The organism is Dyadobacter sp. CECT 9275, from assembly GCF_907164905.1.
GTDB classification, from domain to species: domain Bacteria; phylum Bacteroidota; class Bacteroidia; order Cytophagales; family Spirosomataceae; genus Dyadobacter; species Dyadobacter helix.
On record NZ_CAJRAF010000001.1, the window covers coordinates 921,713 to 979,383 of the forward strand.

Here is a 57,671-nt window from a genome sequence, read left to right on the forward strand (position 1 = left end):
TCAAGATTCCATAATTTGACTTGTGCAGTAGCGAGGGCTGCCTCATATTCGATTACAAGCGTTTGTCCGGGACTGATAACCGGGGTATGATGTTTCCAGTTCAATGGAATATTTTTCCCTTCCAGGGTAATGCTTAATGCGGTTTTGGGAGATACCGCCTTTTGAGAGGCATTACGGATCCGCAATTTTGTCTTTAAGGAAGCAGTGCCTTTCTGCAAATCAGGAGTGGCCTCAATTTTGAGATTCTCGGCATATACTTCGGGCTTCACCGTAAGGTATACCGGCCGGACAAGGCCTCCATAGTTCATCCAGCCATTAAAAGGATCGTTAACCCGGTTGTTGTCCTTTGCTCCCGGAATAGTACCCGGCTGCCAGGTATCATTGTTTACCGAAAGGGCCAGTAAATTGTCTCCTTCCTTTAAAAAGTCTGTAATGTCGAAGCTGAAGGGTGTGTAACCGCCTTCATGCTGTCCTACCTTCTGGTTATTAAGCCAGACAGAAGATTTATAAAAAACCGCATCAAAATGGAGTATGATCCGTTTTCCCGGCGATCTCTTCCACACAAAGGGCTTGCGGTACCATACGGTTCCGGTAAAAAACTGAAAACGGGGATCTGTGGAAAAACAATGCGGAACGGTAACCTTATCAAACCTTGTGTTTTTATCGAGCTGGTCTGAATACCAATTTCCATTTATTCCCATGTTGGCAGGGTCGAGGGCAAAAGACCATTCACCATGTAAGGGGATTGCCTCGGCCTGGCCGATGGTATACTGTGCCAGCGCTACCCGATATCCGAAGAAGAAAAAGGCTACGATCAGAAGGTGAAATTTAGAATTCATCATGAAGGTGAAACAATTCGTTTTAATTTTTTTTGTTTAAAACAGGTATGATTAAATGGCTATTCCCTAGGTTATCAGTGATCTGAATTGATGACTTTCCCGGCAGGCCGCTCTTCTGATCCTATTTTTATCTTCTGCGCCGCCCTGAAAGGGATTAATGCCGATATTAAAATCACAACGCCTATGGTCAGGGTTACGGCTGCGCCTGACTCTGCAAAAGAGCTCAATATGAATAACATAATTGCGGTAAAGGCAAGCGCTCCGGCAATTACCTTCATGCCAAACCGGTTCTGAAGTTTGATTTCCAGTACTTCTTCCTGAGAAATTTCCTGTAATGCATTCACACGTTTTTGTTCACGGGATATCACATAATTACCGTATTCGTCAGCCGTTATCCCTCTGTATCTGGCCCAGAGTTCATAGGCCAGCAACAGTAGCAGCGGCAATCCTACCCCTACTATCGTTTCCATCCCTCTTGAGAGTTTAAAATCCAGCAGAAGCGGGGAAAGTACTTTGAAGAACAGGTTTACCGAAAGCCCGATACCCGACACCCATAAGGTGGTTTTACCCGTCAGCCGTCTGGAGAAAAGTGCCCAGATCGGCGGTGCTAGTAAAGGTCCCCCGGATATGGCCGAGATACTCAGTACCACTTCCACTATACCTCCCGCCGCCGGAACGAGCAGCGCAATTCCGATCATACCCAGGCCAAAAAACCAGGAGGAGCCACGTGCTACGCGTATCAGCTGGCGGTTGGTGGCGCCGGGGTTCATCAATCCTTTGTAAATGTCATTGGTGAAAACTGCCGACACTACATTGAGGGCCGTGTTGGCACTGGCAGATGTGGAGAAGTACATACCCGTGAGCATAAGTCCTAATAAACCAGGAGGAAGCACCAGTTTGCAGATCATCAGGTACGCATTTTCAGTGTCAAGGCCCGTCAGTGCAGGATTAAGGGCTTTGTAGATCATGGGAGGAAACATCCAGATCACCGGGCTGATGAGGTATAATCCAGCAAAGAGATAAGCTACCTTACGCGCAGACTTTTCACTGTCAACACTGGTATAACGCTGTACCATGGTCCAGTTTCCGCCGATGTAGCAGATGTGATAAATAACAAAGGCAAGGACAAACCCGATCGTATATTCGCCATTGAGCAGGTTGAAAAAATCGTCCGGTACATGGCTGACAAAGCCGTCCCAGCCGCCTACCCGGTCAAAAGACAAAGGAAGCAGGATAAAAACAGCTGCGGAGAGTACTACAAACTGAAGAATGTCAGTCACCATCACTGCCCACAGCCCCCCGACGGCCGTATAGGTGATCATAAATAGCCCCAAGCCTATGGTACAAGGTATAAGGGGCAGATCCAGCGAGGCACTCACCAGGCGAGCAACCGGATACAGGACAGAGCCTTTGATGAAGATTGAAACAAGTGTAAAAATGAAGATGTACACCTTCTGAACCTGCAGGCCCAGGCGTTCCCGGATGAATTCGGCAGCTGTGAGCGCACCGGTCCTTTTCCACCTGGGAGCCAGATATAAGGCGGTAATCAATGCTCCGATGCACATGGTCCACTGAATGGTTATTGCCACCCAGCCATGTTTGTAAGCGATTGACCCCCAGGCAACGAAGGTGCCTGCGGAAAAGAAACTCATAAAAAGGGAGAGGCCGCCAATAAACCAGGGAACAGCTTCCCCCCCTGCAAAAAAGGATTTTAAGTTTCGGCCGGTACGGGCAAAAAGCATCCCGATACCCAACACAAAAGCTGAGAAAACGACAATAACGATGGTATCTATGGTACTGTTCATTTGAGTCTGAACCGCCGGTTATTAAATGCCGTCGGGTTTTTACTGGGTTATTTAATTGTTGGGCTGGTAAGGGCTGTCGGTTCTGAAGGGGCTGGCAGGAAATCCTTCGGTATTGTAAAGATTGGCGCCATTGCTTTCCAGAGGGCTCGCGGCCCAGGCATAACGGACCGCCCGGGGAACGGATATCTGGTCGTTCCAGACAATCACCTCATTGCCTTCGATCCGGGCATTGGCCCACACGAATTTCCCGTCACCTCCGGCAATAGCAAATCCTTTTAATGCTCCGTTTCTGGTTTTGAGTCCGTTGGCGGCATAGCGGAATCTGATACGGATACTTTTGCCTTCCGTTAACATGGAATCGTATAAAGGAGAAGTTTGCAGGCTGCTTTCACCATAGGTTGTTCTTTTTGCCTCTGCCGCCATACGCTGACCAACCTGCTGCTTATATACAGGGTGTACATCATAAGGATTTCCTACGTCGTACGTTACGGCCATACCGGTTTTTGAGATTTTCAATGCCGACTCCTGCGCTTCCCTTAGCTCAGCCCAGGTTGACTCCACAGGATTGTTTGTCAGCGCGCCATAACCTGAAAGCTGCGTGATCAGGAATGTCAGGTCTGGCTGCTTAAATTGTTTCCGCCAGTCCTCAATAAGCAGCGGCAGAAGTTTACGATATTTCCCGGCTTCCGAAGTATTAGCTTCGCCCTGGTACCACAAAAAGCCTGTCAGTCCCAGATCATGAAAAGGAGCAATCATGGCATTGTAAATCACCGAAGGCATTCTTCTGTTAGCAGCGGGGTCGGCTGGTTTAGCCGGGTATTCCGTTATTTTCAGCGAACTCCTGAACTGCCATTCTCCGGACAGCGGGACGATCAAAGGGTTTTCGGATTCCACCATTTCCTGCAGACGCAAATCAATCGCATGACGGCTGGTGAAACCACCGGGCCCGCCAGTGTTCTCGAGACGGATAGCTACCAGGTTGGTACCTTCCTTCACTAATTCTCCCGGAACGACGTAGATCCTTCGCCCAGGTTGCCAGGTTCCTTTGCCTATTTCAATACCGTTAAAATAAGTTATATCAAAATCCTTCAAGGTTTCCAGATTCATCAGAAGTGGCTTGCCTGCCAGGGAAGCAGGGATATTAACCTGCTTGCGCAGCCAAACCAGGCCATCGAAATCGGGAAGTCCGTTGTTTTCCCAATAATCGGGAGCCACCAGTGTTTTCCAGTTTTGAGCCTTGTCGGCAGAGGTATACCATTTTTCTGTAAAGCCCGGGTCCTGCTTTTCCAATGCTTTTTGCCAGAACTGCATATCGTGTGCATAGGTTTTCTGACTGGCTTCAATGGTTTTTTGAGCGCGCATTTCGGGAGATAAGGTGGCGGCCAGTTCTTTGAAGTCGGGGTGCTGCTCCATACTTGCCAGACTGATCCACGGTTCAATGGCAGTTCCGCCCCAGGAGGTATGTATGATGCCGATAGGGATATGCTGAGACAGGTGAATATCTCTTGCAAAAAAATACGCAACTGCTGAAAATGATGCGGTGTTTTGCGGTGTACACATTTGCCAGGCAGCCGGTGAGGTGTTGTCAACAGGTTCCGACCGGATTTCTTTGCTTACCGTAAAGGATCTTATCTGGGGGAAATTGGCATTTTTAAGTTCATACGGTGCATTGAATACCTGTTTTACGGTCCACTCCATATTGGATTGGCCGGAACAAAGCCATACATCGCCGATCAGGATATTTTTTAAGGAAAAGGAACTGTCTGAGTCAATTTTCAGCTCGTAGGGTCCGCCGGCCTCCTTTGCTGAAAATGTTACAGCCCATTTCCCGGTTGGCTGTGTTTTAACCTTTTTGCTTTCTCCCCCGAAACTCGCCGAGAACGTAGAGCCGGGCAGGGCATTTCCCCAGAACTTTATTGGTTTCTGCCGCTGCAAAACCATATTGTCGCTGAAAAAATAAGGTAATGTAATCCTGTTTTCTGCCCATGTGTACTGCAGCAAAAGGAAGCAGAGCAAAATAGTGGTGAATATTCTTTTGGCCGATACCATTTTAAAACTCAATTTTTGATCACAACTATTCAAAAGTAACGGTGTAAGTTTCTATCCCGAAGCCCGGCAGCTGATAGGAAACCGAGGTTAAAGAGTTGGATACAGATTCACCCGTAGCTGTTTTGCTGATACGCTTTATCTTTTTTCCCGCAACCCATTTCTCAGCTTGTAAGGAGATCTTCCCCTCACTCGGTTGTGCGCGGTTGTTGAGCAGGATAATATATCCCTGATGATTTTGCTGGTTTTCGGCCAGTATGTAATCCACCACAGGCTGATTGTCCGAAATAAACCCTTCCCGGATGACGAGGCTGGCCTTTTTGCCAAAAACGCTTCCTGCTTCGAAACCATAGGTCTGATGCGGACCTACCTTGGGCGTCACGAATCCTCTGGGGAAAGATACTTTACCGGCTGACCTGAGTGCTGCTTCTGACAGCAGGTAGTCGGTTATCCAGCCAATCTGCCACCAGGCGTGGTGCGGGTAGGGGCCTGCACCTCTGTTCATGGCCTGCCAGTAATAAGAGGCAACGCTGGTTTTACTATCCACAAATGCATGGCGGCCAATGGCGGCAGCCCGGGCCATATCAGCAAACATTTTTTCGCCTGTAAGCCCGGCCATGCGGATGAACATGCCCGCATGGCTGGCCAGCTGAATTGGTCCAAGGCGCGTGGCAGATCCGAAAATACCACCGTGTTCAAAGCTTAAACCACTCTGGCTAATTTCCCAATCTTCTCTCTTTGTACCATTAACTGTTTTTAAACTATGATTTGCAATCGGGTGTGTATAGACTGATGCCGTATAAATCCTGGCGCAGATGATGGCCGCTGTTTTGTATTTTTCCTCTTTTGTAATATCGTATAAATCCAGAAAAGCCTGAGCCGACTGGCCGGTTGCGAAGTCAGGAGCATATCTTGCGTCGCCACAAACACCCAGGAAGGAACCTGTTTCAACCGCATTTTTGATGAGCCACTCTGCTCCCTTTTTTGCGGCGGCCAGGTATTTTTCTTCTTTTAAAATTCTGTGAGCCACCAGCAAGCCGTAAAATGTTGGTCTTACATCCTTAATATCTGTAAACACTTCCTTTTCAGTTTTCCTGTCATAGGCAACAGCAAAGCTGCCATCTGGTTTTTGCCAACTTAACAGCCGTTCGGCGCCAAGCTGCAGCCTTTCTTTCAGCTCTTTATTCTGGGGTTCAAACAAAAGCATGTTCCCCACATCCAGCATTACATAATAGGTAAGTGCAATAGGTTCCACTACTTCGCCCCATTCCTCCACGAACTTTTTGCTTTTCGCGAGATAGTACTGCCCTTCAACCGCTCCTTTAAAAAAGCCGTTGTCTGTTTGCTGCTGAACCAGTTTGAAGTTTTGGGCCGGGGGTAATACTTTTTCATTCAATTCATTGTCTCCTGTTGCTGCGGCAAGCATCCACATAGCACCGTAATCGGAGTTTTTCATCGCATCTTTGTTGGAACCTACTACACCGCCAAGATAGGATTGCGCACCTATTTGCCGTCCCTTATATTCTTCGATGTTCCAGAGTGACGTTTTGGGATTGGTGAGGTAATGATGCATTTTTTCAACCCGGTCCGTGAGTGATTGTGTACTTTGGCGAAGCGCAAGGGTCTGGTCAAATTTATAAATATCGTTGGCAGCATGTTTCAAAGCACTGAACCAATCTTCGTTGCTGAGGCTGAATCGGAAGGAGTAGGTCAGTGTTTCTCCCACCTCTCTTTTGGATTTATCTTCTCCTAAAACCGGGTAATATAATGTTGGGGATAACTGCGCTTTCCGATTCATGTGTGACAAGCCTATGAACCAGTCGGTTTGTGTGATTTTGTCCTTTGCCCAGGGATCGCGTGCCAGACCGGGGTCTGGTATTACGCTCAGGGTGATCCCGCTTTTTGAACTTACCAGAGGAGATAGCGTGCTTGCGCATCTTTCGCGGTAAACTACCGGGCGGTCAGGAATGCCGTGACCGTAGGCATAAGCCAGGGCGAAGTTTTTCTGCATGAAATTGCCCTGAAAATAACCAGGAACAGATACCCACGACATCTTTTCGACGGGTAAGTAACCCAGGGTAGGGGATGCGAGTGAGAAGTACCCGTTCTTTTTTGGAACCAGTTTCATCGTAACCCTGATATCGGTGGGGTACTCGGGGTCCAGTTTCCAGGTTCCGGTGATGGTTGAGGTTTCCGTTTCTTTTTTAAATTCAAGCCCGTCTTTTTGTACCACTACCTCCGAAGGCATAAATTGAGAAACCTCTCCAGCCTTATTGAGGGATACTTCTGTGGTACTTTCCTTCCATTGCAGCTGCTGATAATGATAGGCATCCTCGGGAAACTTACCGCCGGTGATTTTCTCAAAGGTTTCTTTTGGTTCAGCAGACGGCTTTGTATCTGTGTAGAGTAGTGTATATTCACCTGAGGGTACTGGGCCGCTTATCCATTTTCCGTTCTTCCTGACCTGGATTTTGCTGATCGCCCAACCGTTTTTTCCAGATAACCACTGGACTTGGATATGATCATTGGCAAGACTTACCGGTTTGTTTTTTTGAGCCTGAAGCCCTGAGGAGAAAACCAGGAGAAAGAGTATTGTTAATCTTTTCATTTTGTATTGATTATACGGCACCGGAACGGTGATAAATGGTTTTTAGCAATTTTACCCGTATCTCTGATGAGCCAATCGGAACATATTCCGGCTTGCACAACCAGAAATACAGGTAAATGAGATAAGGTGGTTTATCTCAAACAATATTGATTTGATTAAGGTTGTGCCGGTGCACTTTCTCCTTTAATGATTGCCATTAACTCAGGCAGATGATCCTGATATATTCCTCTGGGTGTTGTTTTATATTTCTTGGTCAAATAAGCGGCAAAACCCACTACCTCGCCCATCATACCGCAGGTACGCATCACACGGGTACTTCCGAAAGCAACGTGTGTGGTGCTGATGTTCCGGCCTGCCATAAAGAGGTTCTGGATATTTTTAGAATACAAGCAGCGGTAAGGGATGGTGTAAGGTGCCACCTTGATGTGCTTGGTACCCGCAAAAAATTCCTGCCCTTCAAAATACTTACTGTTCTTTGGATCCGGGAAATGGAGGTCGATCGTCCAGGTGGCAGTAACGGTACCATCCGGGTAAAATTTGCCTTCCTGAATATCCATCTGGTTAAGCACGTGGTCGCCCATGAGCCTGCGCGACTCCCTTTTACCTCCAATGTAGGCTACCCAGGCCAGTTCGCGTTTTGCGTATTTTGCCTTTTTCTGATTTTTAAGATAGGACCAGTTTCCATAAATGGCTCTCAGGTTATGGTCGCGGATCTGCTCAGCCTGTGTAATGGTATTGAAGTTGCCAAAGCCGGTTTCCCATTCCCAGTCGGCTTTATCTTTGTCGATATGGTATTCATCTGAAAACTGGATGGCCCAGGGAGTTTCCGGAAAGGACGATACCGTATCTCTTTCCAGAGAAGCCCACAAGTTGGAAGTTCCCAATGTGAAATCGTCGGATTTATCTCCCGCCAGCGACTCACCCGTTTCGGCTTTGCTTTCGCGGCCCATCCTGAAATCCGCACCGGCCAGAAAACCTACCGTACCGTCGCCAGTACAATCCGAGAAGAAAGAACCGGAGAACCTGATTTCCTGATTGGTGGCGATATCTCTTCCCACCACTGCGGTAATAATGTCCTGTTCTTTTTCAACTTTGTAAACATAGGTATTCAGGAAAAGCGAAATATTGCTTTCGGCTCTCACGATCGCCAGCTTGCGGGCATCACCGTATTCTTTGGCATCAGGATTTCCGTTTCCGGGATCTCCGTTGTCCATTTCACGTACAATACGGCCCAGTTTAGGGTAATGATTTTTATCAATATCACCCATTAAATGTACACGTATCTCGGAGCTGTTGTTCCCGCCAAGAACCGGGCGGTCCTGTATCAAAGCCACTTTCAGGCCCATTCTTGAAGCGGAAATGGCATTGCAGGTCCCTGCTATACCACCGCCAACTACCACCAGATCAAATTGTCCGGCTTCTTTTGGTTTATCAGTCAGGTTTAATTGTTTTTTTCGGAATGTGGTGAGTTCTTCAGGTTTGTTAGGAGGTGTGAATTTTGGCGTGTTGGTAAACAATATGGCGTCGCAGCGGCCATTAAAGCCCGTAAGATCTTTGAGCGCCAGTTTTGCCTCTGTCCCTCTAATGTCAACGTCTCCGCCGTCATACCATTTCCATTCGTCGGAGCCGCTTTCACCGAAAACCTGGTTTGTGGCTTTTCCGTCAATCAGCACCTGAAATTTTCCTGGGCCTTTGGGGAACGGTGCCCAGTCTTTGGTGCGTACCCACATCCGGTATTTGCCGGGTTTAGGAAATTTAACAGTAGTAGAAGCGTCTTTTACCGGGCGGCCCATGCCATGTGCCATGATATACGAAGAGCCCATCACGGCATAGGACTGCTGGTCTATCACCCAGCCGCCTTTGTCTCCAAAGGATTCAGTTTCTACAAACACATGGTTTTGCGCCGAGAGTTGCACACACAAGAGCAATGACAGGAGCAAGGTAAGATTAATTTTCATGAGATTTGAGTTAGATATTATAAGTACTGTACTGCAACAATTATTGGTTTTCTAGTTTCCGGTATCCGATAAACCTGCTTTATAGGTTTCCAATTTTCCCTTAATGGAGGCATCTGCTGAGTAGTGATTTTGTAAAAGGTCATAAATACCCTCTGCGTAATCAGTATTGGAATTTTCAAGCTGATCGGCCATGGTCCGTAAAGTTTTTGGGGATAATTTTTTTTGGTTTTTCAGCAGTACAAGCATCAGGTTAAATTGTTCATTGTTGGCTTTTACCAGCTGTTGCGCCAGGCTTTCTGTGAGAGGGCTGGTCAGGGGAATATGCGTCAGTTTTTTGAGTATTGCTATTTGCAGCATATATCCTGCCGAGGAATAGGTTTGCCAGAGCCAGCTTTGAGCATCGTCTGTTTGGAAAAATGAAGGTGCAGATTTTTGTAGTGCATATCGTGCGGTAAACACATTTTTCCCGCTGATGATCTGGCGGATATCCTTTGCGTATTTTACAGGGATATTCCCGTTTTTGTCCATCACCTTATCAAGAGCCCAGTACTGGTAATAATGGTTGGTACTGGTAAGGAATTCGTGCAGCAGGCGTTCACTCTGATAGGTTTCAATTATTTTTTTGATTTCTTCAGATGCTCTTCCGTGGGCAATGTGCCACAAGGTGAAACAGGTATATACGGCACCGTCGATCACTTCATTTTTAATGGTTTTGAGGGTTGCACCGGTTTTGGCATCTACATTGTCTGTCAGGTTATCTGTTCCTTTGGTAATGAGGTCTTCCATTTTCAGATCGGCAAAAATGGAATTTGATTTGGCCAGTATCTCACTCAGTTTCTGGTAGTCTTCTTCCTTGAACTCATCATGGTCAACTTTGGTGAGTACCTTATTTTTCGGCAGATCGTAACGCATATAATTGCCGAGCAGGTCCCAGTAAAAATTAATGTAAACCGGCTTGCACTCGTTGGTGTAACAAACCGGCGTGAAAATATTCCTGAAAAAGTACTGTGGGTGGCCGGCCTCATCCAGCACCAGTTTCAGCGTGTAAGATAAGGTATCGTTTTCCTGGATCAGGAACTCTCGGATTTTTGGGGTATCCGTCAGCTCCGGCCCTGATTTTTCAAGGGCACCATTATTCACAACCAGATCGGATGCGCAAACCCAGGGGCCTGCACATCCGATCAGATAAAGAAATAGAAAAAATACTGATCTGTATATCTTCATTTTAAACTGCTATTGCCAGTCGGGATTTTGCTGTAATTGTGGATTGGCATTGATCTCTTCCTGAGGGATCGGGAAGTATTTATGCTTTGCCAGCACAGGGCGCACCGGATACACCGAGTTTACCGCCTTCGGAATTACAGTGAGGAACTTGCCGGTACGACTCAGGTCATACCAGCGGTCGCCTTCCGCAAAAAACTCCCAGGAACGTTCCTGGATGACGGCATCGATAAATGCATCTTTTGCCAAACCTGCCGTTAAATTAGGCAGTCCTGCTCTTGTCCTGATGGCGTTGATGTATTCATACGCTTTTGGTGTTCCACCATTCAGTCGAGCCTCTGCCTCGGCAGCGATCAGATAAACATCGGCAAGGCGAAGAATCGGAATGTTTGGGATTAAACCGGTGGTTGAAACCGGATCCTGGTATTTTTTGATCAGGACAGCATCCGTTGTAATGGGTGTAATGCTTTTCTGAGGAACCCATTTGCCTGCTCGGTCCAGGTAAGTAGTATCCAGCAGTTGTCTGCGTTTATCTTTAGCATCGAAAGAATTAAAGAAACTCATATAAGCAAACATGGAACCATAGGAAGTTCTGGCATACTCGACACCTGCACTTCCCACAGGGCCGCATAAACTAACCAGCTGATGGCCTGTACCGGGGCTGATAGGATCGGCCTCAAATGCCCAGATATTTTCCACACGTGCAGCATCTTCTTTTAAATAGCTGTAAACATCCAGTACGTTGGGCATCAGCGAATACTTGCCTGAGGCAATCACTGCCTGTGCCTTTTCAAGCGCTTTTGCGTAATCTTCGTTGTACAATGCTGCTTTTGCATAAAGCGCATCCACTGCCTCTTTGGATGGACGTCCTTTTTCAACAGTTGAGCCTGAAATGAGTCCTGCCTGGGAAGCCATGTCCAGGTCGCCGTAAATCTGTTTGTACACGTCAGCCTTGGGGCTTTTCCCTACGTATGCTTTTGTTTCGGAAGTACTCGGTTCGGTTTTTATGACTACGTCTCCAAAGGTTCTGGTAAGCATCCAGTGATAAAAAGCACGCAGGAAATACGCTTCACCGATAATCTGTTTCTTCCGGGTTTCATCCATGGTGGCATCAGGTACCTTTGCAATGATCCAGTTAGCCTTTTCAATCCCGCTATATCCTGAAATCCAGATTTGCTGTGCGGACTCATTGGTACGGCCGGCACTTCTCTGAATGGTATAGGTAGGCTCTGTTGTGAACAAAGTAAGTGAGTTCCTTCCCACAACACCTCTTGGATATACCTGGTCGGCGCTATAGTCCGGTACCATAGTCGCGGCGGGTCCGCCGTATAGGCCTCCCAAAGCGTCGTACACGGCAATGAGGCCTTTTTCTGCATCTGATGCGGTTTTGTAATAGGATTCCACAAATATGGAGGAATAAACTTCCTCTTCAAGCTGGCAGGATCCCATACCAAACGCCAGGGCGATGAGCGGGATAACTTTACTTATTGATTTCTTAAAAAGTATCATATCTTAAATGTTTTTTAGCTCCTTAAAAGGTAAGTTGGATGCCTCCCAAAAATGATTTTGCCTGCGGATAAACCAGGTTGTCGATACCAATGGCAGTGTTTGAACCAGCGTAGGTATTCACTTCCGGATCAAAGCCAGAGTATTTGGTAACCGTGAAAAGGTTGTTGGCACTTACATAAACCCTTAGGCGGTTAATGCCTTTGATAGCCGGGACGGTATATCCCAGCATCAGGTTTTTGCATCTCAGGTAGGAACCGTCTTCCACAGCATAACTAGAAATAGGCAGACGTCCCGCAACGGCTGGGCTCACGTACTGGTTACTTGGGTTTTCGGGTGTCCAGCGGTTTTCAACACCCTGGAACAAGTTGCGCTGACCCAGCGGGTTTTCGAAGGAAAGGCGGCTTACGTTGTAAATGTCATTTCCCTGCGTTCCTGAGAAAAATGCGCTGAGATCAAAGCCTTTATAACCAACTGTGGTAGAGAAGCCGTAAATGAACTTAGGATTAGGATTCCCGGTAATGATCTGATCCTTTGAATCAATAACACCGTCACTGTTAACGTCTTTTACCTTGTGACCACCCAGCCTGCCATCATATCCCGGAATAATAGCTTCTCCTGTCTGATTGATGCCATCAAAAACGTAGGTTTTAAATACACCCAAAGGCTGGCCTACTTTCAGAAGGGTATAATTGGTGATAAATCTTTCCGTAGTTGTGCCGCCGTCCAGGTCAAGTACCTTGTTTCTGTTGATAGTCAGGTTACCACTTAGGCTCCATTTAACCGGCCCGTCGAGAATGGTTGCGTTAGCTGCAAATTCAACACCCTTGTTTTCAAGTGAACCGTAATTTCCGTTAATACTAGCATAACCCGACGAAAGCGGTAATGTTTTGATATACAACAAATCGTTTGTCTTTTTGTAATAATAATCTACGATAAGGGAGATACGGTTGTTCAGGAAACTTGCATCAATCCCTACGTTAGTCTGTGCCGATTTTTCCCAGCGAAGATCAGGGTTAGCAATGCCGGAAGGCCGGATGGCTGTCTGGTAAGTATGGTTGAGGTTGTAACCACCACCTGCGGCAACTGTAGACAGCGACTGGTAGGGGTCGAGACCTCCTGCATTTCCGGTGATACCATAGCTTGCACGCAGTTTCATGTCTGACAGCCAGCGGATATCTTTCATGAAAGGTTCCTCAATGATTCTCCAGGCCGCAGATACCGCAGGGAAAAAGCCATATTTATGATTAGCCCCGAATTTGCTGGATCCATCCACGCGCGCTGTGAGGTCAAGGAAATATTTATCCCTGAAACCATAGTTGATACGGCCCATGTAAGAATCCAGTCTCTGACTGCTTCGAAAGCTGGATACAGTCCGGTTCAGTGCCAGCTGTAGTGCCTCATTTTTGGTGGCATCATTTGGAAAGCCCGTGGCACTGATCTGGTTATCATTATATTTCTCTGTTTGTGTTGCAAAAAGGCCTGTGAATTTCAGGCTGTGGTTAGCTCCGATTTTTTTGCTGTAAGACAAAACACTTTCATGAAGTATATTCAGGAAATTCCGATTGGTTTTGGATGCCGAACCTGAGTTGTCGTTCCGGTCTTTAATAGCAATGTTTGAGATAGGTGAATAAGTATCGTGTAACCTGTTATCAACATCAGCGTTGAAAGAAGCACGGTAGGTGAATCCGGGAAGAATGGTATATTCTCCATAAAGGTTAATCAAAGCCCTTTTAATGTTTCTTTTCAGTAAAATATTGGTATAGTTCAGCGGGTTGATCACCTCACGGTATTGTCCGTTTCCTTGCTCAGCAAAGGGGAAAATGCTGCCATCGGCCCTGTATGGCTGTAAGGTTGGAGGTGCTCCTATGGCCGCGCCAATAACACTTCCGGTAACCACTCCTGCGTCACCCACACTGGTGGCTCCGGCTTCAATACCTTTATTATTTGAAAAGCTTCCCATGATACTGGTTCCCACGCGCAGGCGTTTGCTCACCTGATGATCCACGTTCAGGCGGTAAGTGAAGCGTTTGAAGCCGGAATTGATGATGACCCCATCCTGGTCAAAATAATTGGCAGACAAAGACAGTTGTGTTTTCTCGCTTCCGCCACTGATCGTCAGCTGATGGTTTTGGATAGGTGCTTTCTGAAAAATCAGATCCTGCCAGTTTACACCTTCGCCAAGGCTGGAAGGGTTAGGGTAAGCCGTATTTTTAAAGGTCTCGTTCTCCAGCTGTGCAAATTCTGCGGCATTTAATACATCCAGGGTTTTGGTAACTTGTTGTACACCATAATAACTTTCCAGAGATACCCTGGTATTGCCCGACTTACCCCGTTTGGTGGTGATCAGGATTACACCATTGGCAGCACGCGCACCATAAATCGCCGATGCGGAGGCATCCTTTAAAACTTCAACAGACTCGATGTCATTCGGGTTGATGGTGGAAAGTGGGCTAACATCATTGATCCCTCCGCTGTTGGATATCTGAATTCCGTCGATAACATAAAGGGGTTCGGAATTGCCATTGATAGAGTTGGTACCCCGAATCCGGACACTGATGTTACCCCCCGGAGAACCTGAGTTCTGGTTGATTTGTATACCGGAAACACGGGCCTGTAAGCCCTGCGCTACGTTGGTAATGGGAAGCTGGGTCAGCTCATCGGCTTTTACAGAAGCGATCGAACCGGTTGTCTCAATTTTTCTCTGCGTACCATAACCCACCACGACTACTTCTTCAAGCGCCTTGGTATCGGGTAATAACGTGATATCAATTTTCTGTCTGTTGTTAACCGGAACTTCCTGTTTTACATAACCGACGAATGAAAAAACCAAAACAGCATCTTTATCCGCAGAAATGCTGTAAGTACCTTCCACCGTGGTAATCGTACCTTGCTGGGTGCCTTTGATGGTTACACTGATGCCCGGAATTCCTTCACCGTTTTCGTCGGAGACTTTTCCGGTAATATTGGGCGACTGCGCCTGGGCAATGGAAACGCTCAGGACCAGTACCATTAACCGAAGTATTTTTTTTAACATAATTAAGATGGATAAGGATTATTGATTGTTGGGTTAATATTTGAATAATACTATTAATCTTAAATTTTAAGCTCAATATTATTATTCCTGAATTGTGAGTGTTGCGCCAGTTTTCACTGGTTTAGCTCGAATATAAGGGAGCCGGATACATGGAACAACGCTAAAATTTGTTGAAAAAGCGCAAAAAGTATCGGTTACGTTTGCGGAAACGTAACCGATATATTAATTTGCAAATTAATTATAGTAAAATTTTGCAAGAGTTTCTGATTTCTTAATTTGGCATCAATAAATCTTGCGAAAAGCATATAGATTAAAATAATACAATAATGATTCACTGTCCCAAGTGTAATGATGTCGCTTTTATAATGAAAGCAGGATACATCCGTGGCAAACAGCGGTACGTCTGTAAATCCTGTCACCATTTCTTTACCATTGCCGGGGAGCATTCACCTCAGGATCAGCAGCGTAAGAGGCGGCACCAGACCACGATTATTGACATAGCCAAAGCAATTGGAATATCCAACTCCACGGTTTCCAGGGCCCTGCACGGTCATTCGGACATCAGCCGGGAAACGAGACAGGCGGTGCTGGAAATGGCTGCGGAGCTGGATTATCAACCCAATCAGCTGGCCTACAGCCTGGCCAAAAACAAGACGAACACCATAGGAATGATTGTCCCTGAATTTTTTAATTCCTTTTTTCCCAATGTGATCATTGGCGCACACCAGATACTGACCGAGGCGGGATACAACCTGACGATCATGCAGTCCAATGAGTCCTATGACATCGAGATTTCCAATACCCGTGCCATGCTTGCCAACCGGGCCGACGGACTGCTGATTTCCCTGACACAGGAAACCAACAATTTTGAGCACCTGGCTGTATTTGAGAAAAGGGGCATTCCAATCGTTTTGTTTAACCGTGTTTGTGATGGCCTTGAGGTACCCAAGGTGGTTGTTAACGATTTTGAAGCATCTTTTCAGGCGGTTGAACATCTTATCTTAAATGGTTATGAACGAATTGCGCATTTAGGAGGCCCCCTTAGCCTGATGGTCAGCAGGGAAAGGCTAAGGGGATACAAGGCGGCCCTCGAAAAACATGGCAAACCACTGGATGAAAACATGATTATCCAGGGAATGCTTACCCAGCAGAAGGCCCGTATTTACGGGCAGTATCTACTGGATCTTCCCGCCAGGCCCGATGCGGTGTTTGCTGTTAACGATTCTTCGGCCATTGAGATCATGCTCATCGCGAAGGAGAAAGGTATCAGCATTCCCGATGAACTGGGGGTGGTTGGGTTTAGCGATAACCCCGAGTCTGCCTATATCGGTCCCGGGCTTACCACTGTCAGGCAGCCCACCCGGGAGATGGGGGTAACCGTTGCCAACTGGATCCTTCAGCTGCTGGAAGATGATGCAGATACCGAAATACCCGAAAGAAAGGTACTTCAGACAGAGCTGATCATAAGAGGGTCGTCAAGAAGAAGGGAATAGCGGCTGCCTTAAATCCGGAACAACCGGCATTCCCCTTCATTCTCCATTCTTCACTCTTCAATCTCCCTTATTTGTATTGCAGGAACGCGGTTGCTTCGCAGTTTTTACTCGCTTTGAAACGGATCCAGCGGGCTTGGAAATTCTTGGCGAAATCGAAATGAAAGGTATCCCCCGGTGCGACGGTTACCTCCTTGAACTTCATCCATGAGCCATCACCCACCGGGTCCGCTTCGATGGTAAAAGTTACGGCGGCGGACGACCGGTGTGAAAGTTTCAGATTGCGCTGATTGTAAAACCCGATCAAGTAGGGATCGGACGGCACTCCGGCCTCAACCCGTGCATTCTTCCAGGGGCCTCCCTGGCCGGTGGGTTTTCCCAATTTCCAAAGGTCGTCAATGGCACCCGCCCAAACAGCAGCTTTTTTATCGTCCGAAACAATGATATGTTCATTAGAAAGCGCCTGATCGATATCAATACCCGTTAGTATCAGCAATCCGCGGTAGGATGCATAGTCGTTTATTCTGAAATGGTGCGAAGCAACCGGACGGATCTTGGCATAACCATCAGCATTTTCCGCGGGCAACTCGTAAAATGTCCCGTGGCAATTCAGCAGATCTCTTTCCGTAGCTACCTCGCGGCATATCCTGAGTGCGGCATCATTGGTAAGCTGAGAGAACGACTGATCCCCTAGTGGCAGCCGCCATCTTCTACCTTTTTCATCCACTATCAGTGCGGAGGATTCATCCAGGGTGACCACCTTTTCAGTTATGGCAAATTTGTCTTTGATAAAGCGGGTATCGTCCGGCTTGGTTTGTGGCTCCAGTTTCATTTCAGCGGAAAGTTCGTAGTAGCCGACGTCGGTGGATGTACCCTTCACATAATGCTGAGCTACCATCCCTAGTTTACGCTGATCTTTGCCAAGACCATAAATAAGGCCGCCTGATGTTTCGGAACGGGTTACGGCAGTTAATCCCTTGAAGATTTTGTCAGCGGAAATATTGCGCTTTTCGGTTGCTGAATAGGAGAAGTGAGCCGTAACCCTGGTATCCTTATCACTCCTGACCCTGACCCATTCACCGCTATCCTGAGTTGCAAATCCTAAATTTGCAGCCTCACCCGCTGCTAAGGTCAGAGAAGTAAGGCGTTGCCATTTATTATTCCCGGTTTTGTCTACCTCAAAGGTTAATGTAATCGCTTGTTCTCCATGATTCTGTACCCATGCAGAGCGCTGCGCCCATCCTGAAAAAAGGAACGGTTCGGAAATCTCATCTGCTTTTACAGACTCGTTCAGCCAGACAGCCCCTTCTGCTGTGTTCGGGCCCAGCAGATCCGGCTGATGCAAAGGCGTGAACCACAGGTTGGAATTGGATTGTCCGGGCCCTTCGATGCCGCCCTTGGCATTTCTTTTGTTCAGAAATTCTTTCTGGGCGGAATCGTCGCAGCCAAAAACAAGCTGGTTGTTCCAGCGGGCAAAATCACCGATCACCTTGAGGTACGCGGTTCTGGGGCGGATACCTGCGGTATTTTCAGAAGTGAAAGTAGCCGGGAATTTCCAGAATAGTCCGTGCATCGTCATCAGGTAGTCGGGTTTTGTACTGGTTCCGATGTCGCGTATCCTGGGCCATTCGGTGTTCCAGCCATGCGCGCCGTCATAGCTGTGGCTAGCCTTTGGCAACCTGAAAAACGTCCATTTTCCCTGATCACGCACCCCCAGCAGTACTGATTTATGATCCCAGCCCGTTGCCCAGATCGCATCTTTTGCCGGATTTTTATTGCCATATATACCGCCCGGTCCGGTAACTTCCACAAACTGGTTGCGGCGTACCAGCTTCCAGCTTTTCCCATCCCATTCGGACAAGGAACCAGATTTGATATCAAATTGCTTAAGTGCTTCCGGGCCCGATTCGCCGTTGTTGGAATATACCATTACGCCCTGCCCTGAATACAGTCCTTTTCCGTGGGCTCCTGGGAGCAATGATGTTTCGGAGTTAAAGGAGGTATCTTCTCCTTTTTTTACCCTTACATTTCCATCCTGGTACAGCAGCTTGGGTGTCAGTGTTTTTACATCAACTTCATAAAAGCCTTCCTCCATTGTACCATAATAAATCTTTCCGGTTGGGTCTGTAAGGTGTCTGGCATTCCCTGTATGCCTGCCGGGCATCACGGAATATGGAATTGTTCTGATATTTCTTTGTGCATCAATAGCATAAGGGCCAATGAAAAGCTGGTTGCTTTCCTGGTGGATCATCCGGTTTGCCGGCGTGCCCCCGATACTTTCATCCCGGATGATCTGTTTCAGATCCGGCGTGATCTCATATAGTTTGTCGGAGGAGCCGAAGGGTAAATGCGGGCCGTACGTGATCACCCATAACCTCCCGGCCCAGGGTACCACAGCACCCGTGCCACATTCTCCTTCGTTGTTGTACATCGCCAGGTGCGGATAGATACCACTGAAAGAGCGGCCCGTAGGACCGACTTCCTTTTTTTGGCCGAGGCAGATCTGGGAGATCGTAATCAGTAACGGTAGGATTATTTTTTTCATGAAAAAGCAATATTTAATAAATGTAGTGATCGTTCAGCCATCGCAAGTGTGCGGGGAAGTCTGCAAACGGTGGCTGAACAGGGTACGGTTAAAGGGGCCCGATATATCTAATAATTAGGGTTCTGGATCAGGCCGCTTGTGAGTACTTCGGTTGAGGGAACCGGCCAGAGGTACTGCCGGGTTGCATCAAACTTCCGGATGGCGATCTGCTTGATGAGCCCTGCGTCATACATGGGCGAAAAATCGGCAACGCCGTCTTCATCAATGGAAGGAGTCTGAGGGAAGAACCACAGTCCTTTCTGAACGATCTTTTTGCGCAGGTCATCTGGTTCCAGCAATCCGTAATTAATTTTATTCAATACTTTTTCCGCGAGTTTCCAGCGGATAATATCCATGTAACGGACACCCTCCATCGCAAATTCCATCCGCCTTTCGGTGCGTACAATTTTTCTCAACTCGGCGGGGTTGGTGATGTTCACGGCCGGATAGGATGTCGTTGCAGTGTAAGCCACACCATATGCTCTTGCCCTGACAGTATTGATCGCATTCAGTACCGTCTGATCAATATCGCCTAATTCTATTTTTGCTTCGGCATACATGAGCAGTACATCGGCATACCTGATAATGATTTTATCAGGCTCCACCTGCCAGGAATTCAGAAGCCAGTCGCCGTCCACTCCTTTTTTCCATACCAGCCCGTTGTAGGAGGCATATTGAGCAACAGACCGGGTATCTTTATTATCAACCAGGGTGTTATCGGATGTTTTTCTCACTTTGACGGAATCGGGGTGGGGCTGGTACATGAATCCGAGAAATGGCGTCTGAAACTCAACGATGGTGGCTGCACAACGTGGATCGCGGTTCTGGAAGGGCTTATGTGGATCAAACAGCGGAGACTCGTCTATAGGCAATCCATCTTTACAGAGATAAGCACAAAATAAATCCCACGAAGGGACTTTGGCCGCATATCCGCCTGCGTTTCTGGTAACGTAATTCTGACAATCGCCCTGGGTAACTTTCAGGGTAATGGAGCGGGGAAGGCTGAAAATGCTTTCGACAGAGTTTTTTGTTTTAGATAAAAATAGGTCAGAAAAGCTGGGATGAAGCTTGTATGCGGTGCTTTCTATACAAGCCTTGGCGGCATCACGGGCAACGGCCCAGTCGCCCATCTGCAGAGCGATACGCGCTTTCATGGCCAGAGCAGCACCCGATGTTGCACGCAGCAGCTCGTTGGAAGCATAGGTTTTTTTTAAATGAGCCGCAGCAAAATCAAAATCCTCATAAATGGATTTCAGAATGACTTGTTTATCCGTCTGTTTCATTTGAAGGGCTTCTTCAATATCTACCTGTTTGTCCAGGTAAACAACATTGCCATAATGAGATATCAGCCGGGAGTATTGGGCGGCACGGATGAAACGGGCTTCGCCGGTATAACGGGCAATAAGATCCGGAGAAAGATTTTCCTGCGCTCTGCTGATACTCTGGATGACGATATTGGCTCTGGCAATGGCCTTATAGGTGTTGGTCCACCAGGTTTTTACAAAGTCAGTTTCACCGTTCAGGGTTGCACTGGTAATAGGGGTGGTGGCATCGCGGTACATCCAGTCGTCGGTCCAGTCGTCCTGGTCTTTCATCCAGAATGCATCTTTGTACAAGCCGTTTAATGACATTTCGATTTCTTCGGAATTGGAGTTCCAGGTTTCGCCGGAACCATCCGAAAGAGGAACGAGGTTGAGATCACCACAGGAAGAGGCGGATATCAACAACAAGAAAAGTATAAAAATATGAGGTTTCATTGCGTATCGGGATTAGAATTTGATGGAAGCACCAAACACAAAAGAGGTGGTGATAGGATAGGTGAAAGAGCCCATTTCGGGATCCCAGCCTTTGGGGAAACGATGCGCCGAGAAAAGATCAGTGACGGTGCTGTATAACCTTAAACCCTGTATACGGATCTTTTCCGTGAGGTGGCGGGGTACCTGATAGGACAGGCTGATGTTTTTCAGTCGCAGATAACCTCCGTTGATTAGCCAGAAATCCGACATCGCGAAGTTGTTTCCTGCCGAGGTGTTAGTATACCGGGGATATTTGGCGGCAAGGTTTTGCGCATCGGTATTATACCTGCTCCACGACTGCCCGTCGAGTATCTCAGGAAAATTACCATAGTTTTCAAGCAATGGCTGTACCATGGAGGTACTGATGCGGGAATTCTGCTTTCCTACACCCTGCAAGACCACCGAGAGATCAAAGTTTTTATAACTTGCTCCCAGGTTTGCTCCGAAAATCAGCCGGGGTAATGAACCGCCCAGTAAGACACGGTCATATTCAGGCGATATTTTGCCGTCGGGCTTTCCTTCGGGGCCGCTGATGTCCTGGTAACGGATATCTCCAGGTCGGACGTTGGTATTCAGCTTAGCTGAGTTGTCCACTTCATCCTGCGTCTGATACAGGCCCATGGCTTTGTATCCATACCACTCGTTAAACTGACTTCCCATTTTTTTGATCTGGTCACCCAGAAAAACGGTACCGCCAAGGTCGCCCATTTTGGATACAAAGTCCGAAAGGTTAAAAGAGAACCGATAGCCAACATCCCCAGCCTTGTCGTTCCAGCCCACCTGCATTTCCCAACCGGTAGTATACATTTTCCCGGTGTTCTGGTCCGGATTGTCAAACCCGATATAATCCGGAATCTCAAGTTCCAGGAGCATGTCTTTAGTAGTTTTTTTATAATAATCAGCGGTCAGCTTAAGGCGGTCATTGAAGAAATTAACGTCCAGCCCCATGTCAAACGACTGCGTGGTTTCCCATGAGATATCCCTGATCGCATATTGGTATTGTGCCGCAGCCTGGGCCGAAACGGCTGTATTTCCCTTGTAAAAAAGTGAGCTGTTTTCAAAGGAGAGCAGGGCTTGGTATGGATAATTTCCGATACGTTCGTTACCCAGCGAGCCCCAGGAAGCTCTTACCTTGAGGAAAGATAATACCTGGTTTTTAGGCATGAAATTTTCCTCGGAGATAACCCAGCCAGCTGAAACAGATGGGAATGACCCCCAACGATACCCGGGAGCAAATCTTGAGGAACCGTCGAAACGGACATTTGCCTGAAAGAGATACTTGTCTTTGTAATTATACATCACCCTGCCAAACCAGGAACGGTAAGCATTTTCGAAAGCATTTCCGCCGTTATCGCGGAATTCCAGAGGTCCCAGATTCAGATAGGGATAGTTGGTCAGGATATATTGCCCACGGGATGCCGAGAGATCTTCGTTGAAAGCATGGTAATACTCGTATCCCGCCAGAAGGTCAAGATGATGGCTGCCAAGCTGTTTGGAATAATTGGCCAGGAACTGAGTGGTATACCGGTAATTATCTTTTCTGGTTTCGGCCAGTTTGGTTTCTGTGCCGCCTTCCAGGTACCCGGCTATGTTACCCGGATTGTTCCAGGAGGTATAAGGGATTTTCTTTGTGAAATATTTGGCCTTGTCAAAATTCAGGAAGGGGGATAGTATACCTGAAAATTTCAATCCTTCAATAGGCGAAAAGTCGAGGCTGAGCTTACCCCCAACCTGATTATACCATTCCTTGTTAGCACCACCGTATTTTAAAAGCCCGTAAATATTGGCTCCGTCTTTGCCCGCTCCCACGCGCCCGTCGGACCACATGGCGGCGTAGATAGGTGGTGCAACGTTCATGCGGTTGATGGGGTCGGTTACGGGCTGGTCAACCAATGTCCGTTTAAAGTTGATATCAATACTGGCCGAGAGATACTTGGTAATGGTGACATCGTTGTTCACCCGGGCAGTGATTCGTTCGTAGGTCCGGTTATCATAAAGGGCATCGCTTTTGTCGTAGCCAAGAGATACCCGCGATTTCAATGCTTTTCCGGCAGCGGAAATACTCAGGATGTGGCTGCGGCGTGGAGCAGTATTGTTAAGTATCAGCCGTTTCCAGTCGGTGTTAGGATACTGATCGGGGTTTTCGGCGTGGAGAGCCGGATAATTGGTGATCAGATCTTTGCTATATGTTGGATACTCGTTTGAATTGTTACCGTTGTCATTCCATCTCAGCTCGTTGGTAAGCTGCATAAAACGTTGGGCATTTACATATTTGGGCAATTTGGTAGGTTTATCTAAGCCATACTCCACCGTATAATCCAGATTGAGTTGACCTTCTTTTGCTCTTTTGGTAGTAACCAGTATCACGCCTGCCGCAGCCCGGGAGCCGTAGATAGACGCAGAGGCGGCATCTTTCAATACCGAAATGTTGTCAACATCATTAGGATTAATCGAATTGATATCGTCCACAGGAACACCATCCAGTATGATAAGTGGGTTGGCGCCTGCATCCGTGATGGTTGTAATTCCCCTGACACGGATGGTGGCAGTAGCACCCGGCGCATTGTTATTGCGGGTAACCATTACCCCCGGCATAGCCCCCTGGAGAGCCTGAGAAATCTGGGTCGTTTTGCGGGTAGCAAGGGCATCTCCCTGCATGGAAGAGACCGAACCGGTTAGATCTTTTTTCTGCACGGTTCCGTATCCTACCACCACCACCTCTTCCAAGGCTTTGGTATCCACTTTGAGTGTCACATCAATGGCAGTTCGTTTGCCTATGATTATCTCCTGCGGGATGTATCCAACGAATGAGAAAATCAGGACGTTGTCGCCTTCGGGCAGATCCAGGGTATATTTTCCATCCTTTGAGGTAGTGGTACCTCTGGATGAACCGCGCAAGACGATATTGACTCCGGGCAAAGGTTCACCGGCTTCGTCAGTGACCGTACCGTTGATGGTCCGTTCGTTGCTGGAGGAAGGCTGGGCCGGATCCTGTGACTTTTTTTGCTGAGGGGCGGGTTCCAGCTTTCGGAGTACGATCTGCTTCTCAAGTACAATGTAAGTAATGTTAAGGGGAAGCAGTAAATTGTCGAGAACATCCACAAGCTTTTCATTCTTTGCATGAACCGAAACGATCTGCTCCCTGGATACGACTTTGGAATTGTAGCTGATCCTGATTCCTGTAGTTTTGCTGATCTCACTTAATACGGTACGCAGGGGGGTATCTTTAGAAGAAATATGGATCCTGTGGTTCAGCATTTCCTGGGCGGAGGATTTTCCCCATACTACGCTGGTCAGAAAAAAGACCATGAAAATCTGGACAGTAGAAATTTTCATTATCGTATGCCACTGTTTGGCAGTGATTAAAGTTTTTTTCATACATTTAATTGTTTTTGAATAATTAGAAAGGCAAAAACAGACCCGTGCGTCCCTTTCGAGGACGCCTTGTCATGATCTGGCATGGGGGTAAAGGGCTGGTCGTGGTGCGAACACGGCTGGCTCTTTTTTCGGAAATCAGGTGGGAATGGTATACTTTATTAGCATAGGAAGATGGTTTAGAGATTACAGCCTTTTGTATTAATAATGATGCGGGCGCCTTCCACACGGTAACTGGTAGAAGGGCCAATAGCACCGCAGATGATTTTCAGTTTTTCGAATAAAGGCTCGTCGGCAAAGGTAGTGGTGAGAAAACAGTCGGATAATAATGCTTCATTTGCTTCAATAGTGACATCGTAGCGCTTGGACAGTGTCCTGAAAATTTCGGTTACATGGGCGTCATTAAAGGAGTAAGTGGTCTCCGTAGCAGGTACCATCACCGACATGGTCGCTGGTTTCACATCCATCCTGATCAATGAAAGCGCACTTCGGTTGAATATAGCCTGTTGATTGGGTATCAGGTCAATAGATGCTTTCATCCCGTTTTTGCCGGTGTTAGCAGAAACCGACACCTTTCCTGTTTTGACTACCACGGCAAGGTCGGGCTGGTTGTCAAAAGCTCTTACCGTAAAACTCGTTCCCAGAACTTTAGTAGTAAGTTCACGGCTATGGACTAAGAAAGGCAGGTTCTTGTTTTTAATCACTTCAAAAAACGCCTGTCCTGATAAGCGGACCTCCCGGGTTTTGGTGTTGAAAGTTTTCGGGTAGCTGATTTTACTTCCGGGTTGCAGCAATACCGTACTTCCATCCGGCAATGCAACCGGCATTATTTTGTTGCCTTCATTCCGCTTTTCCAGCATTACAACAGCAGGGAGGGAGTGTGCTGCCGAGGATACCCCGCGGAGCTGAGGTTGTTTGAAAAAAATGTACCATCCGCTGATCAGCAAAACCGTAATACTTGCAGCTGCGGAAAGCGGCAGAAGCCAGTTGCGAGACGGCGCTGATTTTTCACCGGTGCGCTGGCGAATATTTTTCAAAGTATTTTCGATAACCTGCTCCTCAAAGTCAGGTGCAAAACCTTCCTCGGAGGAGGCGGTTGCGAGCAGTATTTCCCGGGCGCTTGTGGCTATCACCAACTGAGACGGATTGAGCTGCAACCGGCGGGTCCAGTCGGCCTGGGGATCGGCAAAGCCACCGTTTTTTACCCAAATCCGGAAAGAAACGTCGGACAGGTAGTCTTCTATCTTGTAATTTAAAAAGTCCTTCATGGAATTTCACAATACTTTGTATAAGCAGTAGCGAGGAGTTCCGAAGGTTATACTGTTTTTAACAGATATTTTTTTGAAATATTCAGGGAAGTGTAAAACTGAACCACAGGATCAGCAGCGATACGATAGATTGGCCGGGAATTAATTCCCTCAGAGCGTCAAGCGCTTCATGGATGAGGTTTGTGGCGGTCTGGTATTTAATACCCATCACCTCCGCGATTTCATTGTTGCTGAGGTTTTCGTAAAATTTCAGATAAATTACTTCCTTACGCTTTTTGGATAAGCTGTTGATCAGCTTGTTCAATACCCTAACCCGATAGGCTTCATTTTCATTTTCAATTAATCTTTCCTCAATTGAAAAATCGATACAAAAAGGAGAAAACAGATCGTCGTCTACGGGTTCCGAAAAAACCTCTTTTTTTAAAGATCCAATAATTTTTCGCCTCAGGCAGGTAAAAAGATAGGGTCTTATCTCAGTAATCTGGCGAAGATTGGCGCGGTATTGCCACAACTGAATAAAGGTTTCCTGTATACAATCCTGTATCAGTTCATCATTCCGGGCCATTTTTCTTCCGTAAAATGCAAGTGGCCGGGTGTATCGTCTCATGAGTTCGGTCAAAGCATCTTCGCTTCCGGATTGGAAGGAAGTCCAGAGACTGGTTTCATTTAAATGACGAATAGTAGACATTACCAAAGATAATTTTGTATTATTTAACCGGCAAGTTGTAAAGAAAAAATTAAAAAAGCATCTTACCCTGGCAGCCCTCAGGAATAAATTAGCTGAAGCAGTGATTAAACATGGCGATATTTTTTTATTTTTCACAGCTAAAATACTACCTATGATCAATTTTTATGATCCGTCTGCATAATTCCATGAATAAATGGAAATATGTGTAGGGGATTGCAGCAATTAAATCGTCATAAAAAAAGCGGGCTCAAATGAGTCCGCATTTTCAGATTACAGAATATAATTAAATTATTCCCGAGGGGAGGGAAACTTACAAGCTACCTTCCCCGGGAGTATCTTCCGGGTGTGCTTCATTTGTATCATTCTTCTTGCACTAATCAATTTTTTAGTGAGCTAATCGTACTACTTTGAGGTTGAGTGCTCCAATTCCAAAGACAGTAATTGTGCTTGCCGACCACTACTGGCGTTTGTATTTTTTAGCACCAAAATGCTGTTTCAGAGCCTTCAGATGCTAATATCTGCGAATAAAAATAATCAATTTAAAAGGTAATTCGGAGGCTTTGGCTATTACTCATACTTATTCTTACGATAATCATAGCGGCCAGGTTTTATATATATATTATGTACCAATATGTATTAAAATATTGAAAGACAGGGAGCAAGCCGCCGTAGTAGCCCGGATATTTTTTGAATGATGATACGTCAGGAAAGAATGAATATCCCGGAGGCAGAAGGTCTTGTTGGGGGGAATGGAGAAAGGGGAAAATGGAGGAAGTAAGAAATCTCCATGCTGGTTTGGCATGGAGATTTCTTCGGTATTATTGAGCGTCCTTGTACAGTCCGAATTCGCTGATGGCTACGCTCACCGGCGATTTAGTTATCCTTAGCCTGACGCGCTGTGCGGTCACAGGGATTTCAAGTTTAATCAGTTTTTTGGCCCCGATACTTGTTCCCTTTGCAACTTCTTTCCAGGTAGTTCCATCCCAGATATCCACCGCAAATGCTTCAATGCGTTGCCCGAGTTTGATATATTCCTGTACTGATATGATGTCGAACGTTACAGGTTGTGACACATCAAAGGTAATTTCGGGCGTTTTGAAATCGTCATCAGTGGCCCAGTAAGTGTCAGACTTGTTATCCAGTACGTTTTTGGCGCTGTATATCGAATTGTATCCACGTACATTTATCGCTTTTGATGAGGATTTTGCAAGCAGATTAACGGCAAAGGTATTTTTTACCCGGTCACCGAAAGTTTTTAATGCAGCCACATCATCTTCATGCAGCTGTCCGCGGGTGTCTGGAGCAAGCCCTAGGTCAAGTGCTGCACCGCGACCAACGCTTTTCAGGTATAGCTCAAATAGTTTCTCCGGTGTTTTTGGTTTTTCATTCGCATGATAAAACCATCCTCTTCTTAAAGGAACATCACATTCGGCTGGTATCCAGAATTTTCCATTACGTGTACCACCGGGGTTTTCTTCTGCATTGGCCTGTCCTGGGACGGCTATGTTTTGGCCTTTGGAGGGAACCGGCGTCAAGGTTGCCCAGGAAGTTTCATTAACGCTTCCATCTTCATTTCCGGCCCAGCGAACATCCCAGCCAATATCACTGAAAATGTTGGCCATCGGCTGAAGTTTCCGGGTGAGGTTGGTCCAGGTCGAATCCCACTGGTAGTAGGTGGTGTTGTCAATGGAGCGCTTTTCCCTGGCACCCCCATAGTAACCGTCCCCTCCATTGGCCCCGTCATGCCAGGACATGAACAGCGGACCGTAGTTGGTATAGAGTTCCTTCAGCTGCTCCCGGTAAATCTGCAGATATTCGGGCTTACCGTAATTTGCATTGTTACGGTCCCAGGGAGAGCAATAAACCCCGAATTTCAGGCCATGTTTGCGTGCGGCGTCGGCAACTTCCTTTACCATATCACCCTTTCCACCACGGAAAGGACTTTTTGAAATGTTATATTCGGTGGTTTTGGTCGGCCATAATGCAAAACCGTCGTGGTGTTTGGCTACAAAAACAATACCTCTGAGCCCGCCGGCTTTGGCTGCAAGAATGATTTGCTCTGCATTAAAATCAGAAGGGTTAAAAGTTTTAGGATCTGCATCCCCAAAGCCCCATTCTTTATTTTCAAAGGTAGTTGGCGTAAAATGCATGATACCGTAAACTTCGGTCTGATGCCATTCTACCTGCCTTGGAGCGGGCAAAGCACCATAGGGTTTGGGCGGGGTTTGGGCAACGGCAGTACCTGTGACGAACAGGGCTAGCGCTGCTATTTGTTTTAACATGTTATTTCAGGTTTGTATCTGTTAAGCTGCTTTGGATATTTGAAAGCTATTCAAATCGGTTGCTGCAAATTTCGTAGGTTCATAGCTTATTAAAACTTAAACCACCGTCTTCTGATAAAGGTATCACAAAGAAAGCGAATTCACCGCTGTTGCTGAAACGAAATAGCCTATTAGTTGATCACAAACAAATACACGGGCTGCTGACCGACCTGGACAGCGGTTTTTGCCGGAATTTCAATGGATCCGTCTTTTAACTTTAAAGACTTTTGATTGCCGGCGATACTTATTTTGGCATTAGCAGGAATGTTCAGCCCTTCTGGTTTCAGCTTTGCCGGGATGGTTTCTCCTTCATCTGCCAGATAAAAGGCGTAAGTTGTATTGGCCTTTTTGGTATAGGCCCATTTTCCCTGGCGGTAAGGCGCCTGCGGTTTGGTTTCATAAATTCCAATGCCATTTACACTCATCCATTTCCCGATCTCGTCGAGGCGCTGATAAGCTTCTTCATGCCACTCCCCGTCGGGGCCCGGTGCAACGTTCAGCAGAAGGTTACCTCCCTTTGCAACAATGTCTACCAGAGTATGAACCAGTTTGCGTGTGGATTTGAAGTTTTCTTTTGGTATGTACGACCATGAATCTCCCATGGTAATGCAGGATTCCCACGGGATCGGCATATAATGGTCAGGTATCTGTTGTTCAGGCGTTACATAATTTTCAAATTCCCCGGTCACCGTCCGGTCCACAACCAGCAGTCCGGGCTGATGCGAACGGCCCATTTTAGCAATTCTGGCCATGTCTATGTCCTGGTCGTAGGGAATGGTTTTCTGCCAGCTGATATTAGGATCAATGGTACTGAACGGGCGAACCCAGCCGCCATCCAGCCATAAGATATCTACCTGGCCATAGCCGGTCATGAGTTCTTCAATCTGGTTGTAGGTGAAATCTTTGAATTTTTGCCAGAGCTCAGGCCGCTTTTTAGGATCATAAGATACGTTCCTGTCTTTTGGCGGGAAATATTTCCACCAGTAGGAGTCGGTATGCCAGTCGGGCTTTGAAAAGTAAGTGCCAGTCATAAAACCCTGATTCCTGAAAGCTGATAATATTTCTTTGGTTACATTGCTTTTGGGGTTGGACTTAAAGGGGGTATTGGTGATTTTATAATCCGTGTACTTGGAGTCAAACATAGCAAATCCGTCGTGGTGTTTTGTCGTGAAAACCACGTACTTCATTCCTGCATTCTTTGCAGCAGTGGCCCATCTTTCGGGGTTGAACCGGGTTGGATTAAATTCCTTCGCAATATCTTCATAAGCCTTTTTATACTCATACCAGTCGTGCGAATGCGGTCCCCGGCGCTCACACCATCCTTCGTCCTCGGGACAAAGCGACCAGGATTCCACAATTCCCCACTGGCTGTAAGTACCCCAGTGCATCAGTAATCCAAATTTTACATCCTGCCATTTGCTTAGTTTCTGCTGAACCAGCGGATCCGTAGGAGCCATGTATTTGGAATGATCCTGCTCTGAATGTTGCTGGGCATGCAGGCGGGCCGTCAGGGCAGATGCAATGAGAATAAGGTATAAGAATTTAAATTTCATCGGATTACGTAATAGGATATTGTTTTGGTGAAGTTCTTTTCATTTATTTAATCAGGCAAAGTAGCTTTTGGCATTCATTACTTTTCCTTTCCCGTCCTGTCCGGTAACGGTATAGTTAAAACCCTTCTGTACGGCGTATGCTCCAATCTCGCCTTGTTTATTAATGGCCAGAAAGCCAACCTGGAAAGTTTTCGCGCGTTCAGGACTTCTTTTGACGATTCGTTCAACGGCTTTTTTACAAGCTTCCTCGGGCGACAGCCCATTGCGCATAAACTCTACAACTAGGTGAGTACCACAAACGCGGATCACTTCTTCTCCCTGTCCCGATGAGGTGGCAGCACCAATTTCATTATCAACAAAAAGGCCGCCGCCGATAATCGGAGAATCCCCTACGCGTCCGCGCATTTTAAAACCCATTCCGCTGGTGGTACACATTCCGGAAAGATCTCCGTTCGCATCCAGCGCAAGTGTTCCCATGGTATCATGGTTGAAAGAGCCGTCTTCCAGTCTTGAGGGAGCAAAAGGGCCATGGCCTTTCGGCTTATTCTGCTGAAGTTCAACGTTAATCACTGGTTTGTACTCGGCTTTTTTGAGCCAGGATTTGTAGGATTGGGCCGCATCAGGAGATAATTCTCCGGATTCGAGTTTGAACCCGTTTGCGAGCGCAAACTGCTGAGCACCTTCGCCCACCAGAAAAACGTGCGGAGTGGTTTCCATTAGTTTGCGGGCAACAGATACCGGGTGTTTGATCCGTTCCAGGAAAGCTACACCTCCGCAGTTCGCTTTTTCGTCCATGATACATGCGTCGAGCGTTACGTGGCCGTCGCGGTCGGGGTTACCACCTAGTCCAACACAGCAATTTACATCGTTTTCAATCGCGATAGCTGCCTGTTCCACTGCATCAATCGCTTTTCCGCCTTTTTCTAAAACTGGCCATGCGGCATTGTTTGCAATTTGTCCGCTGTCCCAGGTGGATATAACAAGCGGTTTTACAACGGCATTTTTTGCAAACAGCCTGTTAATTTGCAAGAATGGCAACGCCACAGCAGAGAGGCGTAAAAAGGATCGGCGGTCGGGAGTCATATGATATTTATTTTTCAATTATCTGTTACAATTTAAAGCAATGCATTTTCGAGCCTGAATATCCAAGCCGACTCACATGGAAGCGTATTAGGTGTGACGACCGGAGGCGTAAGGATGATTTTATTCTTAGTATATACGGTATGTATGCTACCATTATATCCTAGCATGGAAACTTTAGACGGTCTGGACAAGCCGGGTATCACCAGGTTGTCGGGCCATTTCGAACATATTACATACAGGTCCTTTCCTTTACGTGTGAAGAAGATATCTTGGCCCCGGGACGCAGGCTGTTCTTTCCAGGTATCGGTATCATAAATGGCTTCCCCGTTGACAGACAGCCATTTTCCAAGATCTTTAAGCCTTTGCTGCATAATAACGGGTATCCGGCCGTCGGCCGTGGGGCCTATGTTGAGCAGGAAATTTCCTCCACCCGCGACGATCCGGATCAGGGTATGGATGAGCTTACTGCTGCTCATATAGTCTTCCAGATTTTCGTTCCTGTTATAGCCGAACGACTCACCAATTCCCCTGCATTCTTCCCAGGGATGTGTAGCTGACTCCGTCCCCTGGCCGTATTCTGTAGTATAAAAGCTGCCATGTTTGCCTTTGGTATCATTACCCCAGCGGTCATTTACAACTATGTCTTTAGATACAGACTGGTTATTATATAGCCAGGAAAGGAATTCGGTGCTGCGCCATGTTTCCGATGTTTGCTCCCATTCTCCGTCGGTCCACAAAATGTCCGGATTGTACCTCGTCACAAGATCCTTCATTTGCGGGAGCATGTGATCATTTACGTAAGTCTTCACATCTGATTGATAGAGCGGATTAAACCATTCGTACAACGAATAGTAAAAACCCATATGTAGTCCCTTTGCTTTGACAGATTTGCTCAGGTCGCCTGCCAGGTCCCGGTTCGGACCAATATCTGCAGCATTCCAGTTCCAGGCCTGTGCACTGGGCCAGAGTGCGTACCCTTCGTGATGTTTGGAAGTTAGTACGACATATTTTGCTCCGGAAGCCTTAAAAAGATCGGCCCAGTCGTCTGGATTAAAAAGCTCTGCCTTGAAACGCCCCGCAAAGTCCTGATACCTGAAATTGGGGCCATAAACCTTGTCCTGAAAGGCTACAAATTCCTTGTGGATTTTCAGTTTAGGTTCCTTTAATCTTTGCCAGTACCACTCCGCATAGCCACTGCCAAAGCCGTCGGCATTGGACTTGGTGGCCCAGGAAGGGACCGAGTACAAGCCCCAATGAATGAATATTCCGAATTTCGCTTTTTTGAACCACAAAGGAGTTTCTCTTTTGTCGAGTGACTCCCATGAAGGCTGATACTGCGCGGTCACACCCGAGGTAAATAAGCCGAACGCCAAAAGAAGACAAATTCTCTTCATGGACAAGGTTTGAAATTAGAAATTATGAAAACAGTTGGCAAATTATTAAAATTATTTAAAAAATATCGGTGATTTATCTTAAAATAACAGAAAATCCTTACCTGTTATGCTACATGCACGAGTGACCAGCGTAGCGGTTATGAATCGCTGTCCTGTTGCGTATTGACAGGAGGCCTGTATTTTTGAAAGGGAATACCCAGCAGATTGATAATCCGCCCGTTCTCTTCCGGTTTTGGATGGGTATCAATTCCATATACGATATCACCGGTAGAGAGATCTTTATATGTCCCAAACGCACGATCCCAGACCGAAAATATGTTTCCATAGTTTGAATCGGTATAAGGTTGTCTGTAATGGTGGTGAACATGGTGCATGTTGGGTGTAACCAGTACCTTATTTACAATCCTATCAATCCATACCGGCAATGAAATATTAGCATGATTAAACTGGGAGAGCACCACTGACATCGATTGATATAGGAAAACCAGCCACATGGGGGCACCGGCAATGATAACCGCTAACGTGGTGAAGATAAAACGTACCAGGCTTTCTCCCGGATGATGGCGATTTGCAGTGGTGGTGTCAACGAACGGGTCCGCATGATGGATGATGTGAAAGCGCCACAGAAATTTTGTTTTATGTTGGGTCCAGTGTGCAAGCCAGGCTCCTACAAGGTCCAGGCACAGCAGGCTTACTGCGGAGCGGATCCACAAAGGAAGGCCGTCGAGCCATTGCATCAGACCAAAATGATTTCGGGTAGTCCAGTCGCTTGCTTTAAGAAGAATGAAAGCAAGTGGAAAATTCACTAGTATAGTAGTGAATGTAAAGAAGAAATTAACCCCGGCGTGTTTCCATTTATGATAACCAAACCGAAAAAGTGGCCATCCGCCTTCCAGCAGCCAGAAAAACATGATGCCACCCACCAGAATGGCACTTCGATGAGCGGAAGGAATATGTCCGAAGTAATTGATGATTGATTCCATAATAATGTGTCGGCTGATGATTATTTCAAAAATCACAAAAGTATTGTTTTTTATAATTTTTGAGATATAAAGTATCTAACTGTCAGAGCTTTATTTGAAAATCAGCATTACAAATACGTGACTGGATTTTATGAAACAAGCCTAAAACTAAATTTAATATGTCAGATATCTAAAATTGAATACTTTTGAGTAAGATTTAGAATAAACTTTTAGTCTGAATAGAATTAGAAACAATTGCTTGTTACATGGAAGAAAGAAGCCAAATCGTCGATGCGGCGATTAATGCTTATGGGAAACCTTATCAGACGGCGGTTACCCTATTGACGCTCCTGAGGCATTCGGGTGAGTGGATTAATAAAATCTATTTTGTAGAAGAAAAAAAGCAACCCGAGCCTTCCAATTTTAAGTTTATCTTAGATTATTTGGGAGACAAGGTTGTCTATTATCGTCCGAAGGTTTGGTTGTGGACGAATAAATTGAGATTTAATTTCCTGAAAAATTTTAAAAAATACCGGTACGCCATCCGATATCAGTACGCCTGGGAGAAGTCGGACAGCAAATATCTGCTGGTCCTACACAATGATGTGTATTTTAAAGGCGATCTGGTAGGGGCCTATCTGGAAAATCTGGGTGCTGCTTCCGGCATTGGCCGAGTGGGACAGTGCTGGGTTTGCCCGGCGTATAGTGCCAATTTATGCAATCCTGATAAGTATACAGCATACCGGCCGTCCTATCTGGAATTAATGGAACTGTCGGTCAGATATCCGCAGGCACGAACGCGTACATATTCGGATGTTGTGAATCCGGCTATTCCCTGGCCGTTACCCGAATGCCGGCTGAATGAGTATGTAGCAATGATTGATCTGGAAAAAACCAGGAAAGACACCATACCACTGGGAAAAGGATCGGCATTTGGATCTTACGAACGCCTGGATGTAGGTGTAAAGTGGTTTTTCGATATGAATAACCTGGGGCATAGCTTTCAGCATTTTGACTATGATCCTTATGCCACCCATAGCTGGATCAGTTTGAAAAATGCAGGCCATGATGCGCTTTTTAACGAGGATGTATATCAATATGAGGAATCGGTAGCGAAGGAAGTCCTGAAAAGAGAATTTGGTATCTCAAACAATGGCTGACAATAACCACACAGAACCACACAAACGCATTGCGCGCTTGTCCTGGCCCTGTGTGATTAGCGTTTAATACCTGGCAAAACCTATTTTGGAGGCATGGATGGCCTCACCTCAATTTTACTTGGAAGGGTGCGAGCTGGCATTTTGATCAGGTCGGAGACGATCTGCCCGATGTCTTCCGGCTGAATCTTCCAGGCATCTTTCTCAGAAGGCTGGTGATTACTGAATTCAGTGGCGACTGACCCCGGCATGATCGTAGTGACCCTTATACCCGCATTTCTTACATCCATCATCATAGCCTGGGAGAAACCTACCAGCCCGAATTTACTGGCATTGTAGGCCGTACCGTTCGGGAAAAAGTTGGTACCCGCAAGGCTTGATATCGTAATGAAGTAACCCTTAGAATCGGCCAGGGCGCTCATCGAAGCTTTTGCACTAAAAAATACCCCGGTAAGGTTTATGTCAATGGTTTCGGTCCATTGTTCGGTAGTCAGCTCCTGGATCGGGGCAAAATGGCCTACTCCGGCATTGGCGATGAAATAATCCAAACGTCCCCATTTTTCCAGTACTGTGGCCACTGCGTTTTGCTGGGCATCCAGATTCCTGACGTCCGATTCAATTCCAATGGCAAATCCTTCCTTTATTTTGTTGAGTTTCGCTGCTGCCTTTTCTGCGCTATCCAGTGAGCGGCTGGTAATAGCCACCCGGATACCTTCCCCGACTAACTTCGCGGCAACGCCGTATCCGATCCCCCTGGAGCCTCCCGTAACGATGGCTGTTTTGATACTGTCTGGCATACTTTAATGATATATTTGGTAAAAAATGTATTCTTAGGTTCAACAACGAAGGTAAGCAGTTGGTTTGCTACAGGAGATGTATTTCAAAAGAATCGGACCGTATGCATCCTTTTTTTGTCGTCTCTGCACAATCCTCTATTTTTGCCGGGCGTATCTGCCAGACAGGAAGTCATTATTTTTAACGCTGGTGTGCCTTTAAATTAAAATATCTCAAAATTTAACAATGAAATTAGTACAGAATAAAGTAGCCCTTGTTACCGGCGCGTCGCGTGGCATCGGCCGGTCAATAGCATTAAGGCTGGCCCAGGAAGGCGCAGATGTGGCTTTTACTTATTTATCAAGTGTAGAAAAAGGCGAAGCACTCGCCAGAGAACTGGAAGAATTTGGTGTGAAGGCCAAAGGCTATCGTTCCGATGCTTCGGATTTTGCAGCTGCCGATCAACTGGTGAACGATGTACTAGCCGATTTTGGAAAATTGGACGTGCTGATCAACAATGCAGGGGTTACCCGTGACGGTCTTTTGATGCGCATGAGTGAGGAACAGTGGGATACCGTGATTAATGTTAATCTTAAATCGGTATTTAACCTCACCAAGGCAGCCATAAAAAGTATGATGCGTGCCAAAAGCGGATCTATTATCAATATTACCTCTGTGGTGGGTATCCGCGGGAACGCAGGCCAGGCAAATTATGCGGCCTCCAAGGCGGGTATCATCGGGTTTACCAAATCTGTTGCGCTGGAATTGGGATCTAGAAATATTCGTTCTAACGCGGTAGCACCGGGTTTTATAGAAACTGAAATGACAGATGCTATTGACTCCAAAGCCATAGACGACTGGAAACAATCCATTCCGATGAAACGTGGCGGTCAGCCCGAAGAAGTGGCAGATGCCATTGTGTTCCTTGCTTCAGATATGTCAAGATATATTACCGGCCAGGTACTTCAGGTGGATGGCGGTATGTTAACCTAGCAGCAGCAGGAAGTCTATTCCAACTGCTGAAATATAGTATTGGCTATCATGGTACAGGTATTCATAATATGAATTAATATTATATCGTCAATTTTACCATCGAAAAGGTAACTTACACAAGTTAGCACAACCACCGAACGTTCTCTTTATGCTGTTACAATCCTGACTTTGTGCTTACTGGCAATATGATGCGTTCTGAACTTCTATTTCAAACCCCATACTGGTTTATTGTTTTCTGCTTTGCAGCCGGAAGTTTATACGCTTATCTTTTGTATCAACCTACAGCCTCCTGGGGAAAGAAGCTGAACTATACTCTTGCATTTTTGCGCGGAATATCAGTTGCGCTGGTTGTTTTTCTGTTATTAAGCCCCCTGGTTCACCGGACAGAAACGATTGTAGATAAGGCTAAAATTGTTTTTGCCATTGATAATTCAGAATCTGTCCGCAGGTACGGACCCAAGGCAATCGGGCAGATTTCAGCTGCAATCGGGCAACTCAGTGATGCAGGTTTTGAGGTGGATTTTCAGGTACTCAACAAGGATCAGAAGGTATCTGCAATTGATTCGGTGCGGTTTGATCAGAAAAAAACGGATCTCTCTGCTTTGCTGAAGATGGTTAAAAGCAATTATGAAGGTTCCAATTTAACAGATGTCATACTGCTCAGTGACGGGATTGTGACCCAGGGGACCTCACCAGCTTTTGGACAGTATCCTTTCCGCATCAGTAGCATTGCCGTTGGGGATACAGTACCTGTGGCAGATATCAGCATTAAGGACGTAATACATAACAAAGTGGCGTACCTGGGGAATGAATTTCCCCTGCGGGCTGAAATTGTAGCACACGGCCTTTCCGGCAAAACTACCCATGTTACGCTCCGGCAGGGAGGAAAGGTGATTGCAACAGAAAAAGTGATCATTGACCAAAAGGATTTTTACAAGACTTACGAGTTTAAAACTTCTTCAGCAGAAAAGGGGCTTCAGCATTATACTGTTGAACTGGGAAATGTAGCCGGAGAGAAGGTGGTCCGTAACAACAAAAAGGAAATATACATTGATATCATTGATGGCCGTCAGCGGATTCTGCTGATGGCCATGGCGCCGCATCCGGATATCAAGGCATTCAGGAATTTGATTGAAGCGAATGATAATTATGAGCTGGAGGTACAAACACTAAGTATTTCCAACAGTCCCCCCGTAAGTAGCAAGCCTTACGACCTGGTCATATTACATCAGATACCCAATGTCCTGGGCCTTGGAAACGCCTCGGTCCGGAAATTCGTGGATGCTAAAGTGCCCTTATTCTTCGTGCTCGGGAATCAATCGGCTATCCCGCTGGTTAATTCGTTCAGCCGTGCACTAGCCATAAACGTAACAGGTACCCAGACAGACCGGGTATCAGCAAGATTTAACACTTCATTCCAGCAACTGAATTTTGATGCGGAAAGTCTTAAGCTGCTGGAAAGGCTGCCACCGTTGTCGGTCCCCTTTGGGGAATATAATGTGCTGTCGGGTTCTGAGACAATTCTGTTTCAGAAAGTAGGTACGTTACCAACCCGTAAACCTTTATTGTTGTTAAATACGGCGGCTGAGCCGAAAACTGCCATTCTGGCCGGGGAGGGAATATGGCAATGGCGGCAGGAGGAGTTTGCGCTGACTGACAAGCAGGATGTTGTAGACAACCTTTTTCAGAAAGTAATTCAGATATTGGCGGTCAAAGAAGACAAGCGAAAGTTCAGAGTATACCCGGTAAAGGGGGAGTTTGAAACCGGTGAACAGGTCGTTTTCCAGACCGAAATTTACAATGATATTTACGAAGAGCTTTACGGACAGGAAGTGAAGCTGGTAATAACCAATGAAAAAGGTGCAGCAAGACAGTTCTCCTATGTTCATTCCCGGGAAAATGCACGATTTAATATATCGGGCCTCCCGGAGGGTGCCTATAGGTTTCAAGCAAGTACAGTACTAAAAGGTAAGGATGAGCAGGTGCGTGGGCAGTTTGTCATCAGTGAGCTGGACCAGGAGATGGCGAATACAACAGCAGATTTTAATATGCTCAGGGAACTTTCGGCGCACACGGGCGGAGAATTTCTGAAAGCGGAGGCGCTACCCGGTTTCATAGATAAACTGAAAACTAACCGTCCGGCAGATCGGTTGGATGCGCTGGAAAATACCGTGGAACTGATCCACCTGAAATGGCTCTTTTTTGTGATACTTCTCCTTCTTGCCCTGGAGTGGGGAACGCGGAAATATTTGGGAGGGTATTGAAAGAAATCAATATGGCCGACTATGAATTCTTTTTTGATTAAATGCTGCGTTTTGTTGTAGCAACAGTGAATGAAATACGGAAACGCTTATCAGCATTTGATCCTTACCTTGTTGTTTTGTACACTGTGCAAAACCAGAGTGCTTGGGCAGGCTGATACCTTAAAAGTTGATTCGGCCGCCAGTATTCACCCCAATTATCCGTTGTTGAGAGGGATATTTGCAGCCCAGTCGGCGCTGTATCTCGGAACAATATATGGCCTGAGCAAGTCGTGGTATAAAAATCCGCTTACGAAATTCACTGTTAAGGACGATACCCATGAGTGGCTCCAAATGGACAAAATGGGGCATATTTACACAGCCTACCAGATCGCACGTCACACTGCTGCGATTTATCGCACAACAGGAATATCAAAAAGACAAATGCTGGTGTATGGTGCGGTTTCAGGTATTATTTTCCAGACACCGATCGAAATACTTGATGGTTTTTCTCCAGACTATGGTTTTTCTCCCGGAGATATGATTGCCAATATTTCGGGTTCCGTTTTGTATCTGGGTCAGATAGCCCTCTGGGACGAAATCCGGATCCAGCCAAAGTTTTCGGCGCATTATACCTCCCTTGCCGGTGTCAGGCCCGGATTGCTCGGGAGTACCCATCAGGAAAGATTACTGAAGGATTATAACGGGCAAACCTATTGGTTTTCAGGAAGCCCGGGATCCTTTTACAAAAATGGTAAATGGCCTTCATGGCTTTGTATTTCAATTGGATATGGGATCGATAACATGGTTTCGGCAGAAAGGAGCAAAAGTATTGAAATGGGGTATATTCCTGAGAGGCAGTTCTATCTGTCGCTGGATATTGATCTTACAAAAGTGAAAACAAAAAATAAGGTTGTAAAGGTTATTGCTTTTATTGCCAATTCAATAAAAATCCCGGCACCGGCACTGCGCTTCGGTAAAAGGGGAGTTGATTTTAAACCAATCTATTTCTGAGGAGGTTATCAGTTAAAGAAATCGTTTCAGAGCAAACAGAATGATACATCATGAATATAGGAGATAAGGTAAGGCTGGTACACGGACGGGAGGAAGGGATCATCTATGCATTTTTGCCCGGCAACGTGGTTGAAATAGAAATTGAAGATGGCTTCCGGATTCCGGTGCTGCGGAATGAGATCGTCACCATATCCCCGGTCGAATCGCAGAGGCTGGTCAAGCCGTTTGAGGCTGCCAAAGCAGCGGATACCGTTTTCAGACCGCAAAAAGTTTTCGGGGAAAAGGGGATATACCTCGCTTTTGTTGCAGTGAATGACAGGGCTGTAACGGTGCATCTGATCAACAATACAGACTGGATGCTACCGTTTACTGCCTCGTCGGACCATAACCAGGTAAGGAGCGGACTGGGTGGTGGAACGCTTGAGCCACGTTCTACGCAAAAGCTGACTGAATTGATAACCAAGGATTTTGAGTCGTGGCCGGTCATGGAGTTTACCTTTCTCTTTTACCGCGAAGGAAATTACATCCTGCCGCAGCCGCTGCATAAAAGACTGAAATGCAGGGCGCAGTCGTTTTACAAGAGTAAACGGTCGGCTCCTATTCTTAACAAGGATGCCTTTGTTTATCAACTGGATGAAGAGAATCTCAAAACGCCTGAACCAGGAATGAAGGCGGATATTTCCAGCCAGCTGCGTGAGCGGATGATGGAAGGCGCCGGTACGGAACCCGCCAGGATCGAAAAACCGGAAGAAGTATTTGATCTCCATATTGAGAAAATTACGGCTGATTTTTCAGGATTATCCAAAGAACAGATACTCAAAAAGCAATTAGCTGCGTTTGAAAATAGCCTTGAGCAGGCTATTGCCTCGGGTATGGACCAGATTACGTTCATTCATGGATTAGGAAGCGGCATGTTGCGGGACGAACTGCACCGAAGGCTTAGCAAAAACCAGCATGTGAATTATTTTAAAGACGCCCAAAAGGAAAAATTCGGATACGGTGCAACCCTCGTCAAAATTAAATAAATACCGGAACACACCTTTGTGGTGTGCTATATTATTGATTCTTACACTCAGCTTATGGAATTGCGGAAAAAAAAGTACCACACCCAAAGCCCCAATGGAGGAATATAAATATTCGGAAAAAGAAATACAGAGTGAACAGCATCTGTCGGTATTGAATGTGCCGGTAGAAATTCCCGTTGCTGAAATTGAAGCGCAGATCAATGCAAAGATCAAAGGTTTGATTTATGAGGACAATAGTTATGAAGATGATAATCAGGATAATATCAAGGCAAAAGTATGGAAGCTAAGCCCGATCCGGCTTGTTGCCATTGATTCGTCATTCTTGTTTGAAGTCCCGCTGAAAATATGGGTAAGTGCAGGTTATAAAATCAGTCCGCTCGGGCTGACCATGTCAGGCTATAAGGACACGGAATTTTCTATACGGATCAGATTCATTACTAAAATCGGAGTTTCACCAGACTGGAAGGTTGAGGCGGATACTTACGTTGATAGCTACGACTGGATCTCGGAACCGAATATACAGGTAGCGGGTATAAAAATTCCGATCAAAGGGATGGTAAGCCGGATGATGAATAAGAATTTTGATAAAATCACGGACGCCATCGACGAACATATATCCAGCAACATAGAGTTGAAAAAATACGCCGCCGTTGCCTGGGATCTGGCCAGGCAGCCGGTATTGTTGTCAAAGGAATATCATACATGGCTTGCTGTGGTACCCGAGGCAGTGGTAATGACTCCGCTAACTGCTTCCAACGGTGTATTACGCTCGGTCATAGGTATCAAAGGATATACCCAGACCATTACCTCTGCAGATAAACCGCTGGCAACCAAAGGGAGGGGGCTTCCCGATCTGGTCATTGCACCGCAGGTACCGGAGCGTTTCAGGATTGCGCTGATCAGCCAGATATCTTATGAAGAGGCCAGCCGGATGGCGGATGAGAAATTCAAAGGAGAGAAATTTTCGTTCTTAGGAGGCAAGTATAAAGTGGAAATTACATCCATTGAAATGTACGGACAGAACGATAAAATGATTATCAAAGCGGGTTTGGCAGGTGGTATAAACGGTTATATCTATCTGAAGGGAAATCCATATTATGATCCGGCTACGCAGCAACTATCGTTCAGGAATCTGGATTATGATCTGGATACCAGGAGTACCATCTTACGTACCGCTGGATGGCTGCTGCAGGGTCAGTTCAGCCGGATGATGGAGAAAAAAATGACGTTTCCGGTCGGCGACCAGATCACCGATACAAAGAAAACAATACAAAAAATACTAGAAAATTACAAAGTAACGGACGGTGTAACCATCAAAGGGAAAATCAAAGAAATAGCACCGGATAAAGTATACCTGACACCAAACCACATTTATTCGGTGGTTTTTGCCGACGGTAGTATTAATCTGAGGGTGGAGGGATTGAGGAGTTTTTAAAGAAATTCCCTTAAACGGATGTCACTCCCTTATTTTTTTTGTTTTTTATGGTATATTAACTGCAGATCAAAGGAAAGTATTTCTTAGCTTTGTGGTCAGGCGAAAGGATTAGGCTGTTCTACCGCCGCGGTATTTGCCGGGGAGGAAAGTCCGGACAGCATAGAGTACCGTACTTCCTAACGGGAAGGCAGCAGGTTGGGAACGATGTGCTGACAGCAAGTGCCACAGAAAATGATACCGCCTGGCATGTTTTTTGATGTACCAGGTAAGGGTGAAAAGGTGGAGTAAGAGCCCACCGCTCTTCGGGTAACCGCAGAGGCACGGTAAACCTTACGGGCTGAAAGATCAAATAGGTGCTGGTTAGTGGGGTTACTCGTCCCCGTTTCTGAAAGGAAGCATCAGCATGGGTAGATCGTTAGAGATTCCGGGTGACCGGAATCCTGGATAAATGGTAGAAATCTTCCCGAAGCCTGGCTCTGGGAAGAACACAGAATCCGGCTTACAGGCTTAAACCTTTTGTCTTATTATTTTTTAACAAGTGAATAATTGAATCACATAACTGGTGTTTCCCATGAAGAAAAAGAATCTTTACATTGCTTTAGTATTTTTGTCCCTTTTGAGTTTGAATCTTTCTGCACAAAACCGTACTTACGATGGACCTAACAAAATGAATACATGGTCAATTACGGGATACGGAGGGATAACCAAATTCTTTGGTGATATAAAAGAATACGATTTCAAACTTGGTGAAGACGAAAAACTGACTGGCGGATGGGGGCTCTCGATAAACAAGCAGCTTTCTCCGATCTTCGGTATTCAGCTTACCGGTTACAACGGTCGGTTAATGGGTTCCAAGAGCCGTCACTACAGCACGCTTAGCCAGGAAACTTACAAAGTTTCGTTTAACAGCCCATCCTTTATACAGGCTTCTATTGACGGAACTGTTAACCTGAACCGCCTACTGTTTGGGTATAACAAACTGCGCAGATGGAAATTTGATGCGCACCTTGGTGCTGGTATCATTTATTATCATACTGACCTGAAAGCGACCAATACGAATCCGCAGAGTCCTGATTTCGGTGATGTTTTTGAAATTTCCACCAATACCGACGGAAGCTCTAAAACAGCTGGAACCTGGGAAAGAAATGGTTCGACTTATACCCGTGAATGGGTAGTTCCAGCGGGTCTGGCAGTTCATTATGAATTAACTCCACGATTCGATATTGGTGTTGACTTTGTTTATAACTATGTTAACACTGAAAAAATGGATGCGACTGTTGGCGATCTTACGGATTATAAGTCGCAGCAAGGGTTATGGACATTTGCCAAAGGAGATTCCAAAAACGATGGATGGGGTTTTGTAGGAGTAGCGCTCACCTATAAATTAGGTAAAAATGCAGTGATGGCTAAAAAGGGTGTCTATGATGCTGGAAGCGGCCGTTATCACCTGCGTTGGGCTGACCCGAAAGCACTGATACCTGTTCCTTACAATCCAACAATGGATGACGCTGATTCTATTGCGAAGGCTAATATGCCAAAGCCAGTGGATCCACGTTTGTATACTGATACAGATGGTGATGGTGTTGCTGACTTGTTTGACAAAGAGCCTAATACTCCTCTCGGAAGTGTAGTATCTGGTGGTGGTGTAGCGATGGATCTTGATAAAATCATCCGGGATGCAATCAAAAATAACCTGCCGAAAGACGAATGCGAGGCGTTGTTCAGCAACATTGAGTTTGATACTGACAAGTCTATCATTCGTAATGCTTCTAAAGAAACACTGAGCAAGGTAGTTGAACTTTTGAATATGCGTGTAAATTGCCGTATCGTTCTGGTAGGTCATACAGATGCTCGCGCTTCTGATAGTTACAACGTGGCACTATCCCGCCGCAGGGTGGATGCTGCCAAAAGATTCCTGGTAAGAGCGGGTCTTCAGGATCCAAGCAGGATTATCGTTGAGTACTACGGTGAGTTGAGACCAATCGCTGAAAATACAACAGTGGAAGGGTTACAGTCAAACCGTCGGGTGGAAATCAAAATTTTACCACAAAATTCACTTCGTTCGAATTATCCGGCTGGTTTCCAGAGATAACATAGAATCAATAAAAGTAAAAGGCTGCTCCGATATCCGGGGCAGCCTTTTACTTTTATTGAAGATTCCAATGACGGGAGATTCTCAAATCAGATCCATTTTTTGGTTTTGAAATATATTACCATTCCGGCTGTTACTACAATCATAATACCCCAGACACAAAAGTAGCCATAGGGGTGGTGAAGTTCCGGCATATGATCAAAATTCATCCCGTAAACTCCGACTATAAAGGTAAGCGGCATAAATATCGCTGAAAAAATGGTGAGTGTTTTCATGACAGAGTTCATCCTGTTACTAATGGTAGAGAGATGTACATCCGCTAAGCTCGCCAGTACCTCACGATAAGAGTCCACAGTATCAATGATCTGCATAATATGATCGTAAAGATCCCGGTAGTAGGGAATGGTTTCCCGGCTTACCAACGGATTCTCTTCTCTGATCAACTGATTAATCATATCTCTGATTGGCCAGACGATACGCCTGAGTAAGGTCAATTCTCTTTTAAGGGCATAGAGGTCGGTAAGGGATAGTTTATCGATTCCGGCCAGAATGGAATCTTCCAGATGATCCATATTGTCACCCAGTTTTTCCAGAACGATGAAATAATTGTCGACAATGACGTCCATCAGTGCGAAGAGCAGATAGTCCGCGCCGTTTTTCCTGGTTTTTCCGACAGAGGCTTCAAGCCTGTTTAGCACAGGTATGAATATATCTTCATTCCTTTCTTCCTGAAATGAAATCAGGAAATGATCTCCGAGGACAAAACTCACGTGCTCGCTGGCAATATCGATAGCCGTGGTATCAGAATAGTGGAGCATTTTCATGGTCAGAAATACATGATGATTATCATACACTTCAAGTTTTGGTTTGTGCTCACTGTTCACTACGTCTTCGAGCAGCAGAGGATGAAGGTTGTATAATTTTCCAAGTTTTTCTATCAGGCTCGTTTCATGTATTCCGTCAACATCAAGCCAGGTGATCTGGTCGGTTTCAGTGGTAGAAGGAATGCAGTCTGCAAGGGTTTTCACAGCTTCATTCGCAATGAACTTCTCGTTATACCGGATTTTTCGGATGCGCGTTTTGAGTTCTACCTCAGGACCAACATAGGTGAGTGTCCCCGGCGAGGTAAGCAGGTTGCCACGTTCATAATGCCGGTGTTTACGGGTAACTTTTTTAAGGTTGCCTGATGTGTTCTGTGAATGATGTCCTGAGCCCAAGTCTGGTTAGGTTAAATGATACACTAATAAAGGTATGTGCGTGTGCACGATCAGTTTTTTAGTCAGTCCCGGATTGATCAGAAACTCCTCAATGAAGGATCTTTCCCGTGCGGAAACAACCAGCAGGTCTGCACCGATTTCATCACAATAAGCTTCTATCCCGTCAATTACGTGTAGCGCTTCCCGGCTCACAAACGCGTCATCAGAAATATTAAATTCAGCCTTTAATTCTGCCATATACTGGTGATCCGGTTGTATGTCCGGTTGGGTACGGCTGTGGACTTTCAGGAATTTAACGCTGGATCCCAGTTGGCTGGTGAAAGGCAGTAACTCATGGAGGATATTATTCTCCGCATATTCCAGCTGCGTTGCATATACTGTGCTGGCAAATGAGGTTGGCTTGTTTTGAGGCGGAATAACCAGTACCGGGCAGGAGGCATGCAGGGCAATATCGGTTGCTGAACTTCCAATCAATTTATCGAGAAAACCTCCTTCTCCCGTTCTGCCCAGGATGATCAGGTCGGGTGTGTGATCGGCATACGCCTGTTTGACCGCCGGTTTGATACCACCCGGATACCAGAGAGCAGTGGACCGGTACCCTTCTGCCACCAGTTTGCGTACGTATTCTTCGAGCCGCTCCTGAAATTCCTGTTGTAATTCGTTTGAAAGTGATAAAAGATCCGGAGAGCCAATCCCGGGCAAAACATTACCAGTGGTGAGGTTAACATCGGCAATGTAGGGCTCGTACGCGTGTAAAACCAGAAGTTCACTCTGATATTTATCTGCGATGATTTTGGCGGCGGCTATCACCTTATCCGCATTTTCGGAAAAGTCTATCGGGATTAGTATTTTTTTCATAAGTAATGAGATTGATAATTGCTTAAATATACCACCTTGTTAAAATTCCTTCGTTAAAACAATGTTAACTAATGCGGGAACAATTCCTATTTTGCCGGTATTTGGCAAAATAGATTTTAGAATATTACTTCGTGAGCGAGGAGGGATGAAAATTTTAACCTAATATTCTTTTTGCAACAGGTACAAATGACAGCGTTAATCCTATTTTTCATAAGTTTACCTTTGCAAATTCTTGTTCCTGTTACAATTTTAAAATATGAAGAGCAAAATTACTATTATCAACATCATCCTGGTGACAATAGCGGCCCTGGCTACGGTTTTAAATAACTACAATATTGTGGCGGTTCCCGATACTCTGCTCATTACATTAAGATGGGCGGCTTTGGCCGGCCTCATTGTTTTTGCAGTCATCAAACGGAACCTTACCACTTCTATATTGATTTCAATGCTGGTGGGAACGGAAATCGGTTACGATTTTCCGACAATTGGAAAAGAGATTCACTTTTTACGACAGATATTCCTTCAAATGATTAAGACGGTGATTGCACCGTTGTTATTTGCCACCCTGGTTACCGGTATTGCTGGTCATTCTGATCTGAAACAGGTGGGCAGGATGGGCTGGAAATCATTGCTTTATTTTGAGGTTGTTACCACTTTTGCGTTGCTGATCGGGTTGTTTTTTGCCAACTGGTTTAAGCCGGGTGAGGGGATTATCCCTCCTGCTGCCTTGAACGCTACCTTGCCGGAAACACATCAGCAGACCTGGCAGGATATTGTTCTCCATTCCTTCCCGGAAAATATTGCCAAATCCATTTACCATGGTGAGGTACTTCAGATTGTTGTTTTCAGTGTTTTGTTTGGAATAAGCCTGGCATTATTACCCGTAGCTAAAAAGCAGAAAATGGTGGAAGGCATTGAACTGCTGGCCGAGGTTATGTTTAAGTTTACGAAGATCATTATGCTGTTCGCCCCTATAGGGGTAGGTGCCGCGATTGCCGAAACAGTAGGCCACATGGGGATTGATGTACTGAAAAACCTTGCCCTCCTGCTGGCTACGCTTTATTGCGCACTGATTGTTTTTGTATTGATTATTTTTGTTCCCATTGCACTTTTTGCAAAAATCCCGATTGTCAAATTTGCCAAAGCTATTTTTGAACCTGTATCCATTGCATTCGCAACGACAAGCTCGGAATCCGCACTACCAAAAGCGATGGAAAAAATGGAGAAATTTGGAGTCCCCAGACATATCGTTTCGTTTGTGATGCCAACGGGATATAGCTTTAATCTGGACGGTTCTACACTTTATCTGGCCTTGGCGGCCGTATTTGTGGCCCAGGCAACGGGCACAGAAATGACGGTGGGGCACCAGCTTACAATGGTACTTTTGCTTATGCTTACAAGTAAAGGAGTGGCGGGTATTCCACGCGCAACGCTCGTTATCCTGCTGGGAGCTATTGCCAACTTTGGGATGCCGGAATGGCCGGTTTTGTTAATTATGGGCATTGATGAACTGATGGATATGGCGCGTACCTCTATTAACGTAACGGGTAACTGCCTGGCTACCGCGGTGGTCGCACGATGGGAAGGGGAGCTTGATGATACCAAAATGCATGCGTCGGATATAGTATTGCCGAAAAAATCACCTGCTGATATTTAATACAACGGCGACCAGTCAGATGCTCTCGCAAGGTATACGACTTAACCAATCCTTTCAATTCAATAGACAAGACATATGTTTGTTTTATACGGAATCCCCAATTGTAATACAGTAAAGAAGGCCAGAACGTGGCTGGATGAAAGAGGCGTGCAATACACCTTTCATGACTATAAGAAAAAGGGTATTTCTTCGGATAAGTTAAATGCCTGGTTTCAACAGCTGCCCTGGGAAAGGTTGGTGAACCAGGCGGGAACTACCTGGAAAGCTCTTTCTGATGAGGAAAAAGCCAGCGTGAAAGACCAGGAAAGTGCTGCGGCGCTTATGCAGAATAAAACTTCAGTAATAAAACGTCCGTTGATAGAAGATACCACTGGAAAGGTGATAACGCTGGGGTTTTCAGAAAAGGAGTTCGAAGAGGCCTTTGCATAACAGGTTACACATTTAAAACAGGTAAAATTTCCTTTCACCTGTTTTAAATGTGTAAAAGGCAGCTTATTTGGGTAGCCTGCTTTTCACTTCTTCCAAAGCCCTTTGCTTATTCTGTAAGTCCACCAGCGATTTTTCTGCCTCCATTTTGTTCGTTTCCAGCTGTGCTCGCAGTTCGGTTAACTTCTTTTCCGTGCGTTCTATATCCTTGGCAGTATCGTCGTTTTGCCGTACCAGTTTTTGATGACTTTTTTCTGACGAGGTGAAAACTTCGTCGGCTATCCTTGCTTCATCATTGATGCTGGCATAATCAGCGAAATTTTTCAGCAGTGATTCGGCACCTTTATAGGAATTGTCGGTGGAGCTGGTGACCTCATTGCCGTCGACATTCAGTGCGAGGAACACCTGCGACTGATTCTTGACCGGTGACGAAACCACACTGGTGAGCTGGATGGGGTTTCCTGAAATGGACGGAATAGCGGCCTTCTCTATAGTTGCCGTTCCGCGGCGGCCTTTTACCTTTCCGAATTTTCCCAGATACTTTTCCCAGTAGTTGCTTAGATATTTTTCTGGGATACTCTGATTGAGCACTAGGCCGGAATATTCCTTTTTGTCAATTGTCTGTTTGCCTGGGTAGATGGTCTGTGTGTGGCCGGACAGTGCCGCAAGTACAAAGAGTACCACCGCAGCCGGAGCAAGTCTGGTTTTCATAATTTCTGATAATTTGTAGTTTCCTTCTGATAATCAATGTGTTTCAAAGCTTATCTTTCTGGTAACGATTACCACTCTTTTCAGACTCGTTAACGTTGTTGCAAAGAGGTAGAAATCACCACCTTCCTTTAGACGCCATTTTTTTCGAAGGTCATGAACTGTACCTGGAAAATTTCGGATCGTGAGATTGGCTTTGTCGCCACCGATGTATTTTGTGATTTCCCTGATGTCCGGTTTACAGACAGCAAGAATTTCAAATACTCTTCCGGGGAAATTAGGGACGCAGTTTTCAGAAGTATACAGATGGCTGCTGGCAGCCAGTTTATTCAGATTAAAATGAGTGGCGGTGAGTCTGTAGAAGCCCGCTTTCAGAACAGCCGCATGGGGCTCATACAAAAAGCTGAGAGGGTCGGAGAAACAGGGGAGTGCCTGTTGTTCAGATGCGGCGGAAAAGTCCATGGCTGCCAGGGTATCGCCTCTGGAATCCAGTACTCTGACTTTTCTTAAAAAATCCGGTTGGTTGTTTTCCTGGTCCAGAACAAACAGCAATTCCTTGCATTCGTTACCCAGGCCAATGATGTGTACTTCTTTTACACCTTTCAGTTCTTTCACGGCAAGGTCAATATCCAGTAACGGTGAAGTTTTGATCAGAATATTACTGGCAGCTGCGTACAATGTTTTCAGGCTGGCGGCGATATCCGGTGTACAGTCCGAAAGCAGAACCACCTTTTCCTGCTGGGTGCCTCTGCGTGCAGGGTCAGCAAAAATCCAGTCCGATTTTAACTCTTTTTGATGGATGTAATCAATGGAGTCCGCCGTGTGCACGCTTATATTGCTGGCTTTAAGAACTTCAAAATTATAAGCGGCGCAGCGGCTTACTTCTTCGTTTCTCTCAAAATATAAAGTTTTGTTAAAACTTCGGCTCAGGTAATAGCTATCTATCCCCATCCCGCCCGTAATATCCATCAAGGTACGGCCCTGGATCATCCCGGATTTATATTTTGCTGTTGCTTCTGACGATGACTGTTCGATGGACAGGGGTGGTGGGAAAATCAGAACGGGATTGTCATACCATTCGGGAAGTTTTTTTTGAGCTTTCTGCCGGGAGAGTATCTGTGCTCCCAGTTTTTTGATGTCAAAATTTTTGTAAATGGAACTTCTCAGGATAAGCTGGTTCACATCATCCTGAATATGCTGTCTGATGAATTCAATTTCGTCCGAAGTGAAGGGTTCAACGGGGAGCGGCTCTGGCTGTTCGGATTTTTGCATTTTACCGGGCTTGTACCATGTGGTGTTGGCGCCTCAAACATAAGGCAAATACTTTTCAATTTAACCAATACCTGACTTTTTAGATTAATTCTAGTATTATTTAAGTAGGACTAACCAAATGAAAATTATAAATTGGCGGCCAAAAGCCTATTTCCCTAAGTTAACCTTTATTTATTATGAGAATTAAGACCTTTGAAGAGTATCAGGTCGCCTACAATCAAAGTGTAGAAGATCCCGAAGGTTTTTGGGCAGAGATTGCTCAGCAATTTAAATGGCGCAAACCATGGAAGAAAGTATTGAGCTGGGATTTCAGGGAAGCCAATACAAAGTGGTTTGAAGGTGGTGAAATGAATATCACGGAGAATGCGTTGGACCGGCATCTGGAAGAAAGAGGTGATCAGGTGGCACTGATTTGGGAACCCAATGATCCTGAAGATGACGCGGTGAAAATAACGTATCGGATGCTTCATGACCAGGTCTGCAGATTTGCCAATGTGCTTAAAAAACATGGAGTAAAAAAGGGAGACAGAGTCTGTATATATCTGCCGATGGTTCCTGAACTTTCCGTTGCCGTGCTGGCATGTGCGCGTATCGGAGCCATCCACTCGGTTGTTTTCGGAGGGTTTTCTGCGAAGTCTATTGCAGACAGGATTAATGATGCACAGTGTACGATGGTGATCACTTCGGATGGGGCGTTCCGCGGACCTAAGGTGATACCTATGAAAGAAACCGTGGATAATGCGCTTGAGCTTTGTTCCAGTGTAAAGAATGTGATCGTGATGACCCGGACCAGAACCCCAGTTTCTATGCTGAAAGGACGGGATATGTGGTGGGAAGATGAGGTGAAACTTGTTGATTCTGTGTGTCCTGCTGAGCCAATGGATTCGGAAGATACCTTGTTCATCCTTTATACTTCCGGATCAACCGGCAAGCCTAAAGGGGTGGTGCATACTTGTGGCGGTTATATGATTTTTGCGACCTATACCTTCACCAACGTTTTCCAGTACGAACCCGGAGAAATTCATTTCTGTACGGCTGACATTGGCTGGATCACGGGGCACAGTTACATTGTGTACGGGCCGTTGTGTTCCGGAGCAACTTCGGTTATTTTTGAAGGAGTACCTACGTATCCCGATGCCAGCCGTTTCTGGCAGATCGTGGCCAAGCACAAGGTGAATATTCTTTATACGGCTCCGACGGCAATCCGCTCCCTGATGAGTTTCGGGTTACATTTTGTAAAAGATCATGATCTGTCGTCTCTTACAAAACTGGGTTCTGTAGGTGAGCCTATTAATGAAGAAGCATGGCATTGGTTTAAACAGCATATCGGAGCCAATCAGTGCCCGCTCGTGGATACCTGGTGGCAAACGGAGACGGGAGGTATTATGATTTCGCCTCTGGCGGGGATAACACCTGAAAAGCCTACTTACGCCACACTGCCATTGCCGGGTATTCAACCGGTACTTGTGGATGAAACAGGTAATCTGATCGAAGGCAATGACGTAAGCGGTAATCTTTGTATCAAATTTCCATGGCCTGGAATTATTCGGACTACCTACGGAGACCACGAACGCTGCAAGCAGACTTATTTTTCTACATATCCGGGTATGTATTTTACGGGGGATGGCTGTCTGCGTGATGAGGATGGTTATTACCGGATCACAGGTCGTGTCGATGACGTTTTGAATGTATCGGGGCACAGGATTGGGACGGCAGAAGTGGAGAACGCCATCAATATGCACCTTGGTGTGGTGGAGTCCGCAGTGGTAGGTTATCCGCACGAGATCAAAGGGCAGGGAATTTATGCCTATGTAATTTCCGACAACCGGCCGGCAGATCCGGAAATGTTCAGAAAAGATATCTCAGCTACGGTTTCGCGGATTATCGGACCCATTGCAAAACCTGATAAAATTCAGTTTGTGAGCGGTTTGCCAAAAACACGTTCCGGCAAAATCATGAGACGAATCCTGCGTAAGATATCGGAAGGTGAAATGGATAGCCTGGGAGATGTCTCTACCTTGCTTGATCCGGGAGTGGTGGATGATATCAAAAGAGGAGCATTGTAATATCCCATAAATGAAAAGCCGCGGCGAAATTGAGTTTTCAATTCCGACGCGGCTTTTACTATACTGATAGATTATATTTTTACTGCTTTGCCTGCTGCACATCCGCACCCCTTGGCGCATCCCCCGCTTTTGGTTTTACTGACTGCCTTGTATGCTCTCCACCCGGCATAGCTGACCGCAGCCATAAACAGCAGTAAAACGATGATTTGTTGTGCGACCATGCCCAGTAAACACATTGTTACGACCAATTGTTCCTGGCTGCCAGCTGAAATGCATGCTGATAATGATGCTCGCTGTGCCAGGCATAATGGGCCACTACCTCATCCAATCTTACTGTCTTTTGGCTTCCAGGATGAAAATAGGTTCTGGCCAGATCGTTTTCATCCAAAGAATTCATAAGCAGCACCCACCGCAAATGCACGTACCTGATGAGCTGTAAAGACAGTTCCACGGGTGCTGTTTGAGCATCCGGAAGTTCAGCCCAGAGGCCTTCTTCATAGGGCTTTATGGTGGGATTGTCCTCCGTCAGCGCCAGGCGAAACCGGGTATATGCATTGATATGGCTGTCCGCAACATGATGTACCAGTTGTCTGACGGTCCAGCCGCCAGGGCGGTAAGCCATATTCAGTTTGTCTGAATCCCAGCTACCCAGCAGATTAATAAACTTCGAAGGTAAGGCGCTGATGATCTGAATATTACTTTTAACCTCAGCGGCTGAGTAACTGCTCTGTGGCTCGAACCGTCCGATCGGGTATTTTAATTGTTCCAGCTCCATATTTTGTGATTCCAAAATCCAGCTCTATTAAAATCTGAAAGATATGTATTTTTATAAAATTTCCCAGTATTGTGCAGTATTTGTCAGAAATTATCTCTTATCGTGGTCATCAGTTCGGCATGGGCTCCGGACGCCGCAATGATATCTCCTCCAAAAAGATAATTATCCCCGCCGTTAAAATCAGTCACAATTCCCCCGGCTTCTTTGATCAGCAGAACCCCTGCCGCCATATCCCAGGAATTGAGATTATATTCGTAGAACCCATCGAACCTTCCAGCCGCCACATAGGCCAGATCCACGGCGGCAGCGCCCATACGCCTGATCCCGTGCGTTTTTTGCATGAGCAGTTCAAGAATATACATATACCTTTTCTGCTTTTCAAACTTGTAATAAGGGAAGCCGGTTGCGATAAGTCCCTCCTGCAGGGAAGTTACACCTGATACGCTTAGTCTGTTGCCGTTACACCAGGCTCCTCCGCCTTTCCAGCCCGAAAACATTTCGTCCAGACTGGGCTGGTGAATTACGCCGATCAGTAATTCTTTCCCCCGGGCCAATCCAACGCTTACACAATAGGCAGGAATGCCATGGATGAAGTTGGTGGTACCATCCAATGGATCAATAATCCAGTTGAGTGCAGTGGGGTCGGGCTCCTTCCCGGTAGTACCTTCTTCTGTAATAAAACTCGCTTCCGGCAGTATTTTACTGAGACCAGCCACCAGCAGTTTTTCTGTTTCTTTATCTACATACGAAACCAGGTTGTTCAGGTCCTTGTATTCTATTTTATCACGTGAAAACAATGCTGCCTCTTGTTGAATAAATGCGGACGCCTGCCTCACTAATTCTACGGTTTGTTGGGTTAGTAATTCCAGATTCATGCCACTTGGGATCCCGTTCCGGGGATTTTTGATAATGAATTATTTATGTAATAAACCCGTGCCGCAAGTATTAACAGAATCGGTATCACCACCAGATTATGTTTGGCAAGGTTTCCTGTTGCGCAAAGTAAGAGAAATCCATATAAAATCAAGAAATATTGAAACCAAGCCGGTTTTTTACTTTTTGATAAAAATAATATCACCGGCATCCAGAGTGGAAAGGCCCAAAGGACATCGTAGTTGTTGGCAGTAACCCCGTGGTTGGTTGCAAACCAAAGTAGTATGAGTATCCAGCCTGCCAGACCCACGATGGAAAACAGTATTTTATCCACTGCAAAATTGACTTTCTCCTTTTTGATCTGCCAATAGGTGAAAGCAAGAATCAAAACAGCCAGCGTCCAGAACACTACTTTAGGGGTGAAAATGATCTCCTGAATAACAGGGCTGGCTTCGTAAATGACGGAGTCGGAGCTTACCAGCGGAAGTGTTTGGTTCCCTGACCTTACCTTGGCGGCGGCGAATGCGGCGCGGAGGTTATCCGGCAAAAAAGTGGCCTGTTCCGGAGTGGCAATTTCATCGGATGGGGTACCTATTGCAAGGTCCATAGCGAAATCTGCCCAGGGGTTCTGTTTATAAGCATACTTGTCGATCCACTGCCTGAAACTTAATTTTTCACCGGTATATCCCGTGTATATCAGACTGTCTCCACATGCTGCGCGCAAGGCGGTGGTCATTCTTGTGGCACAGTTGTCATAGAAAAATTTATACTGATATTGCCGGTTCTGTGGCAGGTAATTATTTTCAAGAAACTGGTACAATCTATCTTTTTGAGGGGCAGAAAGATTCAATAATTGTGCCGAAATGGAGCGGTTCTCTTCCCGGTAAAATTCCTCCTGCAGATAGAAAGGGGAAACAGATAAGGTGTAGGGAAGCGTCCCGCGTAGAAATTTCAAATAAAAATTTGATTCAAAACTGCTGAAGGTACCATAGTTATAAGCCCGGTCCACACCTGTCCGGGGATCCGAAATCCAGAGTATACTATGCCCGAAGCCGGAATATAACTCCTGACCGGGCCCAACGGTAACCAGACTTACACGGGCTTCGGGACTGAGTTGCTGGGCGTGCGAATTTTGTTTCAGTCCCAAAAATAAGAGCAGATAGGTAAAGCAAACCAGTGGATTGAATCCTGGCAGATATGTTCTTCGAATGGAAAGAATTGAAGGTTGTTCAGGCATTTGAGGGTTTTTCATATCAGTCTTCAGAGGATTTTTTCAGATTGGGCTTACCACTGAGTATTATCACTATTTCTCCTTTAACGGTTTTTGAAGCATAAAATTCGGAAACTTCCTGTAAAGTACCCCGGGTGTTTTCCTCAAATATTTTACTCAATTCCCGCGAAACACATACCTGCCTGTCGGCTCCGAAGTATTCCGAAAACTGCTGCAGCGCTTTCACCAGCCGATGAGGGGACTCGTAAAAAATCATGGTTCTTTCTTCCTCCGCCAGATTTTGCAGCCGGGTTTGTCTTCCTTTTTTATGCGGAAGGAAGCCTTCAAAGGTAAAGCGGTCGCTGGGCAAACCGGAGTTTACCAAAGCCGGGACAAATGCGGTAGGGCCGGGGAGGCATTCAACCGTAATTCCTTCCTTGATACATTCGCGAACCAGCAAAAAGCCAGGGTCCGAAACGGCAGGAGTACCCGCGTCGGACACCAGCGCCATGGTTTCTCCTTTTTTAATGCGTTCTACCACACGAGCTACCGTTTGGTGCTCATTGTGAATATGATAGCTGAGCATCGGCTTGCTGATCCCGAGATGTTTCAATAAATTCCCCGATGTGCGCGTATCTTCCGCCAGTACCACATCGGCTGTTTTCAGTACGTTAATAGCACGAAGGGTAATGTCTTCAAGGTTACCGATGGGGGTAGGAACAATGTAAAGCTTCATTCAGGTATACTAACTTGGGTAAACAATTGTGATCAAAAGTTTACGGATGATGAACGGGTGGATAAGACATAAGTGACCTCTTTACCGATATTTTTCGGCAATTGTGTCAATGGCGCTGGCGAGCTTTTTATCTTTATCCGATACCTTATCTCCTGCGTCATGCGTGGTCAGTTCAAAAGTTACCTGGTTATAAACATTAGACCACCAGGGGTGATGATCCATCTCGTCCACTGTTTTTGCAACTTCTGACATAAATAAAAATGCTTCTTTAAAATCCCGGAACCGGAAATTCTTTTTCAGTTTGTCATCTTCTTCCTTCCACATAGCATTTAATTTTATGATTAACAGAACCGGTTAAAAGTCAATTTACTTATAATCAGAACGATATATTTGAAGGGCGAAGATTTCTCTCTTTGTCCGACATCGTTCAGAAAATACCCGGTCGTCTTATTTAAACGAATATACAAGTATCTGTTCTGTTTTTAAATTTATAGGGAAAATAGCCCGGACGGCATGGATCAAGTATATTTGAACTTTATAAAGAATATGTTCATTATTAGGATATCCTTGGAGGTTTAACCGCCCGGATTAATATTAACAGTAAGTAATTTTGAGATGAAAATTGAAATGGTTCGCGTGGATGACGGCTTTCACTTTGAAGGCACCGGTTCATCAGAAGTAAAAGTTCACACCGACGGCTCGCCCGAAATAGGTGGAAAAAATGCCGGTGTAAGACCGATGGAATTGCTGTTGATGGGATTAGCAAGCTGTAGTGCCATAGACGTGGTGCTGGTTTTGAAAAAACAACGTCAGGATATTACCGATTTCAGAATTGTTGCTGAAGGTGAAAGAGTACAGGAAGAAAATACGCAGCGCAAACCTTTTCGTAACATACACCTCACTTTCAAATTTGCAGGCAATGCGCTGGACGAAAATAAGATCAACAGGGCCATAGCACTTTCGATGGAAAAGTATTGTTCGGCAACCGCCCAGCTGGAAGCGCTTGCAACCATCACGCATAGTGTGGAGATCGCTACGGTTTAAAAACTTTCAATCAGGCAGATATCAATGCAACAATATCACGATTTGCTTCGCCATATTCTGAATAATGGTGTTAAAAAGACAGACCGAACGGGGACGGGTACCATCAGTGTATTCGGTTACCAGATGCGGTTTAACCTGAAGGACGGTTTCCCGCTGGTTACTACAAAAAAAGTACATACCAAATCGATCATCCATGAGTTGCTCTGGTTTTTGAAAGGAGATACCAACATTGCCTATCTCAAAGAAAACGGCGTGTCGATATGGGATGAGTGGGCTGATGAAAACGGAGACCTGGGGCCGGTTTACGGCAAGCAGTGGCGCAGCTGGGAAGGTATCGACGGGAAGTCTGTGGATCAGCTGCAGACGGTGTTACACCAGCTGAAAACCACGCCTGATTCGCGCCGTATAATCGTTTCCGCCTGGAATCCCTCGGAATTGCCATTGATGAAGTTGCACCCTTGCCACGCCCTTTTTCAGTTTTATGTGGCACCCCCGGATACGGCCGCAGGGGAGACCCGCGGGAAACTTTCCTGCCAGCTCTACCAGCGCAGTGCGGATGTTTTTT

Annotated in this window: 42 protein-coding genes and 1 other RNA gene (2 of these 43 running past the window's edge); 14 read left to right on the forward strand and 29 right to left on the reverse strand. The window is 46.0% G+C overall.

Annotation, left to right across the window (positions count from 1 at the left end):
• From KOE27_RS03765 to KOE27_RS03800, 8 genes are all read right to left on the reverse strand, one after another.
• Positions 1-842: the beginning of a glycoside hydrolase family 2 protein gene (locus tag KOE27_RS03765; protein WP_229252625.1), read on the reverse strand. 1,240 nt of this gene lie to the left of the window's left edge; the window shows 842 of its 2,082 coding nt (coding positions 1-842); its start codon is at positions 840-842; its stop codon lies beyond the left edge, outside the window.
• A gap of 71 nt (positions 843-913) precedes the next feature.
• The gene (locus KOE27_RS03770; RefSeq protein WP_215237506.1) at positions 914-2,644 is read right to left on the reverse strand and encodes a sodium:solute symporter family protein; all 1,731 of its coding nucleotides are present in this window, start codon (positions 2,642-2,644) and stop codon (positions 914-916) included.
• 51 nt (positions 2,645-2,695) lie between these two features.
• Positions 2,696-4,693 (reverse strand): sialate O-acetylesterase, encoded by a 1,998-nt coding sequence (locus KOE27_RS03775; protein ID WP_215237507.1) that lies wholly within the window; start codon positions 4,691-4,693, stop codon positions 2,696-2,698.
• 25 nt (positions 4,694-4,718) lie between these two features.
• The gene (locus KOE27_RS03780) at positions 4,719-7,298 is read right to left on the reverse strand and encodes a prenyltransferase/squalene oxidase repeat-containing protein (RefSeq protein WP_215237508.1); all 2,580 of its coding nucleotides are present in this window, start codon (positions 7,296-7,298) and stop codon (positions 4,719-4,721) included.
• A gap of 155 nt (positions 7,299-7,453) precedes the next feature.
• Positions 7,454-9,256 carry an FAD-dependent oxidoreductase gene (locus tag KOE27_RS03785; protein WP_215237509.1) on the reverse strand — a complete coding sequence of 601 codons (1,803 nt, stop codon included), beginning with the start codon at positions 9,254-9,256 and terminating at the stop codon, positions 7,454-7,456.
• A 51-nt stretch (positions 9,257-9,307) separates the two neighbouring features.
• Positions 9,308-10,480: a hypothetical protein gene (locus KOE27_RS03790; RefSeq protein WP_215237510.1), complete on the reverse strand. Its 1,173-nt coding sequence runs from the start codon at positions 10,478-10,480 to the stop codon at positions 9,308-9,310.
• Between the two features lie 9 nt (positions 10,481-10,489).
• On the reverse strand, positions 10,490-11,926 hold the full coding sequence (locus KOE27_RS03795; protein ID WP_406566848.1) for a RagB/SusD family nutrient uptake outer membrane protein: 1,437 nt from the start codon (positions 11,924-11,926) through the stop codon (positions 10,490-10,492).
• An 82-nt stretch (positions 11,927-12,008) separates the two neighbouring features.
• Entirely contained in the window at positions 12,009-15,020 is a 3,012-nt protein-coding gene (locus KOE27_RS03800; RefSeq protein ID WP_215237512.1) for a SusC/RagA family TonB-linked outer membrane protein, read from the reverse strand.
• A 326-nt stretch (positions 15,021-15,346) separates the two neighbouring features.
• Here KOE27_RS03800 and KOE27_RS03805 point away from each other — a divergent pair, with 326 nt between their 5' ends.
• Positions 15,347-16,513 carry a LacI family DNA-binding transcriptional regulator gene (locus tag KOE27_RS03805; protein ID WP_215237513.1) on the forward strand — a complete coding sequence of 389 codons (1,167 nt, stop codon included), beginning with the start codon at positions 15,347-15,349 and terminating at the stop codon, positions 16,511-16,513.
• Positions 16,514-16,580: 67 nt separating this feature from the next.
• On the opposite strand, the gene KOE27_RS03810 is transcribed toward KOE27_RS03805, so the two are convergent.
• From KOE27_RS03810 to KOE27_RS03855, 10 genes are all read right to left on the reverse strand, one after another.
• Positions 16,581-19,055, reverse strand: coding sequence for a hypothetical protein (locus KOE27_RS03810; protein ID WP_215237514.1), 2,475 nt, complete (start codon positions 19,053-19,055; stop codon positions 16,581-16,583).
• 107 nt (positions 19,056-19,162) lie between these two features.
• On the reverse strand, positions 19,163-20,851 hold the full coding sequence (locus KOE27_RS03815) for a RagB/SusD family nutrient uptake outer membrane protein (RefSeq protein ID WP_215237515.1): 1,689 nt from the start codon (positions 20,849-20,851) through the stop codon (positions 19,163-19,165).
• A gap of 12 nt (positions 20,852-20,863) precedes the next feature.
• Entirely contained in the window at positions 20,864-24,268 is a 3,405-nt protein-coding gene (locus KOE27_RS03820; RefSeq protein WP_215237516.1) for a SusC/RagA family TonB-linked outer membrane protein, read from the reverse strand.
• Positions 24,269-24,444: 176 nt separating this feature from the next.
• Entirely contained in the window at positions 24,445-25,533 is a 1,089-nt protein-coding gene (locus KOE27_RS03825; protein WP_215237517.1) for a FecR family protein, read from the reverse strand.
• Positions 25,534-25,615: 82 nt separating this feature from the next.
• Positions 25,616-26,221 (reverse strand): RNA polymerase sigma factor, encoded by a 606-nt coding sequence (locus tag KOE27_RS03830; protein WP_215237518.1) that lies wholly within the window; start codon positions 26,219-26,221, stop codon positions 25,616-25,618.
• Between the two features lie 818 nt (positions 26,222-27,039).
• Positions 27,040-28,503, reverse strand: a complete 1,464-nt coding sequence (locus KOE27_RS03835) for an alpha-L-fucosidase (protein WP_215237519.1) — start codon at positions 28,501-28,503, stop codon at positions 27,040-27,042.
• A 170-nt stretch (positions 28,504-28,673) separates the two neighbouring features.
• On the reverse strand, positions 28,674-30,095 hold the full coding sequence (locus tag KOE27_RS03840) for an alpha-L-fucosidase (protein WP_215237520.1): 1,422 nt from the start codon (positions 30,093-30,095) through the stop codon (positions 28,674-28,676).
• Positions 30,096-30,146: 51 nt separating this feature from the next.
• Complete coding sequence (locus KOE27_RS03845; RefSeq protein ID WP_215237521.1) at positions 30,147-31,178, reverse strand: isoaspartyl peptidase/L-asparaginase family protein; 1,032 nt, start codon at positions 31,176-31,178, stop codon at positions 30,147-30,149.
• 32 nt (positions 31,179-31,210) lie between these two features.
• A complete protein-coding gene (locus tag KOE27_RS03850; protein ID WP_215237522.1) occupies positions 31,211-32,572 on the reverse strand; it encodes an alpha-L-fucosidase in 1,362 nt (453 codons plus the stop codon).
• A 137-nt stretch (positions 32,573-32,709) separates the two neighbouring features.
• Positions 32,710-33,555, reverse strand: a complete 846-nt coding sequence (locus KOE27_RS03855) for a sterol desaturase family protein (protein ID WP_215237523.1) — start codon at positions 33,553-33,555, stop codon at positions 32,710-32,712.
• Between the two features lie 245 nt (positions 33,556-33,800).
• Here KOE27_RS03855 and KOE27_RS03860 point away from each other — a divergent pair, with 245 nt between their 5' ends.
• On the forward strand, positions 33,801-34,694 hold the full coding sequence (locus KOE27_RS03860; protein ID WP_215237524.1) for a hypothetical protein: 894 nt from the start codon (positions 33,801-33,803) through the stop codon (positions 34,692-34,694).
• Positions 34,695-34,774: 80 nt separating this feature from the next.
• Here KOE27_RS03860 and KOE27_RS03865 read toward each other — a convergent pair whose 3' ends face one another.
• Positions 34,775-35,488 carry an SDR family oxidoreductase gene (locus tag KOE27_RS03865; RefSeq protein ID WP_215237525.1) on the reverse strand — a complete coding sequence of 238 codons (714 nt, stop codon included), beginning with the start codon at positions 35,486-35,488 and terminating at the stop codon, positions 34,775-34,777.
• Positions 35,489-35,711: 223 nt separating this feature from the next.
• On the opposite strand from KOE27_RS03865, the gene fabG reads away from it, so the two are divergent.
• The 7 genes from fabG (at position 35,712) to KOE27_RS03900 (ending at position 44,264) form a co-directional block, all read left to right on the forward strand.
• Positions 35,712-36,458, forward strand: a complete 747-nt coding sequence (gene fabG, locus KOE27_RS03870; protein WP_215237526.1) for a 3-oxoacyl-[acyl-carrier-protein] reductase — start codon at positions 35,712-35,714, stop codon at positions 36,456-36,458.
• A gap of 269 nt (positions 36,459-36,727) precedes the next feature.
• Positions 36,728-38,722: a vWA domain-containing protein gene (locus KOE27_RS03875; RefSeq protein WP_229252627.1), complete on the forward strand. Its 1,995-nt coding sequence runs from the start codon at positions 36,728-36,730 to the stop codon at positions 38,720-38,722.
• Positions 38,723-38,791: 69 nt separating this feature from the next.
• A complete protein-coding gene (locus tag KOE27_RS03880) occupies positions 38,792-39,712 on the forward strand; it encodes a DUF2279 domain-containing protein (RefSeq protein WP_215237527.1) in 921 nt (306 codons plus the stop codon).
• A 50-nt stretch (positions 39,713-39,762) separates the two neighbouring features.
• Positions 39,763-40,737, forward strand: coding sequence for a Smr/MutS family protein (locus tag KOE27_RS03885; RefSeq protein ID WP_215237528.1), 975 nt, complete (start codon positions 39,763-39,765; stop codon positions 40,735-40,737).
• 94 nt (positions 40,738-40,831) lie between these two features.
• A complete protein-coding gene (locus tag KOE27_RS03890; protein WP_215237529.1) occupies positions 40,832-42,172 on the forward strand; it encodes a DUF4403 family protein in 1,341 nt (446 codons plus the stop codon).
• Between the two features lie 105 nt (positions 42,173-42,277).
• Positions 42,278-42,690, forward strand: an RNA gene (rnpB, locus tag KOE27_RS03895) — RNase P RNA component class A.
• 149 nt (positions 42,691-42,839) lie between these two features.
• Positions 42,840-44,264 (forward strand): OmpA family protein, encoded by a 1,425-nt coding sequence (locus tag KOE27_RS03900; protein WP_229252628.1) that lies wholly within the window; start codon positions 42,840-42,842, stop codon positions 44,262-44,264.
• Between the two features lie 89 nt (positions 44,265-44,353).
• On the opposite strand, the gene corA is transcribed toward KOE27_RS03900, so the two are convergent.
• Together corA and KOE27_RS03910 are read right to left on the reverse strand one after the other, a co-directional pair.
• Positions 44,354-45,481: a magnesium/cobalt transporter CorA gene (gene corA, locus KOE27_RS03905; protein WP_215237531.1), complete on the reverse strand. Its 1,128-nt coding sequence runs from the start codon at positions 45,479-45,481 to the stop codon at positions 44,354-44,356.
• A gap of 6 nt (positions 45,482-45,487) precedes the next feature.
• On the reverse strand, positions 45,488-46,339 hold the full coding sequence (locus KOE27_RS03910) for a universal stress protein (RefSeq protein ID WP_215237532.1): 852 nt from the start codon (positions 46,337-46,339) through the stop codon (positions 45,488-45,490).
• Positions 46,340-46,595: 256 nt separating this feature from the next.
• Here KOE27_RS03910 and KOE27_RS03915 point away from each other — a divergent pair, with 256 nt between their 5' ends.
• Both KOE27_RS03915 and KOE27_RS03920 read left to right on the forward strand, forming a co-directional pair.
• Positions 46,596-47,996 carry a dicarboxylate/amino acid:cation symporter gene (locus tag KOE27_RS03915; protein ID WP_215237533.1) on the forward strand — a complete coding sequence of 467 codons (1,401 nt, stop codon included), beginning with the start codon at positions 46,596-46,598 and terminating at the stop codon, positions 47,994-47,996.
• Between the two features lie 75 nt (positions 47,997-48,071).
• Positions 48,072-48,425, forward strand: coding sequence for an ArsC family reductase (locus KOE27_RS03920; protein ID WP_215237534.1), 354 nt, complete (start codon positions 48,072-48,074; stop codon positions 48,423-48,425).
• Between the two features lie 63 nt (positions 48,426-48,488).
• Here KOE27_RS03920 and KOE27_RS03925 read toward each other — a convergent pair whose 3' ends face one another.
• Both KOE27_RS03925 and KOE27_RS03930 read right to left on the reverse strand, forming a co-directional pair.
• Positions 48,489-49,133 (reverse strand): hypothetical protein, encoded by a 645-nt coding sequence (locus tag KOE27_RS03925; protein ID WP_215237535.1) that lies wholly within the window; start codon positions 49,131-49,133, stop codon positions 48,489-48,491.
• Between the two features lie 33 nt (positions 49,134-49,166).
• A complete protein-coding gene (locus tag KOE27_RS03930) occupies positions 49,167-50,402 on the reverse strand; it encodes a THUMP-like domain-containing protein (RefSeq protein ID WP_215237536.1) in 1,236 nt (411 codons plus the stop codon).
• Positions 50,403-50,578: 176 nt separating this feature from the next.
• Between KOE27_RS03930 and acs the strand changes: the two genes are divergently transcribed.
• Positions 50,579-52,468, forward strand: coding sequence for an acetate--CoA ligase (gene acs / locus KOE27_RS03935; protein WP_215237537.1), 1,890 nt, complete (start codon positions 50,579-50,581; stop codon positions 52,466-52,468).
• A 71-nt stretch (positions 52,469-52,539) separates the two neighbouring features.
• Here acs and KOE27_RS03940 read toward each other — a convergent pair whose 3' ends face one another.
• The 6 genes from KOE27_RS03940 to KOE27_RS03965 all read right to left on the reverse strand — a co-directional run bounded on the left by KOE27_RS03940 (position 52,540) and on the right by KOE27_RS03965 (position 56,386).
• Complete coding sequence (locus tag KOE27_RS03940) at positions 52,540-52,704, reverse strand: FeoB-associated Cys-rich membrane protein (protein ID WP_310590054.1); 165 nt, start codon at positions 52,702-52,704, stop codon at positions 52,540-52,542.
• A 2-nt stretch (positions 52,705-52,706) separates the two neighbouring features.
• The gene (locus tag KOE27_RS03945; protein ID WP_215238364.1) at positions 52,707-53,243 is read right to left on the reverse strand and encodes a YfiT family bacillithiol transferase; all 537 of its coding nucleotides are present in this window, start codon (positions 53,241-53,243) and stop codon (positions 52,707-52,709) included.
• Positions 53,244-53,326: 83 nt separating this feature from the next.
• The gene (locus tag KOE27_RS03950) at positions 53,327-54,118 is read right to left on the reverse strand and encodes an inositol monophosphatase family protein (protein ID WP_215237539.1); all 792 of its coding nucleotides are present in this window, start codon (positions 54,116-54,118) and stop codon (positions 53,327-53,329) included.
• Entirely contained in the window at positions 54,115-55,368 is a 1,254-nt protein-coding gene (locus KOE27_RS03955) for a lipoprotein N-acyltransferase Lnb domain-containing protein (protein ID WP_229252629.1), read from the reverse strand. Before KOE27_RS03955 ends, KOE27_RS03950 begins: the two co-directional genes overlap by 4 nt.
• Position 55,369: 1 nt before the next feature.
• Positions 55,370-56,062 carry a 16S rRNA (cytidine(1402)-2'-O)-methyltransferase gene (gene rsmI / locus KOE27_RS03960; RefSeq protein ID WP_215237540.1) on the reverse strand — a complete coding sequence of 231 codons (693 nt, stop codon included), beginning with the start codon at positions 56,060-56,062 and terminating at the stop codon, positions 55,370-55,372.
• Positions 56,063-56,143: 81 nt separating this feature from the next.
• A complete protein-coding gene (locus tag KOE27_RS03965; RefSeq protein WP_215237541.1) occupies positions 56,144-56,386 on the reverse strand; it encodes a 4a-hydroxytetrahydrobiopterin dehydratase in 243 nt (80 codons plus the stop codon).
• Between the two features lie 291 nt (positions 56,387-56,677).
• On the opposite strand from KOE27_RS03965, the gene KOE27_RS03970 reads away from it, so the two are divergent.
• Complete coding sequence (locus tag KOE27_RS03970; protein ID WP_215237542.1) at positions 56,678-57,106, forward strand: OsmC family protein; 429 nt, start codon at positions 56,678-56,680, stop codon at positions 57,104-57,106.
• A 24-nt stretch (positions 57,107-57,130) separates the two neighbouring features.
• Positions 57,131-57,671, forward strand: the 5' portion of a protein-coding gene (locus tag KOE27_RS03975; RefSeq protein WP_215237543.1) for a thymidylate synthase. 281 nt of this gene lie beyond the right edge of the window; the window shows 541 of its 822 coding nt (coding positions 1-541); its start codon is at positions 57,131-57,133; its stop codon lies off the right edge, out of view.

What these genes read in the sequence shown, in the direction of transcription:
- KOE27_RS03770 (WP_215237506.1), bottom strand. Translation starts at nt 2,644, where the DNA reads ATGAACAGTACCATAGATACCATCGTTATTGTCGTTTTCTCAGCTTTT.
- KOE27_RS03775 (WP_215237507.1), bottom strand. Translation starts at nt 4,693, where the DNA reads ATGGTATCGGCCAAAAGAATATTCACCACTATTTTGCTCTGCTTCCTT.
- KOE27_RS03780 (WP_215237508.1), bottom strand. Translation starts at nt 7,298, where the DNA reads ATGAAAAGATTAACAATACTCTTTCTCCTGGTTTTCTCCTCAGGGCTT.
- KOE27_RS03785 (WP_215237509.1), bottom strand. Translation starts at nt 9,256, where the DNA reads ATGAAAATTAATCTTACCTTGCTCCTGTCATTGCTCTTGTGTGTGCAA.
- KOE27_RS03790 (WP_215237510.1), bottom strand. Translation starts at nt 10,480, where the DNA reads ATGAAGATATACAGATCAGTATTTTTTCTATTTCTTTATCTGATCGGA.
- KOE27_RS03795 (WP_406566848.1), bottom strand. Translation starts at nt 11,926, where the DNA reads ATGGGATCCTGCCAGCTTGAAGAGGAAGTTTATTCCTCCATATTTGTG.
- KOE27_RS03800 (WP_215237512.1), bottom strand. Translation starts at nt 15,020, where the DNA reads ATGTTAAAAAAAATACTTCGGTTAATGGTACTGGTCCTGAGCGTTTCC.
- KOE27_RS03805 (WP_215237513.1), top strand. Translation starts at nt 15,347, where the DNA reads ATGATTCACTGTCCCAAGTGTAATGATGTCGCTTTTATAATGAAAGCA.
- KOE27_RS03810 (WP_215237514.1), bottom strand. Translation starts at nt 19,055, where the DNA reads ATGAAAAAAATAATCCTACCGTTACTGATTACGATCTCCCAGATCTGC.
- KOE27_RS03815 (WP_215237515.1), bottom strand. Translation starts at nt 20,851, where the DNA reads ATGAAACCTCATATTTTTATACTTTTCTTGTTGTTGATATCCGCCTCT.
- KOE27_RS03820 (WP_215237516.1), bottom strand. Translation starts at nt 24,268, where the DNA reads ATGAAAAAAACTTTAATCACTGCCAAACAGTGGCATACGATAATGAAA.
- KOE27_RS03825 (WP_215237517.1), bottom strand. Translation starts at nt 25,533, where the DNA reads ATGAAGGACTTTTTAAATTACAAGATAGAAGACTACCTGTCCGACGTT.
- KOE27_RS03830 (WP_215237518.1), bottom strand. Translation starts at nt 26,221, where the DNA reads ATGTCTACTATTCGTCATTTAAATGAAACCAGTCTCTGGACTTCCTTC.
- KOE27_RS03835 (WP_215237519.1), bottom strand. Translation starts at nt 28,503, where the DNA reads ATGTTAAAACAAATAGCAGCGCTAGCCCTGTTCGTCACAGGTACTGCC.
- KOE27_RS03840 (WP_215237520.1), bottom strand. Translation starts at nt 30,095, where the DNA reads ATGAAATTTAAATTCTTATACCTTATTCTCATTGCATCTGCCCTGACG.
- KOE27_RS03845 (WP_215237521.1), bottom strand. Translation starts at nt 31,178, where the DNA reads ATGACTCCCGACCGCCGATCCTTTTTACGCCTCTCTGCTGTGGCGTTG.
- KOE27_RS03850 (WP_215237522.1), bottom strand. Translation starts at nt 32,572, where the DNA reads ATGAAGAGAATTTGTCTTCTTTTGGCGTTCGGCTTATTTACCTCGGGT.
- KOE27_RS03855 (WP_215237523.1), bottom strand. Translation starts at nt 33,555, where the DNA reads ATGGAATCAATCATCAATTACTTCGGACATATTCCTTCCGCTCATCGA.
- KOE27_RS03860 (WP_215237524.1), top strand. Translation starts at nt 33,801, where the DNA reads ATGGAAGAAAGAAGCCAAATCGTCGATGCGGCGATTAATGCTTATGGG.
- KOE27_RS03865 (WP_215237525.1), bottom strand. Translation starts at nt 35,488, where the DNA reads ATGCCAGACAGTATCAAAACAGCCATCGTTACGGGAGGCTCCAGGGGG.
- fabG (WP_215237526.1), top strand. Translation starts at nt 35,712, where the DNA reads ATGAAATTAGTACAGAATAAAGTAGCCCTTGTTACCGGCGCGTCGCGT.
- KOE27_RS03880 (WP_215237527.1), top strand. Translation starts at nt 38,792, where the DNA reads ATGAAATACGGAAACGCTTATCAGCATTTGATCCTTACCTTGTTGTTT.
- KOE27_RS03885 (WP_215237528.1), top strand. Translation starts at nt 39,763, where the DNA reads ATGAATATAGGAGATAAGGTAAGGCTGGTACACGGACGGGAGGAAGGG.
- KOE27_RS03890 (WP_215237529.1), top strand. Translation starts at nt 40,832, where the DNA reads ATGGAGGAATATAAATATTCGGAAAAAGAAATACAGAGTGAACAGCAT.
- KOE27_RS03900 (WP_229252628.1), top strand. Translation starts at nt 42,840, where the DNA reads ATGAATACATGGTCAATTACGGGATACGGAGGGATAACCAAATTCTTT.
- KOE27_RS03910 (WP_215237532.1), bottom strand. Translation starts at nt 46,339, where the DNA reads ATGAAAAAAATACTAATCCCGATAGACTTTTCCGAAAATGCGGATAAG.
- KOE27_RS03915 (WP_215237533.1), top strand. Translation starts at nt 46,596, where the DNA reads ATGAAGAGCAAAATTACTATTATCAACATCATCCTGGTGACAATAGCG.
- KOE27_RS03920 (WP_215237534.1), top strand. Translation starts at nt 48,072, where the DNA reads ATGTTTGTTTTATACGGAATCCCCAATTGTAATACAGTAAAGAAGGCC.
- KOE27_RS03925 (WP_215237535.1), bottom strand. Translation starts at nt 49,133, where the DNA reads ATGAAAACCAGACTTGCTCCGGCTGCGGTGGTACTCTTTGTACTTGCG.
- KOE27_RS03930 (WP_215237536.1), bottom strand. Translation starts at nt 50,402, where the DNA reads ATGCAAAAATCCGAACAGCCAGAGCCGCTCCCCGTTGAACCCTTCACT.
- acs (WP_215237537.1), top strand. Translation starts at nt 50,579, where the DNA reads ATGAGAATTAAGACCTTTGAAGAGTATCAGGTCGCCTACAATCAAAGT.
- KOE27_RS03940 (WP_310590054.1), bottom strand. Translation starts at nt 52,704, where the DNA reads ATGTGTTTACTGGGCATGGTCGCACAACAAATCATCGTTTTACTGCTG.
- KOE27_RS03945 (WP_215238364.1), bottom strand. Translation starts at nt 53,243, where the DNA reads ATGGAGCTGGAACAATTAAAATACCCGATCGGACGGTTCGAGCCACAG.
- KOE27_RS03950 (WP_215237539.1), bottom strand. Translation starts at nt 54,118, where the DNA reads ATGAATCTGGAATTACTAACCCAACAAACCGTAGAATTAGTGAGGCAG.
- KOE27_RS03955 (WP_229252629.1), bottom strand. Translation starts at nt 55,368, where the DNA reads ATGAAAAACCCTCAAATGCCTGAACAACCTTCAATTCTTTCCATTCGA.
- rsmI (WP_215237540.1), bottom strand. Translation starts at nt 56,062, where the DNA reads ATGAAGCTTTACATTGTTCCTACCCCCATCGGTAACCTTGAAGACATT.
- KOE27_RS03965 (WP_215237541.1), bottom strand. Translation starts at nt 56,386, where the DNA reads ATGTGGAAGGAAGAAGATGACAAACTGAAAAAGAATTTCCGGTTCCGG.
- KOE27_RS03970 (WP_215237542.1), top strand. Translation starts at nt 56,678, where the DNA reads ATGAAAATTGAAATGGTTCGCGTGGATGACGGCTTTCACTTTGAAGGC.